Annotated in this window: 49 protein-coding genes, 1 tRNA gene and 1 riboswitch (1 of these 51 running past the window's edge); of the genes, 27 read left to right on the forward strand and 23 right to left on the reverse strand. The window is 51.2% G+C overall.

All coding sequences use genetic code 11. From position 1 onward, the window contains the following. Nucleotides 1–183: hypothetical protein (locus RNAN_RS19215; protein WP_040551675.1), on the forward strand; the 183-nt coding region annotated here is incomplete at its 5' end. Nucleotides 184–193: 10 nt separating this feature from the next. On the opposite strand, the gene RNAN_RS04170 is transcribed toward RNAN_RS19215, so the two are convergent. From RNAN_RS04170 to RNAN_RS04190, 5 genes are read right to left on the reverse strand one after another with little or no spacing between them, the layout of a single operon-like run. Continuing rightward, on the reverse strand, nt 194–1,159 hold the full coding sequence (locus RNAN_RS04170; RefSeq protein ID WP_008219092.1) for a sulfotransferase: 966 nt from the start codon (nt 1,157–1,159) through the stop codon (nt 194–196). 51 nt (nt 1,160–1,210) lie between these two features. Continuing rightward, entirely contained in the window at nt 1,211–2,602 is a 1,392-nt protein-coding gene (locus tag RNAN_RS04175; protein ID WP_008219094.1) for an MBOAT family O-acyltransferase, read from the reverse strand. Continuing rightward, a complete protein-coding gene (locus tag RNAN_RS04180; protein WP_008219096.1) occupies nt 2,599–3,639 on the reverse strand; it encodes an SGNH/GDSL hydrolase family protein in 1,041 nt (346 codons plus the stop codon). Before RNAN_RS04180 ends, RNAN_RS04175 begins: the two co-directional genes overlap by 4 nt. 28 nt (nt 3,640–3,667) lie before the next feature. After that, nucleotides 3,668–4,906 (reverse strand): pyridoxal-dependent decarboxylase, exosortase A system-associated, encoded by a 1,239-nt coding sequence (locus tag RNAN_RS04185; RefSeq protein ID WP_008219098.1) that lies wholly within the window; start codon nt 4,904–4,906, stop codon nt 3,668–3,670. Beyond that, nucleotides 4,903–6,495 carry an acyl-CoA ligase (AMP-forming), exosortase A system-associated gene (locus RNAN_RS04190; protein WP_008219101.1) on the reverse strand — a complete coding sequence of 531 codons (1,593 nt, stop codon included), beginning with the start codon at nt 6,493–6,495 and terminating at the stop codon, nt 4,903–4,905. The genes RNAN_RS04185 and RNAN_RS04190 overlap by 4 nt, the downstream gene beginning before the upstream one ends. Nucleotides 6,496–6,651: 156 nt before the next feature. Between RNAN_RS04190 and RNAN_RS04195 the strand changes: the two genes are divergently transcribed. The 4 genes from RNAN_RS04195 (at nt 6,652) to RNAN_RS04210 (ending at nt 12,057) form a co-directional block, all read left to right on the forward strand. After that, nucleotides 6,652–6,894 (forward strand): acyl carrier protein, encoded by a 243-nt coding sequence (locus tag RNAN_RS04195; RefSeq protein ID WP_008219103.1) that lies wholly within the window; start codon nt 6,652–6,654, stop codon nt 6,892–6,894. Nucleotides 6,895–6,936: 42 nt separating this feature from the next. Further along, nucleotides 6,937–8,181, forward strand: coding sequence for a UDP-N-acetyl-D-mannosamine dehydrogenase (gene wecC / locus RNAN_RS04200; RefSeq protein ID WP_008219105.1), 1,245 nt, complete (start codon nt 6,937–6,939; stop codon nt 8,179–8,181). Between the two features lie 30 nt (nt 8,182–8,211). Beyond that, nucleotides 8,212–10,974, forward strand: a complete 2,763-nt coding sequence (gene prsT / locus RNAN_RS04205) for an XrtA/PEP-CTERM system TPR-repeat protein PrsT (RefSeq protein WP_008219108.1) — start codon at nt 8,212–8,214, stop codon at nt 10,972–10,974. Between the two features lie 201 nt (nt 10,975–11,175). Further along, nucleotides 11,176–12,057: a PEP-CTERM sorting domain-containing protein gene (locus tag RNAN_RS04210; RefSeq protein ID WP_008219110.1), complete on the forward strand. Its 882-nt coding sequence runs from the start codon at nt 11,176–11,178 to the stop codon at nt 12,055–12,057. Between the two features lie 93 nt (nt 12,058–12,150). Here the strand turns inward: RNAN_RS04210 and RNAN_RS04215 are convergent, their stop codons facing one another. The 5 genes from RNAN_RS04215 to psrA all read right to left on the reverse strand — a co-directional run bounded on the left by RNAN_RS04215 (nt 12,151) and on the right by psrA (nt 18,368). Further along, nucleotides 12,151–13,737: an FAD-binding protein gene (locus RNAN_RS04215; protein WP_237739888.1), complete on the reverse strand. Its 1,587-nt coding sequence runs from the start codon at nt 13,735–13,737 to the stop codon at nt 12,151–12,153. 57 nt (nt 13,738–13,794) lie between these two features. Beyond that, nucleotides 13,795–14,658: a PEP-CTERM/exosortase system-associated acyltransferase gene (locus tag RNAN_RS04220; protein ID WP_008219115.1), complete on the reverse strand. Its 864-nt coding sequence runs from the start codon at nt 14,656–14,658 to the stop codon at nt 13,795–13,797. A gap of 102 nt (nt 14,659–14,760) precedes the next feature. Then, the gene (locus tag RNAN_RS04225; protein WP_008219117.1) at nt 14,761–15,264 is read right to left on the reverse strand and encodes a GNAT family N-acetyltransferase; all 504 of its coding nucleotides are present in this window, start codon (nt 15,262–15,264) and stop codon (nt 14,761–14,763) included. A gap of 73 nt (nt 15,265–15,337) precedes the next feature. Beyond that, nucleotides 15,338–17,650 (reverse strand): acyl-CoA dehydrogenase, encoded by a 2,313-nt coding sequence (locus tag RNAN_RS04230; protein WP_008219119.1) that lies wholly within the window; start codon nt 17,648–17,650, stop codon nt 15,338–15,340. 1 nt (nt 17,651) lies between these two features. Continuing rightward, on the reverse strand, nt 17,652–18,368 hold the full coding sequence (gene psrA / locus RNAN_RS04235) for a TetR family transcriptional repressor PsrA (protein WP_052027255.1): 717 nt from the start codon (nt 18,366–18,368) through the stop codon (nt 17,652–17,654). A gap of 462 nt (nt 18,369–18,830) precedes the next feature. Between psrA and RNAN_RS04240 the strand changes: the two genes are divergently transcribed. Together RNAN_RS04240 and RNAN_RS04245 are read left to right on the forward strand one after the other, a co-directional pair. Then, nucleotides 18,831–21,434, forward strand: a complete 2,604-nt coding sequence (locus RNAN_RS04240; protein ID WP_008219123.1) for a TonB-dependent receptor — start codon at nt 18,831–18,833, stop codon at nt 21,432–21,434. Between the two features lie 120 nt (nt 21,435–21,554). Continuing rightward, nucleotides 21,555–22,811, forward strand: a complete 1,257-nt coding sequence (locus tag RNAN_RS04245; protein WP_008219125.1) for a cyclic di-GMP phosphodiesterase — start codon at nt 21,555–21,557, stop codon at nt 22,809–22,811. Between the two features lie 73 nt (nt 22,812–22,884). Here RNAN_RS04245 and RNAN_RS04250 read toward each other — a convergent pair whose 3' ends face one another. After that, nucleotides 22,885–25,044 (reverse strand): S9 family peptidase, encoded by a 2,160-nt coding sequence (locus tag RNAN_RS04250; protein WP_237739889.1) that lies wholly within the window; start codon nt 25,042–25,044, stop codon nt 22,885–22,887. Between the two features lie 176 nt (nt 25,045–25,220). Here RNAN_RS04250 and upp point away from each other — a divergent pair, with 176 nt between their 5' ends. The 3 genes from upp to RNAN_RS04265 all read left to right on the forward strand — a co-directional run bounded on the left by upp (nt 25,221) and on the right by RNAN_RS04265 (nt 27,943). Further along, a complete protein-coding gene (gene upp, locus RNAN_RS04255) occupies nt 25,221–25,847 on the forward strand; it encodes a uracil phosphoribosyltransferase (RefSeq protein WP_008219129.1) in 627 nt (208 codons plus the stop codon). A gap of 38 nt (nt 25,848–25,885) precedes the next feature. After that, the gene (locus RNAN_RS04260; protein ID WP_008219131.1) at nt 25,886–26,773 is read left to right on the forward strand and encodes an alpha/beta fold hydrolase; all 888 of its coding nucleotides are present in this window, start codon (nt 25,886–25,888) and stop codon (nt 26,771–26,773) included. A 63-nt stretch (nt 26,774–26,836) separates the two neighbouring features. Then, complete coding sequence (locus tag RNAN_RS04265; RefSeq protein WP_008219133.1) at nt 26,837–27,943, forward strand: META domain-containing protein; 1,107 nt, start codon at nt 26,837–26,839, stop codon at nt 27,941–27,943. A gap of 95 nt (nt 27,944–28,038) precedes the next feature. Here the strand turns inward: RNAN_RS04265 and rplT are convergent, their stop codons facing one another. From rplT to thrS, 4 genes are all read right to left on the reverse strand, one after another. Then, nucleotides 28,039–28,398 carry a 50S ribosomal protein L20 gene (gene rplT, locus RNAN_RS04270; RefSeq protein WP_008219135.1) on the reverse strand — a complete coding sequence of 120 codons (360 nt, stop codon included), beginning with the start codon at nt 28,396–28,398 and terminating at the stop codon, nt 28,039–28,041. Nucleotides 28,399–28,415: 17 nt separating this feature from the next. Next, the gene (gene rpmI, locus RNAN_RS18860) at nt 28,416–28,613 is read right to left on the reverse strand and encodes a 50S ribosomal protein L35 (RefSeq protein WP_081502265.1); all 198 of its coding nucleotides are present in this window, start codon (nt 28,611–28,613) and stop codon (nt 28,416–28,418) included. Between the two features lie 88 nt (nt 28,614–28,701). Continuing rightward, nucleotides 28,702–29,244: a translation initiation factor IF-3 gene (gene infC, locus RNAN_RS04275; RefSeq protein WP_081502266.1), complete on the reverse strand. Its 543-nt coding sequence runs from the start codon at nt 29,242–29,244 to the stop codon at nt 28,702–28,704. Between the two features lie 39 nt (nt 29,245–29,283). After that, entirely contained in the window at nt 29,284–31,194 is a 1,911-nt protein-coding gene (gene thrS / locus RNAN_RS04280; RefSeq protein WP_008219139.1) for a threonine--tRNA ligase, read from the reverse strand. Between the two features lie 374 nt (nt 31,195–31,568). Here thrS and RNAN_RS04285 point away from each other — a divergent pair, with 374 nt between their 5' ends. From RNAN_RS04285 to RNAN_RS04295, 3 genes are read left to right on the forward strand one after another with little or no spacing between them, the layout of a single operon-like run. Further along, entirely contained in the window at nt 31,569–32,429 is an 861-nt protein-coding gene (locus RNAN_RS04285; protein WP_008219142.1) for a fructosamine kinase family protein, read from the forward strand. A gap of 46 nt (nt 32,430–32,475) precedes the next feature. Continuing rightward, nucleotides 32,476–33,234 carry a pteridine reductase gene (locus RNAN_RS04290; RefSeq protein WP_008219144.1) on the forward strand — a complete coding sequence of 253 codons (759 nt, stop codon included), beginning with the start codon at nt 32,476–32,478 and terminating at the stop codon, nt 33,232–33,234. 29 nt (nt 33,235–33,263) lie between these two features. Further along, nucleotides 33,264–33,464, forward strand: a complete 201-nt coding sequence (locus tag RNAN_RS04295; protein ID WP_008219147.1) for a CPXCG motif-containing cysteine-rich protein — start codon at nt 33,264–33,266, stop codon at nt 33,462–33,464. A 5-nt stretch (nt 33,465–33,469) separates the two neighbouring features. Here the strand turns inward: RNAN_RS04295 and RNAN_RS04300 are convergent, their stop codons facing one another. Continuing rightward, entirely contained in the window at nt 33,470–34,093 is a 624-nt protein-coding gene (locus RNAN_RS04300) for a riboflavin synthase (protein WP_008219149.1), read from the reverse strand. A gap of 57 nt (nt 34,094–34,150) precedes the next feature. Between RNAN_RS04300 and RNAN_RS04305 the strand changes: the two genes are divergently transcribed. From RNAN_RS04305 to RNAN_RS04320, 3 genes are all read left to right on the forward strand, one after another. Beyond that, a complete protein-coding gene (locus RNAN_RS04305; protein WP_008219151.1) occupies nt 34,151–35,509 on the forward strand; it encodes an MATE family efflux transporter in 1,359 nt (452 codons plus the stop codon). Between the two features lie 4 nt (nt 35,510–35,513). Beyond that, nucleotides 35,514–36,527 carry a DUF3080 family protein gene (locus tag RNAN_RS04310; protein WP_008219153.1) on the forward strand — a complete coding sequence of 338 codons (1,014 nt, stop codon included), beginning with the start codon at nt 35,514–35,516 and terminating at the stop codon, nt 36,525–36,527. A 151-nt stretch (nt 36,528–36,678) separates the two neighbouring features. Continuing rightward, nucleotides 36,679–36,755, forward strand: a tRNA-Val gene (locus RNAN_RS04320). A gap of 65 nt (nt 36,756–36,820) precedes the next feature. Here RNAN_RS04320 and RNAN_RS04325 read toward each other — a convergent pair. Beyond that, on the reverse strand, nt 36,821–38,353 hold the full coding sequence (locus RNAN_RS04325; protein ID WP_008219156.1) for a carbon-nitrogen hydrolase family protein: 1,533 nt from the start codon (nt 38,351–38,353) through the stop codon (nt 36,821–36,823). 144 nt (nt 38,354–38,497) lie between these two features. Then, nucleotides 38,498–38,631, forward strand: a riboswitch (molybdenum cofactor riboswitch). Here RNAN_RS04325 and moaA point away from each other — a divergent pair. The 9 genes from moaA (at nt 38,620) to modC (ending at nt 44,661) form a co-directional block, all read left to right on the forward strand. Continuing rightward, the gene (gene moaA, locus RNAN_RS04330; RefSeq protein ID WP_008219158.1) at nt 38,620–39,591 is read left to right on the forward strand and encodes a GTP 3',8-cyclase MoaA; all 972 of its coding nucleotides are present in this window, start codon (nt 38,620–38,622) and stop codon (nt 39,589–39,591) included. (Overlaps the previous riboswitch by 12 nt.) Nucleotides 39,592–39,603: 12 nt before the next feature. Next, nucleotides 39,604–40,209 carry a molybdenum cofactor guanylyltransferase gene (gene mobA / locus RNAN_RS04335; RefSeq protein ID WP_008219160.1) on the forward strand — a complete coding sequence of 202 codons (606 nt, stop codon included), beginning with the start codon at nt 39,604–39,606 and terminating at the stop codon, nt 40,207–40,209. Next, nucleotides 40,191–40,754, forward strand: a complete 564-nt coding sequence (locus RNAN_RS04340; RefSeq protein ID WP_008219162.1) for a molybdenum cofactor synthesis domain-containing protein — start codon at nt 40,191–40,193, stop codon at nt 40,752–40,754. Before mobA ends, RNAN_RS04340 begins: the two co-directional genes overlap by 19 nt. Nucleotide 40,755: 1 nt before the next feature. Further along, nucleotides 40,756–41,256, forward strand: a complete 501-nt coding sequence (gene moaC / locus RNAN_RS04345) for a cyclic pyranopterin monophosphate synthase MoaC (protein ID WP_008219164.1) — start codon at nt 40,756–40,758, stop codon at nt 41,254–41,256. Next, nucleotides 41,253–41,504 (forward strand): MoaD/ThiS family protein, encoded by a 252-nt coding sequence (locus tag RNAN_RS04350; protein WP_008219166.1) that lies wholly within the window; start codon nt 41,253–41,255, stop codon nt 41,502–41,504. Before moaC ends, RNAN_RS04350 begins: the two co-directional genes overlap by 4 nt. Nucleotides 41,505–41,519: 15 nt before the next feature. Next, complete coding sequence (gene moaE, locus RNAN_RS04355; RefSeq protein WP_008219168.1) at nt 41,520–41,969, forward strand: molybdopterin synthase catalytic subunit MoaE; 450 nt, start codon at nt 41,520–41,522, stop codon at nt 41,967–41,969. Nucleotides 41,970–41,972: 3 nt separating this feature from the next. Continuing rightward, on the forward strand, nt 41,973–42,782 hold the full coding sequence (gene modA / locus RNAN_RS04360; RefSeq protein ID WP_008219171.1) for a molybdate ABC transporter substrate-binding protein: 810 nt from the start codon (nt 41,973–41,975) through the stop codon (nt 42,780–42,782). Beyond that, a complete protein-coding gene (gene modB / locus RNAN_RS04365; protein WP_040551716.1) occupies nt 42,782–43,483 on the forward strand; it encodes a molybdate ABC transporter permease subunit in 702 nt (233 codons plus the stop codon). Before modA ends, modB begins: the two co-directional genes overlap by 1 nt. Then, nucleotides 43,483–44,661, forward strand: a complete 1,179-nt coding sequence (gene modC, locus RNAN_RS04370; RefSeq protein WP_008219173.1) for a molybdenum ABC transporter ATP-binding protein — start codon at nt 43,483–43,485, stop codon at nt 44,659–44,661. Before modB ends, modC begins: the two co-directional genes overlap by 1 nt. On the opposite strand, the gene RNAN_RS04375 is transcribed toward modC, so the two are convergent. From RNAN_RS04375 to narL, 5 genes are all read right to left on the reverse strand, one after another. Continuing rightward, nucleotides 44,658–44,855, reverse strand: coding sequence for a YfhL family 4Fe-4S dicluster ferredoxin (locus tag RNAN_RS04375; RefSeq protein WP_008219174.1), 198 nt, complete (start codon nt 44,853–44,855; stop codon nt 44,658–44,660). The two genes, modC and RNAN_RS04375, sit on opposite strands and share 4 nt — an antisense overlap. Nucleotides 44,856–44,857: 2 nt before the next feature. Further along, on the reverse strand, nt 44,858–46,186 hold the full coding sequence (gene trhP, locus RNAN_RS04380) for a prephenate-dependent tRNA uridine(34) hydroxylase TrhP (protein ID WP_008219176.1): 1,329 nt from the start codon (nt 46,184–46,186) through the stop codon (nt 44,858–44,860). 95 nt (nt 46,187–46,281) lie between these two features. Further along, nucleotides 46,282–47,901: a thiamine pyrophosphate-binding protein gene (locus RNAN_RS04385; protein WP_008219178.1), complete on the reverse strand. Its 1,620-nt coding sequence runs from the start codon at nt 47,899–47,901 to the stop codon at nt 46,282–46,284. Nucleotides 47,902–48,012: 111 nt separating this feature from the next. Then, nucleotides 48,013–49,260 carry a molybdopterin molybdotransferase MoeA gene (gene moeA, locus RNAN_RS04390; RefSeq protein ID WP_008219180.1) on the reverse strand — a complete coding sequence of 416 codons (1,248 nt, stop codon included), beginning with the start codon at nt 49,258–49,260 and terminating at the stop codon, nt 48,013–48,015. Nucleotides 49,261–49,274: 14 nt separating this feature from the next. Next, nucleotides 49,275–49,928 (reverse strand): two-component system response regulator NarL, encoded by a 654-nt coding sequence (gene narL, locus RNAN_RS04395; protein ID WP_008219182.1) that lies wholly within the window; start codon nt 49,926–49,928, stop codon nt 49,275–49,277. Nucleotides 49,929–50,248: 320 nt separating this feature from the next. Here narL and RNAN_RS04400 point away from each other — a divergent pair, with 320 nt between their 5' ends. After that, nucleotides 50,249–51,865: an MFS transporter gene (locus RNAN_RS04400; protein ID WP_008219185.1), complete on the forward strand. Its 1,617-nt coding sequence runs from the start codon at nt 50,249–50,251 to the stop codon at nt 51,863–51,865. A gap of 59 nt (nt 51,866–51,924) precedes the next feature. Here RNAN_RS04400 and RNAN_RS04405 read toward each other — a convergent pair whose 3' ends face one another. Continuing rightward, entirely contained in the window at nt 51,925–53,709 is a 1,785-nt protein-coding gene (locus RNAN_RS04405; RefSeq protein WP_008219187.1) for an ATP-binding protein, read from the reverse strand. 333 nt (nt 53,710–54,042) lie between these two features. On the opposite strand from RNAN_RS04405, the gene RNAN_RS04410 reads away from it, so the two are divergent. Beyond that, a protein-coding gene (locus tag RNAN_RS04410; protein WP_008219189.1) for a nitrate reductase subunit alpha crosses the window boundary here: on the forward strand, nt 54,043–57,671 show its 5' portion. 88 nt of this gene lie beyond the right edge of the window; only the first 3,629 of its 3,717 coding nucleotides appear in the window; its start codon is at nt 54,043–54,045; the stop codon falls past the right edge of the window.

Raw genomic sequence — 57,671 nt, forward strand, 5'->3', positions numbered from 1 at the left:
ATTACACCCGAGGCCATAAGTAGCCACCCGCTGCCAATGCAACAGCATAGCGATGGCAGTTGGCAAGTGCGGCATAAAGTTGACCACAGCACTGATACGGTATTACGCCTGCGCGGTTATACCGAAAACCGGCAGGGACAACGGTATTACTTTTATACTAACCCGCTGCGTTTTACCCGCTGACAGCCCGAAATCAAAAATCATCCTGATAATAACGGCCGGCATTAAACTGCATAACAACAGCAAAAATCTGCTGTTGTACTTCTGCTGACAGTTGTTTTCGCCATTTATAGGCGGATGTCAGTGGATCTTTAGTCGTACTGTAGTAAGCGCTGTCTTCGCCACCCTGCGTAGAACTGTGTAAATAGGCCAGACACTGCTCGTCCGCCGGCAGCTGACAAAATGCCAGGCAGGTGTTAAACACCTCTAGCGGTCGTTTGCATAAGTCTTCGTACACCAACACCATATTGTGTTGTGTGGTGCTATTTTGTGCCAGCGCAAAATCGTTAATCAGGCCCCAACGCACCGCCAGCCGCTGCTCTTTACTCATCGCCTTTATGTCATCCAGCGTAAAGCGCTGCTCACCGCTTTGCTGCAACAGCTTGTCAAATAAGTCCCAGTCTTGCCAAATAGGAATACTGCCGTCGAATAAACCGCCATCCTGCCCTTTCAGGGTAGAGGCAATATGACCGCAGGGGTGGCGCAAAATGTGAATACTGTAGGCATCGGTTAACTGGCGGATAGCCGCCATGCGGCCTAAAGACTCGATAGATTTCCATACCAGCACTGGTGCAGCCGCCGCTTGCAAGCGTACGGGCTTAACCAGCCCCCTGCTCCCCAGCCGTCCGGCCAGCTTGGTGGCGTAGGACGATGCCAGAAACAGCGCCCAGCTGACGGGGTTTAAATAGGCTTTACTAAAAAACGGCCGGGAGGCGATAACTTTTTCCGTTTTATTGTTTAACCAGCGCGGTAACTGCTCTGCCAGCTCAGACACCGCAGTGTCATCGCAGCCTAGTAACAATGGAATACGCATATTGGCATCGACGCTGTCAGGCTCATGCAGGTAGTAGGTCTGGCGCTGGGCATCAAATAATTTTCCCAGCCAGGTAGTACCGGAGCGCGGCATGCCAAATAACAAGATCAGTTTTTGTTGATTCATTTAGTATCCTTAAACACCGGCCCTGCCTGCAACAGAGCGCCCAATAACCTGTTAAAATTGGAAGTAGATAAACGGCGCTTCAGCCGAAGCAAAAACAATTAAGCCGTACAGTAGCACCAATAGCGCAGGTGCTTTAACGAGCAATGGCCAGTTATACAGCCGCAATTGCCACTGCTCTAAATAGCGTGGCGCTATGCCATGCAACAACACGGCCAATAACAGTGCAGTCGCCCCCACCGCAGTCAGCTGAAACGGTACAGCGGTGTTTTGCCAGATAGCCAGCAGGTAACCGCCTGCCTGCTGTAAATCCTCTGCGCGAAACATAACCCGTAGTAAACATACCAACATAAAGGTGCGGCCAACGGCCAGCGCCCAACGCCACCCTGTTTGCTGCACTAACCAGCCTTTTTCCCGCAACCAGCGCTCCAGCGCCACCAGCAAACCGTGACACAGTCCATACAGCACAAAATTCCAGCCGGCACCGTGCCAGACTCCAATAGCGACAAAGGTAATGAGCAAATTAACATAGACATTACCCTTTTTACTGCCCCCCAGGCCGTAGTACAGGTAATCCCGGAAAAACGATGACATCGAAATATGCCAGCGCTGCCAGAAGTTGGAGATCGTATCGGCCAGATAAGGCCGGTTAAAATTGACCGGCAGCTGATACCCCAACAAGCGGGCACAGCCACGGGCAATGTCGGTATAGGCAGAAAAGTCCAGATATACCTGAAAACTGTAACCAATAAGCCCGAGAATTAACAACCACGATGACTGCTGCTGATAATTGGCAAAGGCCGGGTCGACCAGATGCAGTGCCAACACATCAGCCAGCAGCACCTTTTTTATCAGGCCACGGATAATCAGCAACACACCATCGCGCTGTTCGACTGCCGTAGCACGCTGCATTTGGGTTAGCTGTGGTAAAAAATAACTGGCACGGACTATGGGCCCTGCCACCAGTTGCGGGAAAAACGACACAAACAAGGCAAAGTCTGCCAGGGCGTTAACCGGCTCTAATTCGCGCCGGTAAATGTCGATGGTGTACGACAGCGCCTGGAAGGTGTAAAACGAGATGCCAACCGGCAGTAAAATTTGCAGTATATTAATGTGCGATGCCATGCCCAACAAGGCTGCAATCGATGACAGATTATCGAGGAAAAAATTAAAGTATTTAAACAGGCCCAGTACGCCAAGACTGAACACTAAAGATAGGCTTAACCACAGTTTTGGCTGAGCGGAAAACCTGATCTGGCGGCCACAGTAAAAATTCACCACTGTCATCAGCAGCAACAAGCCACCAAAGCGCCAGTCCCAGCTCATATAGAACCAGTAACTGGCCAACAGCAGAATGGCCTTTTTCTGCCGGTTGCTGTCAATCACGCTAAGCAGCGCCAGTATAGCCAGCAAAAATACGTAGAAATGCAGTGAGGTAAAACTCATTTTGCCATCTCCGGTAAACCACGCAGCGCTTCGGCCAGGGCATCCGCCATCGCTTGCTCACCTTTGGCAGTAAAATGTACGCTGTCGGTAAAATGCTGCCGGCCACCCGGCACCAAATGCGACAACGGCAGATAGTGCACGCCCTGTTGCTTAACGGCTACCTGGGCCAAAGTGTGATTGTACTGCCTAAACACCTCGGAAAATTGCTGTACATCCAGGCAAGGCGTGTAATACAAGGCTGAACTGGCCAGTGCCTGTTGCAAGGATAAAGGCTGCTCTGGCCGAAAGGAGGTTAAGTTTTCGGCCAGTAGAATATGTTGTACCCCACGCTGTTTTGCCAGCTGAATAATCGCCTGCAGTGTTGTCTGATACTGCGCCAATAAGCTGGCAAGATCAGGCATCGGTTGATATTTGTAGGGCACGTAGCGCAGATCTGTAGTGTTTTTCAGCAGTAAGTCGACACTTAGCAACCATTTTGGTGCGCTAAGCTGGGGCAGTGCATAACTTTTACCGCTCTGCTGTTTGCGGCATAAGCGGCCAATATCGTTACTCAGGCCAGAATAAACTATTAAGATATCTTCATGCAGGCCGCTTAGCTGCTGCCGATAAAGCTGATACTGGCTGTCCAGATCATTACCGGGGATGCCGGCATTGATCACCTCAAGCTGTCCGTTCAGACGCTGCTGCAATAATGCCGGAAAGGTTTCGGCATTGGTTCTGGCATAGGCGCCATAAGTGCTGGAGGCGCCCAGTACGATAAGCCGGCTGCTGCCTGGCATTTTTTGCCCCAGCTCTGGCGAGCGCAAACCAAGGCGATTGCTTTGCACGCTGATACTGCTGCCGTCAAAACGTTGGTTGGCGCTGAGTATTTTAAAACCATCACGCGCCTCAAACATACTGACGCTGTTGTCGGTAGCCGCCACTGCGCTAAAAATACTGTTGCCAAATTTAACCTCGGCACGCCATTGCAAGGCGACTTCTGCCAGCACAAACAACAGCAATACAACAATTAAGGTATTACAAAGCTGACTGTCCATAGTCAAAACCCGCTTTGGAGTGATTAAGTTACACTAAAATTTCCACCACCGCCGGATGACCAAGAAAATCCTGCGGGCTGGCGGTGGGGCCATAAGCGCCAGACTGATATACCACTACCCAGTCGCCTACCCCGGCCTTGGGCAATTCAACCCGGTCGGCCAGGATATCCAGCGGCGTGCACAAAGGCCCGACGATAGTGACCTGCTCGGTTGTGTCGCTGCTTAACTTATTGCCGATAGCCACCGGATAGTTCTTGCGGATCACCTGACCAAAATTGCCCGAGTTAGCCAAATGATGGTGCAAGCCGCCGTTACACACTAAATAGGTGGTGCCACGCGAGACTTTTTTATCCACCACTTTGCAGGCATACACACCGGCTTCAGCCACCAGAAAACGGCCCAGCTCAATCACCAGTTCAATATCGCTAAGTGCGTCATCATACTGCTGAAGCAAGTGCTTTAACGAAGCGGACACCTCAGTTAAATCCAGCCGCTTCTCGCCAGCAAAATACGGAATACCAAAACCACCGCCCAGGTTAATTAAATCAGGCTTATAAGGGCTGGCCGCTACCAGTTTGGCCGCCAGTGCAAAGGTAAGCTGATGGGCTTCTATCAGCGCCTCGGGTTTTAGGTTTTGCGATCCACAAAAAATATGAAAACCGCGCAAGTTAACCGGCATATCGGCTATTTTTGCCAGTAACAGCAGCACCTGCTCTTCATCAATACCAAAGGGCTTGGCGCCGCCGGCCATTTTCATGCCCGAGGCTTTTAATTCAAAGGCCGGGTTAACCCTAAGCGCGACCTGCGGCCTACGTTTAAGCTGTTGCCCCAGTTGGCACAAACGCTGTAATTCGCCCTCGGATTCCACATTTAACGTCACGCCAGCGCAGATAGCCGCAGTTAGCTCTGCATCGGTTTTGCCCGGGCCGGCAAAGCTGATGTCGTGCGCTGCCATGCCGGCTTGCAGCGCCAGCAGCATTTCTTTTTGTGACGCGACATCAAAGCCATCTACTAACGGCTTTAAATGCTGCAGCACCGGCCAATAGGGGTTAGCTTTAATAGCGTAATGCAATTTTATCCTGGCCGGCACCGCCGCGCGAAAACGCGCTACCTGCTGGTTAATCACTGCCCTGTCGTAGGCGTAAAACACGTCTTTACCCAGTAGCGTGCTAAGCTCGCTTAACGTATAGCCGCCAATCAGCATTGCGTTGCTGTGTTGCTTAAACTGTGACATCTGCTCATGCGCTGGTGCGCTGCTCTGGCTCATCCTACTGCCCCGTCAAAATAATTCTGGTATTGCTCAGCTAACAGTTTGCGGTCAATTTTGCCATTGGCGTTTTTCGGCAGCGCCGGTTTGGCAATTAACGCCTTGGGCTGCATAAAATTCGGTAGGCTGCGCTTTAGCTGATTCAGCCAGCTAGCTGTGTCTGCTTGCTCACCCTCTTTACAGGCAAATAGCACTAAAATGGCCTGCCCCAGTTCGGCATGCGGCACACCGATAGCCGCGACATCCTGCAGTAGCGGGCTTAGCTGATACACCGCTTCTTCTACCTCGGTCGGGCTAATACGATAGCCAGAGCTTTTAATCATCTCGTCACGCCGGCCAATAAAATATAAATAGCCATCTTCATCGTAGCGTACGGTATCACCCGACCATACCGCCAGTTGCGGCAACTGTATGCCCCTGGGCGCCACCGGATCGGGTTTAAAGCGCTCGGCGGTTTTCTCCGGCGCATTCCAGTAGCCCAGGCTGACCAAAGGCCCCCTGTGCACTAACTCACCGGGTTCATTGGGGCCGCACAGGCTGCCATCTTCGCGCACCACGACAATCTCGGCGTTGGGGATGGCTTTGCCCATCGAACCTGGCCTGTTATCCAGCTCTGACGGTGGCAAATAAGTCGAGCGGAAGGCCTCAGTTAGGCCATACATTAAATAAGGTTGCGCCTGGCTGAAGATCTGCCGCAGCTGCGCCAGCAAAGGCAGAGGCATAGCGCCGCCAGAATTAGTCAGGTAGCGCACGGTATCACTGCTGCCAGGGGCCCAATTCGCCTTAGCCAACTGCGCCCAAAGCGGTGGCACTGCAGCGATACCGGTGACTTTATGCTGCTGCACAGTGCGCACCACGTCCTGCACCAGAAAAAAATCTAACAGCACCACCGCCGCGCCGCTAAGAAAGGCGGTTGTTAATTGGCTTAAGCCATAGTCAAAACTGAGCGGCAACAGCGCCAGCAACACATCATCACAGCTGTTGCTAAGATAACTGGCTACGCTTTGTGCGCCTACCAGCATATTGCGGTGCGACAACACTACGCCTTTGGGTTTGCCGGTGCTGCCCGAGGTGTACAGTATGGCGGCCATATCGGCATCGGTACTGTGGGCATAAGGTTTAACTGGCGCATCGTGCGTTAACAGCAAGGGTTTTACCTGAATATGCGCCATGCTCATCACCACGCCAGGCTCTGCATCGGTCAGTATAACGGTGTGTAAATCGCTGCACAGGTGTAACTCGGCTTCCAGCGCGGCCAGGCGTTCTTTGCTGGTTACCAGCAGCCGCACATTACAGTCTTGCAGAATATGCGCGACCTGCGCCGCCTTTAACCCCGGATTAACCGGTACCGCCACAGCACCGGCTAAAGAGGCGCCAAACAGGGTGTAAACGGTTTCGAATTGTTTTGGCAGATAAACGGCTACCCGGTCAAAGCGCTGTATATCACACTGTTGCAGCAGTGCAGCGGTGGCATTTATGGCTTGCGCTAATTCAGCATAAGTTAACGCCTGCTGTTTAAAGTACAGTGCTGTACGGCTTGGATAACGCGCAGCCGATTGGGTGATGAGATGGTGGATATTTTTGGTCATGGCGTCCTTCAGACCTTTCACTTTTAATCCCTTTGTGTGCAATAATAAAACAGTTTTGCAAAAAAACCGACTGGAATTTTGCGTTCTGTTGCACAAGTTACACAAGGTTTAGCTTACAGGGACGCCACACTGGACTATTGTTTTAAGGAAAGCCTAATGTCACAGCACCATCTCCTCGCCGATATTCTGCGTAACGTATTACAAATAGATAAAGATTTTACCGACAGCACGCCACTATTGGGCGCAATTGCTGAGTTTGACTCGATGGCGGTGATTGCGGTGATTACCCAATTGGAAGACCAACTGGGTATTGAAATTAATGACGACGAAATTTCTGCCGAAGTGTTTGAAAGCTTTGGCCAGTTACGTCAATTTGTTGAACAAAAACAGGCGGCCTAACAGCGTTGTTTAGCCCCGTTTTCAGTGTTTTAAGGACGCGCTATGCATAGTTTTTCCCGTGTTTCTGTAATTGGCCTTGGTTATATCGGTTTACCTACTGCCGCTGTTATTGCATCGCGCGGGGTAGAAGTACTGGGCGTTGATGTGTCAGAGCATGCTGTTAACACCATTAATCAGGGCAAGATCCACATCGTTGAGCCGGATCTGGACATGCTGGTACAGGCCGCAGTAACTACCGGTAAATTAAAAGCCTCACTGACGCCTGAAAGTGCAGAGGCTTTTCTTATCGCCGTACCTACGCCTTTTACTGACAACAAAAGCCCGGACTTAAGCTATATCCGCGCGGCACTGGAAAACATTGCGCCAGTCATCGCAAAGGGTAACCTGATTGTGCTGGAATCCACCTCTCCGGTGGGCACCACCGACAAAATTTCCGCCTGGCTTGGCGAGCTGCGGCCCGACTTAGTGATGCCACATCAGGACCCGGACAAAGCCGATGTGTATATTGCCCATTGCCCGGAGCGCGTGCTGCCAGGCCGCGTGTTACAGGAACTGGTAAGTAATGATCGTATTATTGGCGGCATTACTGAGCGCTGCGCGCAAAAAGCGGTGTCGCTGTATAACCTGTTTGTCCGCGGCGAATGCTTGCTGACTAATGCCCGCACTGCCGAGATGGCTAAACTGACGGAAAACTCGTTTCGCGACGTCAACATTGCTTTTGCCAATGAACTGTCAATGATTTGCGACCATTTAAAAATCAATGTCTGGGAGCTTATTAAACTGGCTAACCGCCACCCAAGGGTAAATATTTTGTCACCTGGCCCTGGTGTAGGCGGCCACTGTATCGCGGTAGATCCCTGGTTTATTGTCGACTCAGCGCCAGAACAAGCACAGATTATCCGCAAAGCTCGCGAAATCAACGACAGTAAGCCACACTATGTGATCAACAAAATTAAACAAGCCGCTGATCAGTTTAAAAAGCCGGTTATTGCTTGCCTGGGTCTGGCCTTTAAAGCCGACATTGATGATCTGCGTGAGAGCCCGGCGCTGGATATTGCAATGTCATTACTGCATGACAATGTTGGCGATATTTTATTGGTGGAGCCCAATATTAAGCAGCTACCGAAAAAATATGCCGAACATAACGCCAAGCTGACTACCCTGCCCCAGGCACTGGAGCGGGCAAATGTGCTGGTGGTGCTGGTCGATCATAAACAGTTTAAAACACTACACCCTGTTGATGTCGCAACCAAAGTGGTTATCGACACCAGAGGGATTTTTGGTTAACTAAGGTTTACTTGCTACAGGGAGTGTACGATGAAAAAGACAACCATACTGGCCAGCGCAGTGATGCTGGCCTTGCTCAGCGGTTGCGGCGGTAAAGACGCCACCGAGCATTATCAGGATGCGCAAGACTATATAGCCCAGAACAAATTTAACGCTGCGGTTATTGAGCTTAAATCTGCCATTCAACAAATGCCTGAACAGGCGCAATATCGCCAAACCTTAGGTTTACTTTATCTGCAAACCTCAGATCCTGTGTCTGCCAGCAAAGAATTAAGCCGGGCATTAGCCTTAGGCGCCGAAGCAGAAACATTAGCAATACCATTGATGCAGGCGCTTTATCTGTCTGAAGACTATCAGGCGGTGCTGGCCGGTTTGGGTGAAAAAGTTACCCTCAGCGACCACACTAATAATTATATTAAACTTTACCAGGCACTGGCGGAAACAGAGCTCAGCGGTATCAATGCTGCCATTCCGATGTTCGATACACTGTTATTAACCGACCAAGCTGATCTTAAACTGTTTGCCGAAGCCGCGTTATCCGTTAATGCTAAACATTACGACAACGCACAATCCCGGCTGGCTCAAATAGCAACGGATAGCCCGGTGTACTACCAGGCATTGCTGATGAATGCACATTTAGACTTGCTATTACAACAACCCGATAAGGCGTTGGAAAAGCTAACTAGTTACCTCAGCTACATGCCCACTGCATTAAAGGTGAAGTTACTCACTGCGCAAATTTTGGTGCAACAGAATGCCTTCGATGACGCTGATACTCACCTGGTACAAGTGCTAAAAGCAGTGCCTGAGCATGGGCTGACAAATTATCTTAAGGCTGTGGTCGAATATCAGCGGCAAAATTACCAACCGGCAAAAGAGCATATTGATAAAGCGCTACAAGGTGGGCAAACCACATTTCAAAGCCGTGTATTGGCCGGGCTTATCAGCTACCAACTCGGTCTTGAAGCGCAGGCGCTTAATCATTTTTCCAGCGTAAAAAAACAGCTGCCCGCGATACCAGAGGTGAACAAGTTATATGTTGCACTGCAACTTAAAGCAGGCGAAACCACTGATGCAGCTTCAAGTTTGGCGCAAGGCACTCTGACAGCAGATGATTTAAAACTGGTCGCGCACACTGCATTTCAGCTGTTACGGGAGGGTGACCAATCTGCCGCCATCGACATGCTTGGCCGCTACCAAAATGCTGTCGGCGGTGAGGACCCAGAAGCACTGCGTTTAATGGGTAATGTGCGCTTAGGCATTGCCGGACAAGAACAAGCTGGCCTTAAGGATCTGGAACACGCTTTACAACTAGACCCCAAACAGCACCATACCAGAATGGTGCTGGCCAGTAGTTACATCAGACAGAAACAGTTTGATAAAGTGCTGCAATTGGCAGATGAATGGTTGGCTGATGAGCAGACCAAAGCTGCAGGATACAACCTGAAAGCCATCGCCTACTTACTAAAAAATGATGCAGATAACGCAGGCAAAATGCTTGATGCAGCAGATCAGGCAGAGCCTGGTAATACCCAGACACTGTTTATGCGCTCTGCCCAGGCCAGAATGCTCGGACAACTGCAAAGGGCCGATGAATTGTTACTGGAAACATTGGCGCAAAAACCTGACTTTTTACCGGCATTGGTGACTTATCAGGAATCTCAAAACCGGCAGGGGAAACCAGAACAAGGCTTAGCCGTAGTAGAAAAAGCACAGAGCGCACATCCGGATAACAACGAAATCCGCATGTTGTTAGCGGCCATGTATCAGCGACAACAAACTTTCGACAAAATCATAACCTTACTCGCGCCAATTGCTAAGCAACATCAGGAATTAACGCAAAACCTGTATACGCTGTTAACCAATGCTTTTATTCAAACCGGTAACCGCGCTGAAGCACTTACCCTCTCTGAGCGCTGGTACAAACAATTCCCGAAAAATCAGTTGGCCGGGCTGATGTACGCCAATATGCTGGCTTATCACAAACAATATCCTCAGGCGGCAAAGGTTATTGATGAAGCCTTGGCGTTAAACCCCGACCAACCGGCCATGCTAAAGACAAAAATGGCAGTCGCTATTGAGCAAGGCAGCTATCCGACAGCTATCGCTGCATATGAAAAAATGCCGCAAGAGATGAAAGAAAGCGCAGAGGTGTTGTTTCATTATGGCAGGGTGCAATTGCTTAATGGACAAATCACACCGGGAATCAATAGCCTGACACAATCTTATGCAAAAGTGGCGGACCCCATTACCGCTATCGCGCTGGCCGAAGCCTATGCTAAAGATGTGTCATACCGCAAGGCGGTTAATTTTGTTGAGCAACATTTTGCCAAGCACGGTGACAGCCATGCCGGGCTGAAGTTTTATTACGCCAACTTATTACTAAAAGAGGACGCAGCCAAAGCCAGTGAGGTGTATGCCGATATTATTAGCCAGCATGCAGATAATTTTGTCGCGCAGAATAATTACGCCTGGGCATTGCTGGAGGCTGGTAACGCGCAAGCCGCTTTGCAACACGCGGAGCTGGCGTTTAAACTTAACAGCAAACATCCGGATGTGCTTGATACCTATGGCAAAGTGCTATTTGCTTTAAAGCAATATGACAAAGCTAATACACAGTTTAAACAGTCACTGACACTACGGCCTGATAACGCTGAAGTACAACTTAACTACATTAAATCTTTGCTGGCTTCCGGTGATAAGGTGGCCGCAAAGGAGATACTGGCAAAAGTGCGTACCGATGATGCCGTGTTAAAAAACCAGCTATCTGAACTGCAACAACAGCTAAATTAGCGCCCATTACGTCCTATGCAAGAAAGGCCATGTCAGATTACTTTACACATGGCCTTTTCTTTCACTATAGAAACATCCAAAAATTAATAAATAACATTTTAAATCAATAACATATAGCGAGCTTCGCACCATGGCATATATCCTGCTTACTTAAGACAAGGTAATGACTACCTAACCCGATTAACTCGTAGGGAGCAGAAAATGAGAAACATTTACAAAGCACTACTGACAGGGATTGCATTAAGCTGTTCTGCAGCCCCCGCATTAGCCGGCAGCGTCTCTGTTGGCGGCGTAACCTGGGATCCTGATTTTTCACAGGCTTTCCCACCCTTAGATGACTTTACTGCGCAAACTAAGTTTGCCCAATGGTATGTTGGCGCCGCCACGCCTACTGCAGGTCTTGGTGTGGGTAATATCGGCGTTGTACCTAACCCGGCTGATGCTATTGCTGTTGGCGCTGCAGGTGTGGGCGATGTATTAGTGGGATACGGTATTATTGACGTTATAAATGGTACTGGTGAAGTCGATTTTTGTACTAATTACCCATGTCGTTTAACCTATACTTTTGGCGGGTTTGCCATCACTGGCTTATCTGCGTCATTAAACCCACAACCACGTCCTCTGTTCAGCGGCGGCTGGGTTAACTTTTATCTGGATGATACAGCGCCATTCGTTGGTAATCCTAACCTTACTAACCCAAGCGAAGCAGCCACAGGTAACCTGTGGTTATCCGCAAATGCTGAGTCCTTCCTAAATGATTTAGGAGAGGCAACAACGTTAAACTTCCTTGAAGGCGGTATTTTTACCGGTTCTGCGGAAGCGTTTTTGAGCGTAATTGGCGGTGCAGCCTTTGGTAATTTTGATACTGACGTGTTCACCGCCCCAGGTGGCGCAGTAGCTGATTTCCTTTACTCTGGTAATGCGTCATTTACGAATGCCAGTGGCCAGTTAGACCCAACAGCTATGTACTCTACCAACGGTAACGGCCAGTTGCGTGGCGACTCTATCCCTGAACCAGGTATTTTGTTCCTGTTCGGTGCAGGTTTAGTCGGCCTTGGTGTAATGCGTAAAAAAGCTGCTTAATAAGCAAGGCTTCATAAAAGGCTCTGTATCACAGGGCCTTTTTTATTGCTGTATCTTAGCTAACTTAGGCGGCTGTAAACGTTTAGAGCTACGTTATTTAGTTGAGAAATAGCCGGGATCATAGCGGCCCGGACTAATAAGATGATGCGGGTCGATGGCATTTTTTAACTTATTGACCATTTGCCAGTATGGCGAGTTGGCATCAAGTAAGTCTCGTTGCTGTTGTAAATTTAACCGATAAGGCACCCAGCCAGATTTAAGCCCCCGGGCAACTAACTCTTGTAAGCACTGCTGCGCCAAACGGGTTGCCTCTTCATCCTGGCGGTTAAACACTATAGGTACGGTGCTATCTACCGTATCGTACTTTAAGCTGGTAAAGGTTATCATCGGCTCAATACCATAACGCGGACAGACGTCCCGCACCATGCTGATAAACTGGCGCATACTCTGTGCTTGCATTGGGATAAGAGGGGCATACCAGAGCAACCCACAGCCATCACGCGCAGGATGTAAGGCTGTGCCTGTTGCGGCCTTTGGATTGCGCCAATAAGCCAGTGGCAATGCTACCTGATTGGGTTTGCCCTGCATAATCTCTATACCCAAATCGAGCGACGCTAGCATTGCCCTCACCCCGGCAAGTTGATTTTTCGGCAATATATTCAACACTGTGCGCGCAACACGCAGTAGTGCACCGCCAGAGAACAGCGTGCGCTTAGCCCTGCCATTAACAAAACGACGCACTTCCGTGCGTGCTGCTTTAACTACCGAGTGCTGCCCATATAGCGTACCGACCAACATCCAGCCTGGGGTGTCATATTGCTTTGCTAATTGGCTAACTTGTTGCGCCGACATCGCTATATGCTGTGCTTTACCATTAGGATTTTCAGCCATCATTGATAATAGCCGGCGTTGATCCATTAAGTTTACGGAGCCAACAACACCGTCCAAACGCTGCAAAATGGCAAAGGCGATCTGCTGCGCCAGTTCAAAATCACTGTCATTGGCAAATTGAATATAAAAAGAATCAAAAGCTTCAGGCCGGCGTTTTAGCCTGAGACTGATCTCGGTAACGATGGCAAAGCCAGATTGGCTAAACAGCCCATCGATATAAGGGCCGATACCATATTTATAGGTTTTATCAATAAAATCGTCACCGGAGCTATCCAGCTCAGAAATCGGCGACTGATAAAAGCTGCCATCGGCCAGATAACCCTTAATGCTGTTTACTGCGGCAAAATGGTCAGTAAAAGGTGTAATACCATAACCGCGTTCCAACGCATTCGCCAAAATACTGCAACTGGGGCCAGCGCCAGTGACCGGTACCATAAAATCCAGCTGACGTCGTTGTAGCTCATCATAAAGCATTTGCTGGGTGACGCCGGGCTGCAGCGTTACAATACCCAGCTCAGCGCTGGTTATGCTGATCTGGGTCAGCGCTGACAAATCGAGCAGGATAGCGTTTTCAGCGTTAGGCGCGGCAGAGCCATAGCCCCAGTTTTGTCCTGTACTGATGGGATGAAACTTTAGCGCAGCAGAGCCCTCTGCCGCTGCCCTGGCAGCAACATTCAGCACTTGCTGAATATCCTCCACAACGCCAATTTTAATTACGCTATCAATAGTGTTGGCAAAACCCTCACAGTTATAACGGTAAGGTGCCAGTGATGCGTCATCGGTCAACACCCTGCTGCTGGGGCTAAGTGAGGCCGCAAGCTGAAGCAAAACAGCGTTTTGCATAAGTTAGTTAACCAATACCACATTACCACCGGGCAACTGTGCTGAGGTAGTAGAGCTTAGCGTCTTACTATCAAACAAGGACTTTTCTATCGCCTGAAGTAACTTCAGGTAGCCTGGGCTTAAGGTACGGCGCAGCTCTCGCGAGTCAACATAATAAGGGGCTCTTTTGCCGTGAAATTCGATGGTATCGCCCAGTTGCCGGAACATAATACCCACAAAGGATAAACTGCGGGCCAAACGCGGCTCCATCATAACAAACACATGAAACCTTTTGGTTTTTAATGACATGGCCGCAGCCGATAAGTACAAACAGACGGCAATATAGGGAAAGCAGCGCAGCTCTGTCTCGGAATACTGCTTTTCGTTGATGGCACCGGTGGCTGCTCCGGCAAATTTGTCCACCTCACGTTTTCTAAAGGCTGCAGGTACCGCTAATCTTGAGATCTCACAAATCTCGTGCCGGGCAAAATCCTTCGGGTGCAGCCGCTCATCGGTCAGTGCATGCGAGCAATATTGCTCAATAGGCAACAGCTCAGTGCCAAGCGCAGACGTGATCAGCCTTACCGTACCGGCCATTGCGCCAGAGCTTAAATGCCGGACAAAACAGTGTATGGCTCTGGTATCAAAGTCATCACATTCTTCATGTGTTTCTTTTACGTCTTCAAAGTGCAGCTCTTCGCAGTACACATTGTGTCGTAATTTATACACTTCATGCTTTAACAGCTCGGTGTCAGCCAACTGAGGCTTCAGGTATTGGGAAAAATGCTCTGAAATTGTTTTGGCATCATTACTGGCTAAAGATGCCATCGCTTTTTTAACAACACCCCCAATAATGGGTTTATCAGCCAGTGCTTTTAATCGTTTCATGGAAAGCCCTCTGTTCCTTCAGACCATCAACTGTGTATGGCTCTACATAGCTTAGACGCTGGCAGATTAGTTGCCAGATATGACCATGCTTATTTTTGCCGCTTAGTCTGCCACGCTGTCATACTTCGCTGCCAATTGCTTAAGGCGATCCCCAGTCACCCTGTTGATACGCCAGTCATGTAGCAGCACGGCACCTTGAGACTGATAAAAATCGATAGCGCTTTGATTCCAATCCAGCACCGACCATTCCAGCCGGCCACAATCACGATCTAGCGCCAGTTTGGCCAGATAACGTAGCAAGGTTTTACCAATGCCGTGGCCACGAAACCGGGGCAATACAAATAAGTCTTCCAGATAAATACCTGGCTTGGCCAGGAAGGTTGAGTAGTTGTGAAAAAACAGGGCAAAACCGGCCGGCTGCTGCTGGTAATCAGCAATCACCACCTCGGCATAACGTTTATCGCCAAACAGCGTATCCTGCAGTTTCTGCCCGGTGGCCACCACCTGATCGGCCAGCTTTTCATACTCGGCCAGGCCGTTAATAAATGCCAGTATGGTGGGAATATCCTGCGGTGTTGCCAAACGTAGGCGGATCTCAGCGCTCATAGTTAATCCTCATAAAAAACGCCGGTGCAAGTACCGGCGTTTTTATCATTCAGCACACTAAGTTACAAGAGTTTTACGCGGCGTCAGCGTTCGGCGTCTGGGCTTCCAAAGCGCCGGGCTTAAAGCTGTCAACGCTGATGGCGCTAAAGCGCAATGTGTTCATCCGGTTTAGCTGCTGTGCTTCAGCCTCGCTCAGTACACCAACCTCCAGTGCCTGAGCAATGGTTTTGTCCAGTGGCTGTTTACGGGCCACTTTACCTTCGCGCTGCGCCTGGTAAATCTTTTTCATAAGCGGCTGTGCTTCATACATAGTGACAAAAGCGTTTTCCATCAGACCGGTGGCGTCATTTTCATCCGCGCCTATGTAACACAGGTGGGTTAACCGGTCGCGCACAACACCGGGCTTAGACAAGGCTTCACAGATCTGAATAGCGGTAGCATCATCCGGCATCTTGTAGCCGATGCCAAACGGGAACACCAGGGTTTTTAGCACGCGCGCCACTACCCGGTTCGGGAAGTTAGCGAAGAAACCAGCAAAAGCGCGGCCAATTTCAAATAGCGCACGCTGCACACTGTAGTGAACAAACGGCAGATCGCACTGCTGACGGCCGTTGTCTTCATAAAACTTCAGTACGGCCGAGGCGATATACAGCTGGCTTAACACATCACCTAAACGGGCAGACAGCATTTCACGGCGCTTCAACTCGCCGCCTAATATCAGCATCGAAAAATCGGCGCTTAAGGCTAAAGCTCGGCTCATACGGCTTAACTGCTTGTAATAACGCGCCGTTTCACCCGATACCGGCGCACTGTTAAAGGCAGCAGCGGTTAAGCCCTGCCACAGGGCGCCAAAGGTATTACCGATAGCAAAGCCAATATGTTTCAGCAGCAAACTGTCGAATTGCTTTAAGCCCTGCTCTGCATCCGGATTCGCCGCTGCTTCCAGCTCTGCCAGTACATAAGGGTGGCAACGGGTAGCACCCTGACCGAAAATCATCAGGTTGCGGGTTAAAATATTGGCGCCCTCTACCGTAATCGAAATAGGTATGCCCATATAACCATGTGCCAGATAATTCTTCGGCCCTACCTGAATGGCACGGCCAGCGTGAATATCAAAGGCATCGTTCATCAGGGTGCGCGACATTTCGGTCATATGGTATTTAGCAATAGCGGTAACCACGCTGGGGCTTAACTTCATGTCGATAGCACCGGCGGTCATTACCCGCATCGCTTCTAAACTGTAGGTTAAGCCGCCGATACGGGCTAACGACTCTTGCACGCCCTCAAATTTACCAATAGACATACCAAATTGCTGGCGCACATAACCATAAGCACCGGTCATACGGGCTGCCAAATGGCCAGTGGCGGTGGCAAGCGCTGGTAAGCTGATACCGCGGCCGGCTGATAAACATTCTACCAGCATCCGCCAGCCACGACCGGCATAGTCCGGGCCGCCGATGATCCAATCCAGCGGAATAAACACATCTTTGCCGTAGGTGGTCCCGTTCATAAAGGCCATATTCATCGGGAAGTGACGATCGCCAATTTGCACGCCTTTGTGGCTGGTTGGAATAAGCGCACAGGTAATGCCCAGCTCTTCTTTATCGCCAAGCAGCTTCTCAGGGTCGTACAGTTTAAACGCCAGCCCCAATACGGTCGCCACCGGCGCCAGTGTAATGTAGCGCTTATCCCAATTTAGCCGGATACCGGTAACTTCTTTACCGTCAAACTCGCCTTTACACACCACGCCGGTATCAGGAATACCGCCGGCATCTGAGCCAGCCTCCGGCCCGGTCAGGGCAAAACAGGGCACATCGGTGCCATTGGCTAAACTGGGCAGCCAAAAATCTTTTTGCTGCTGCGTACCATAGTGCATAAGAAGCTCACCCGGGCCTAACGAGTTGGGCACCATTACGGTAACAGCAGCGGTTAAGCTGCGGGTAGCAATGCGCGAAACGATAGTCGAGTTGGCAATAGCAGAAAATTCACGGCCACCGTAGGCTTTAGGGATGATCATGGCGAAGAAGCCTTCGCGCTTTAAATAATCCCACACGGCAACCGGCAGGTCGCGCTGCTCCTGCACTATCTTGTAGTCATCCAGCATACCAAGCAGGGTTTCTACCTGGTTGTCCATAAAGGCCTGCTCATCAGCGCTTAATTCCGGCTTAGGGAAGCTGTGTAGCTGTTGCCAGTCAGGTTTGCCTTTAAACAGTTCACCGTCCCACCACACATCGCCGGCTTCCATGGCTTCGCGCTCAGTATCAGACAGTGGCGGTAAGATCTTCTTAAATACGGTAAATACCGGCTTGGTAATCAGGTTACGGCGGATGTCGGCAACGCCAAACACCACAGCCAGAGTAACGACCAATATTAACAGGATCAACATATTACCTTCCTTCACTCGCCATCAGCGGCGCGGTTTGACTAAGTTGTGTTTGACTAAGTTGTGTTTGACTAAGTTGTGTAACTTGAGGTACCGGTGCAGCTATGGCAGCGGCTAAATACGGCAACAGACGTAGGATCACGCCTTCAATATCGACTTTTTCGTTAAAATCGGCTTCGGCAATTTCCGCCAGCGCTTCACTCGATGCCATAGTAAACACAACGGTACCCAGCGAAAAATGCAGCCGCCAAAACAGCTCACCGGCGGGTAAATCCGGGCAGGCCTGCTGTACCAGCAACACTAATTTATCCAGCACCCGACCATAATGATGATTGAAAAACCAGCGCAAATGCCCTTGTACATCAGTATAACCGCGGCCAAGTAACTGTAAAAATATCCGCGTGCCGTGCTGGTGTACTTTATTCAGCTCCAGCAAGGGTCGCACAAACACCGACAACACCTGGTTTAGGCTGTTAGGCTGCTGCGACGCCAACAACCGGGTGAATTCCTGATCCAGCCTTGGCATTAAGACCACCAGATAGCGCTGTAACACCGCCTGGATCAGCTCTTTTTTCGAGCCAAAATGGTAGTTTACCGACGCCAGGTTCACTTCTGCCTGACTGGTGATTTGCCTAAGCGAGGTGCCATTAAAACCGGTTTCAGCAAACAGGCTTTGCGCAGCATCCAGTATTTTATGTTGCGTACTGAGTTTGTTCGACATAAGCCAACCAATATTTAAACAGATGTTTGAAATGTACGTTTGAATACCTAAACTGTCAAGCGACAAATGCGCCACTGGTCCAACCTCAGTGGCCAAAATTACGGCAATTTGGGGACATTTTCGCCAATTGTTAAAAACCACTTGACAGCATGAGGCAGATCCGCGAGTTTAAGCGCTAAGTGTTCCCCATTTCTTCAGAGACAGGAGGCGTAATTATGCAAAAATGTGCAGTTAATCATTACGGCTACTACGTCTCGCCCTACTACTTGTCCGAGTGGTTCAACAATTAGTTCTCCCTCTGCGTCTGGCAGAGGGTAAGCTGACAATCCATTTCTAACGCTTGATGCTGGCCATATTACCTGGCCCGGTATGGCATTGGAGATCCCTCTGCTAAGACGCATTTTTACTGCTTTTTAATCAGATCGCCTTTAAAGGCGGCGTTTATTATCCAGAGGAATGTGTATGTACATTAAAGCAAAAATGAAGCTATCTACCCTAAGTATGGCCATGCTGATGGCAACGTCCGGTTATGCCGTGCAGGCCGCCGAATCAGCTGAAGCCGAACAGGAGAAAATTGAAAAAATTCAGGTGACCGGTTCACGCTTAAAAGGCGTGGATATGGAAGGCGCCAACCCGGTACAAATTTTCAGCCGGGAAGACATGGCAAACCGCGGTTATGACAGCGTAGGCTCATTCCTGCGCGATCTGCCGCAAGCCTCCAGCGCCGGTACCTTTACCGAAAATGGCGGTGTAGGTGGTGCCGATGGCGCACCGGCCGGCTCTTCCGGTGTCAGTTTACGCGGCCTGGGCAGCAGCTCTACGCTGGTGCTGGTAAACGGCCGGCGGGTGGCGGTCGACTCCTTTACCAACGGTTTTGACTCTTTTGTTAACGTTAACGCCATTCCGATGTCGGCACTGGAACGGATAGAAGTGTTGACCGATGGCGCCTCCTCAGTTTATGGCTCTGATGCCATTGCCGGGGTAATTAACTTTATCCTGCGTAAAGATGTTGAAGGCCATGAATTTTCCGCCTCCTACGGTGACGATACCAAGAGCAGCGACTTTGGCCGTACCAACCTGACCTATGTCGGCGGTTTTAGTACCGCTAACAGCAATACCACTGTCGTGATTGACTACTTTGACCGCGAGGCCTTGTTTAACAGCGACCGGCCGATTGAGGTTACACTGAAATCCAGTACCCGCGTGACTATCGATGGCGCCGATTATGCCGAGCCCTGGTGTGGTGATGATGTCAGTAACGGCGGTACCCGCTGTCGTTATGACTATGTGATAGAACGTGCTATTCAGCCCGATACCAAAGCCGTTGGCGCTACCCTGCACCACAACTACCGTTTAAGTAACGGCAGCGAGTTCTTCGCCGAAGCCATGTATCAGAATAATACCGGCTCGGCCTATGACGCCGCCGCCGCTTTTGATGTTGACGTTGCCGGCGACTCTGCGCTGGTCCCGCAATGGGCGCGCGACATTGATGCGTTAGACGGTGAAGTGAACGACATTCGTGTGCGCTCCCGCTTCCCGGAAACCCGCATCCAGGACTACGACACAACCAGCTACCGTGTATTAGCCGGTCTACGCGGTGAAATCGCCGACTGGTCGTGGGAGACCGCCGCCACTTATGGTAAGACTGAAAACGAAATTACCCATGTGCAAGGCTACATGGGTAGAGACAAAGTTATCGCCGGCATTGCAGACGGTAGTTTTGACCCTTTTAACCTCGGCCGTGACAACAGTGAAGCGCAGCGCGCTGCCGTACGTGAACTGGCACCACGCCTTGGTGAGTCTGAAGTGTTATCGCTCGACTTTAACTTTGCCGGTGATTTACCGCTGGAGCTGTCAGCCGGTAATATCAGTGCCGTCTTTGGTGGTGAGTTCAGAAGTGAAGATATCTTTGACCGGCCAGCGCAAATTGCCAAAGAAGGCGGAGTATTTGCGCTAGGCGCCAGCGATGCGGCAGCAGATCGTACGCAATACGCCGCTTATGCGGAATTTAATGTGCCGCTGGCAGATAACCTGGATTTAATTGCCGCCCTGCGCTATGACCATTACAGCGATTTTGGTGGCGATGTTAACCCTAAATTGTCACTGCGCTACCGCGCTACCGATGATTTAATTATGCGGGCGTCATGGAGCACCGGCTTTAGAGCACCTTCGCTGTCTCAGCTTGGCGCAGGTGAATCACTAGGCACTGCCTACATTAATTGTGGTGCTGACCAACCCTTTGATGCCCTGTGTGGCGATTTTGGCGCCTCTTTTGGTGAGCTGGAGCTGGACCAGGAGACCATTGGTAACCGCGGCCTGGATGCAGAAAACTCAGAAGCCATTAACCTGGGGTTCTCCTGGAACCTGACAGAAAACCTGCAACTGACCGCCGATTATTGGCGCTATGAGCATACCGACATTGTTGACGTGGATGCCAATACCACCCTTAAAGCCTGTATCGCGGGCAGTGCACCGGTAACAGGCAGCATCGCTGCACTTAACGGCGAGTTTGGTTGTGTGCTGGACGGCGGTGGCGATCTGGTGTTTTTACGCACCGGCTTCTTTAACGTCGGTAGCCAAAAAACCGATGGTGTCGATATTAAACTGACTTATCGTCTGGAAACCGAGCAGCTGGGGACCTTTAAACTGTTTGCCGCCGGCACCAAAACCTTCAGTTATGAGCGGCAAATTAATGCTGAGACACCAGCGGAAGATTTACTGGGCCGTTTAAGCGGTGCTAATGAAATTGCCCGGCCAGACTTAGTTGCTGATGCTGGCGTAGACTGGCAGTTAAATAACTGGACTGCCAGTTTATCTGCCCATTACATCAGTGAGTTAGGTGACGGCGACTTTAAATTTGGCGGCAACGAAACCGTGGATGCCTGGACAGTGTTCAGCGGTAGCCTGGGGTACGATCTGACCGACAATCAGTCGTTACTGTTAAGCGTGCGTAACCTGACTGACAAAAAGCCACCTTACGCCTCTTCACCCACTAATGGTTATGCCAGCTCGGTACATGACTGGATAGGCCGCTTGTGGACAGTGCGTTACACAGTTCGCTTCTGATCTGAGGCAAACAGCAAAGGCCAGAGCTATCTGGCCTTTTTTTGTTTTATATCACTGGTATTGTGCCGTCAGGGCTTTACACTAATAGTTGTTGTTAAACTGTCTGGCGCGGAGCACCGCTTGTCTGTCTTAAAACTTAAACCTGATGAACTCAAGCTCGGTTATGCCGTTAAGTTACCGGGCAGCTGGATGAAACACCCGTTTTTATCCGGCGAAATTCTGATTGAAAACCCACAGCAACTGCAGATCATCCGTGCGTTGCAGTTGGATTATGTGTTTTTTTATCCCGATAAAAGTAAAAAAATGCTGCAGCCGGCCGATCTCAGCGAAGAAGATCAGGCCAGCTTTAATATGGCAGCCAGTGAAGCCCAGCTTAAAATGCAGCAGGAAAAAATGCTGCGTATCGAACAAGCCAAAGCCAACCGGCGCGACATTCAAAAAACAGAAAAAGCCTTTGCCCAATCGCTGATCCAGGTAAGAGCCCTGATGAGCAAAATTCAGGGCCGTCCACTGAACGCCATTGCTGACGCCAGCAGCTTAATTAGCGCCATGGCCGATGTACTGTTAGGGGCAGACTCGTTAATTTTGCACTTGATTTCAGCGGCTAACAAAGAGCAGGAAGGGCTGTATTACCATGCGCTTAACGTTGCTACTTTATCGATGATGCTGGCGAAAAACCTGAAACTAAGCGCGAATGACATTAAAGCCGTGGGTATGGGCGCGCTGTTTCACGATATTGGCAAGCTAAAAATCCCATCACAGATATTACGTAAAACCACACTACTTACTGCGCCGGAGCAAAACCTGCTTAAGCTGCATACCAAATACGGTGTTGAGCTGGTTGGCCTGACCGACACCTTTCCACTGCAGGCCTGGCCTATTATTGAGCAACATTACGAGCTGATTGACGGCAGCGGTTATCCCAAAGGCTTAACCGAGCCACAAATAGACAAACTGGCCCGTATTGTATGTGTGGTAAATTGTTTTGATAATCTGTGTCACCCGCTGGATATCAGCAAAGCGCGCTCGCCGCACCATGCGTTATCCTACATGTACCGCAGTATGAAAGGTAAGCTACCCGAGCTTGAAATGCGGGTCATGATTAAAATGATGGGCGTGTACCCGCCTGGCACCATAGTGCAGTTATCGGACCAGCGTATTGGCATAGTAATGTCGGTAAACAGCGACAACCTGCTGTGCCCCAATGTGATGGTGTACGACGCCGATGTGCCAAGATTAGAAGCCCCGGTGCTGACCTTAGATCAGGATACGCTAAGCATAGTTAAGGTGTTAAAAATTCAGTCGCTACCACAGCAAGTGGCAGAGTATTTAAATCCCAGAGCCCAGGTTAGCTATCATTTGCAGGGCAAACCCTAAACGCTTAACCGTTAAAGCAGCAAGGCTGATCAGACAAAAGCCGGCACACTATGCCGGCTTTTCTGTTGCCAACTTACTTTAAATGCCGGTCAAAAAACTGCGTAATGCTTTTATGTAAGTGCGTTTGTACCGGCTGACCAAACATCGAGTGTTTGCTACCCGGGTAATTGATCATGTCAAACAACAGGCCTTTGTCCTGCAACTGTTTGTAAAGCTTAGTGCTGTGGGTAAACAGCACATTGTCATCAGCCATACCATGATAAATCAGCAAATCGCCTTTTAAGCCGTCAATATAAGGAAATACAGCGCTGTCGGTATAGCCCTGCGCATTGTCAGCCGGGTGGCCCAGATAGCGCTCAGTGTAGTGGGTGTCATACAAAGCCCAGTCGGTGACCGGAGCTCCTGATACGCCGGCAGCAAAATAATCACTGGCTTTAAACATGGCCATAATCGCCATATAGCCGCCATAACTGTGGCCATAAATGGCAATGTTATCGGCTGCAACATAAGGCAGGCTGCGCAAATATTCTACGCCGCGGATTTGATCCTGTAACTCCACGTCTCCGAGCTTTTTATAGATCGGATCTTCAAAGGCTTTACCGCGGTTATAGGAGCCGCGGTTATCCAGCTGAAACACCAGATAGCCCTGCTGCACCAGATAATGCAAATACAAGTCGCGCGGGCTAAAGCTGTTGGTAACCCGCTGCGCATGCGGGCCACCATAAACGCTGACAATTACCGGGTATTTTTTGCCCGGCTCTAATGCCGCAGGCTCGAATATGCGGTAATGCAGCGTCTGGCCATCTTCAGCGGTTAAGGTGCCAAAACGGGGCGCCTTAAGCGCACTATAATACGGCGTTAACGGATGCTGGTTATCCAGCGCATTTTGCTCCAGCCAGGTAAGTAGCTTACCGTCGATAGCTCGCAGCGCCACTTTGTTGGGTGTGCTGACATTGGAAAAGTTATCAATAAAACTGCTGCCATCTTTTGCCAGCACCAGCGCATGATCAAAACCTGGCTCGGTTAAACGCTGTATTTCGCCATCTTTTAAACTGACCTGATACAAATGCCGCTCCAGCGGTGTGTCTTTACGGCCGGTAAAAAACACCAGGCCTTTGGCTTCATTGACCGCTTCGAGCTCATCAACCACCCAAGCACCCGCGGTCAGCTGACGCAACAGTTTACCGTTAAAATCATAGTAATACAGGTGCTTATAGCCGCTGCGCTCAGACGCCCAGATAAAGCCCTGATCATTGTTTAAAAAATGCAGATCGTCATGCAGGTTTAACCAGGTGTTACTGGTTTCTGTCAGTAACACCCGTTGTTGGTTCGCGCTCAGGTCGACCAGTCTAAGCTCCAGTTCTTGCTGGTTACGGCTTTGCCACTGATAGCTTAAATACTGTGCATTTTTACTCCACTGAACACGGGGCAGATAAACATCGTCATTATCGCCCAGCGGGATCCATTGCACTTTAGCATTGGCCAGGTTAACCACACCCAGCTGAATTTTCGCATTGGCCGTGCCGGTATAGGGATAGCGCTGGTTAAACAGCTTAATCTCGTCGGCGTAAATCTCGTTGCGCACCACCTCAGCAACGCCGCTTTCATCGGTGCGGGTAAAGGCAATTTTGCTGTCATCAGGCGCCCACCAGTAACCGGTCATCCGGCCCATTTCTTCCTGAGCGACAAACTCGGCCATACCGTTCTTAATCTCGCCTGCGCCATCGAACGTCAGCTGGGTTTCTTTGCCGGTGGCAATCTCCAGTACAAACAGGTTTTGCGCCCGGATAAAGGCGACATAACGCCCGGTAGGTGAAATGCTGGCGTCTGTTTCAAACTCACTGGTATTGGTCAGCTTTTTCGCTTTTTTGCCGGCCAGTTCGTAGTAATACAAATCACCGTTTAACGGAAATAACAAAGCGTCGCTGTTTTTCGACCAGCTGTAACTGATAATACCCGAAGCAAATAAGCGCAGACGCTCGCGGCGGGCCTTTTCTTCATCTGACAACACCTCTGCACCACTGACCAGGCTGTCGGCGTCCACCAATAAGCTGTGCTTGCCGTCTTTAATGTGGTATTGCCACAAGTCTAACCGGTTGGCATCTGCCGCTTTGCCTTTTAAATAAGTGACACGGCTACCGTCTGGTGCCATTGTCAACGAACGTGGCGTGGTGCCACTCAGCGCCGGATCAGCAAATAAGCGCTCCAGCTCCAACTGTTTCGCATTTGCCATGCATCCTCCTGCCAACAATAAACTTACTGCCACCACAAAACCTGATAATTTAATTAGCATTATTGCTCCTGCAACTTTGCGCTACTCACCCCGGCTGTTTGTATAATGCTTCGCACTAAACTGCAAGTAAAAGCCGATTGCGGTATGCTTAGCTGCGCTAAACAGAGGATTTGCTTATGACACCGACTGAAGTTAACCACCCGCTGGTGAAACATAAAATTGGCCTGCTGCGCGCAGCAGACATCAGCACCAAGCAATTTCGCCAGCTGGCAGCCGAGCTTGGCAGTTTATTAACCTACGAAGCCACCCGCGATCTGGCCACAGAGCAGGCCACCATTGAAAGCTGGAGCGGCCCTGTGGCTATCGAACAAATTCAGGGCAAAAAAGTCACTATAGTGCCGATACTGCGGGCAGGCCTTGGCATGCTCGATGGTGTACTGGAGCTTTTGCCAAGTGCCCGCATCAGTGTGGTGGGTATTTACCGCGATGAGCAGACCCTTAAGCCAGTGCCCTATTTTCACAAGCTGGCGGCAGATCTGGATCAGCGGCTGGCCCTGGTGGTCGACCCCATGCTGGCAACCGGTGGCTCACTGATTGCCAGCATAAACTTGCTAAAACAGCACGGCGCAACGCGGATCAAAGCCTTAGTGCTGGTGGCCGCGCCAGAGGGCATTGCTGCACTACAACAAGCCCACCCGGATGTTGAGCTGTACACCGCCGCTATTGACCGCTGCCTGAACGAGCAGGGCTATATATTGCCAGGTTTAGGTGATGCCGGTGATAAGCTGTTCGGCACCAAGTAACCGTCTTAGCCTGTAATGCGACAAATAAGGAGCATCTTTTGCAGTTAGTTCCCTGGTCTTATCATACGCCGATGGGGTTTACCCTGCGTGGTTATCGTACCCAAGCGCGCGGCAAGCCGGTGCTGCATATGCTGCATGGCAATGGCTTTTGCAGCCGCATGTACCAGCCGATGCTGCGCCTACTGTATGAAGACTTTGATTTGTTCTTATCTGACGCCCAGGGCCATGGCGACAGCGACCATGGCGGTGCCTTTGTCGGCTGGAATAAAAGTGCTGAACTGGCGGCGCAAGCCTGGTTGGCGCACAAAGCGCATTATGCCGCTATGCCGGTGTATGGCCTGGGCCACAGCTTTGGCGGCGTATTAACCGCGCTTATTCATACCACGGCGCCAAGCCCGTTTGCCGCAGCCATTTTGCTCGACCCGGTACTGTTTACCCCCACCATGCTCACCTTGATGAGTACGCTAAAAGGCGTGCGGCTGTATGACAAAAACCCACTGGCAAAAGCAGCACTGCGCCGCCGGCAACACTGGCCGGATCGCGACAGCGCCCTGGCATATTTAACTAACCGTGGCATGTTTGCCAACTGGCATCCTGATGCGCTGGCGGCTTATATTGACCATGCGTTAAAACCCACAGAGCAGGGGCTAAGTTTAAAGTGCCAGCCCGAGCGTGAAGCCGACATTTTTTCATCCTACCCGGATAAGCTCTGGCAGCAATTAAGCCACCACTGCCCGCCAGTGCAGGTGATCTATGGTGATAAAAGTTATGACTTTATCTCCAAGGCACTGGCTAAGTGGCAAAAGCGAAATCCGGCCGTTCAGGTGTCTGTTGTCAGTGGCGGCCATTGCTTTATGCAGGAGCAACCCGAGCTTGCCGCACAGCAAGTACGCCAGGCCATAAAAAATGCTACGTCTGACGCTTAAATAGCTGTTAATGCCGCCACTGAATTCCGCTATAATAGCGAAAATTTTAACCCGGGATCCCAGATGAAAAAGCGTTTACTTGTTACCGCCTTGCTGTTGTCAGCTTGCAGTCAGTTACCTACTGAGCGCAGTGCAAAGGTAGAAACCCTGGTTATCCCAAGCCAGGTAGAGCAGCCCGCAGAGCCTGAAGAAGTGGTGATTGAAAACTCTGACACCACCGAAGCTGTTGCCACCGATTTTGAGCATATTTTTGTTGATGCCGATATGAGCTTTACCGGCACCCTGCCCTGTGCAGATTGCCCGGGCATCAGTTACCACGTTAATTTATATCGCGATGGCCGCTTTGAAGCCCGTCAGGAATACCTGGACCGTAACCAGGTTAACCTGGTTAAAGGCATTTGGTTGCTGGAAAAACGCAGCCTGCATTTGGTCAACCAGCAGCAGCCGTTACCCGGTTTTCATTTTTTAACCAACAACACGCTGGCGATGCTGGATTTAAGCGGTAAGCCGATTAGCCATAACCAAAAATACCAGTTAAGCCGTGAAGCTGAGTTTAAAAAGCTCGATACGCGCCAGGCCATGCTGGGGTTATATAAACTGAGTGATAATCAGGCCAGTTTTACCAGCTGTCGCAGTGGCGATGTATTAACAGTAGCCAATACCCAGCACCATTTGCCGGTTATGCGCCAGTATCAGCAGGATGAACGTTTTCGTGGTCAGGCCGTAGTCGCCACCTTAATTGGCCGCCGTGGTCAGGATGATCAGGCCACAACCTTGTTTATTGATAAGTTTGAGCAGTTCTGGCCAGGTGCTATTTGCCCCGATCAGCAACAGCCTGGCAAAATGCAGGGCATCGTCTGGCGCGCAGAGAAACTGACCAACCGCTACGTGCCACAGCAGCTGAATGTGCGGGTTATTTTTGATCAGAACGAGCGGCTTTATGGTTTTGCCGGCTGTAACAGCTTTAACGGCCAGTACAAGCAGCGTGCTAACCAGTTAACCGTACAACCGCTGGTCAGTACCCGTAAATTCTGCGCCGATAGCAGCGAGCTGGAGCAGCAGTTTACCCAGTCATTACAATCGGCAGATCGGGCCGAAGTAAACGGCGACAAGCTACAACTGTTTAAAAACAATCAGCTTATTCTGCAATTTAAGCCTGCGGTTAACTAACCGCAGCGCGCTCTGGCACCCTACCGTTTGTTAGCGATAAAGCTTAACGCATAAAAAAAGCCACCCTTGGGTGGCTTTCTTATAAGCAGCTTAGATTAAGCAGCTAAGGCTTGTTTCGCTTTAGCAACTAAAGCAGTAAAGGCTGCTTTGTCAAATACGGCGATGTCAGCTAAAATCTTACGGTCGATTTCTACTGAGGCTTTTTTCAGGCCATCAATGAAACGGCTGTATGATAAACCGTTCATACGTGACGCTGCGTTGATACGCGCGATCCACAGTTGACGGAACTGACGCTTACGCTGACGACGGTCACGGTAAGCATATTGGCCGGCTTTAATTACAGCCTGGAAAGCAACACGATAAACACGACTGCGGGCACCGTAGTAACCTTTAGCCTGGTTTAACACCTTCTTATGACGCGCGCGCGCCGTTACACCACGTTTAACTCTTGGCATGTCAGACTCCTAATTAATTATGCGTACGGCATGCAACGGACTAAGCCGGCGATGTCTACTTTAGCGACTAAGGTTTTTGGACCTAACTGACGCTTACGCTTAGAGGTCTTCTTCGTCAGGATGTGGCGAAGGTGTGATTGCTTACGTTTAAAGCTACCAGAAGCGGTCTTTTTGAAACGCTTCATAGCACCTTTATTGTTTTTCATCTTTGGCATAGTTAAAAACTCGCATTGTTAAATTACAACGAATAATAAGGCGTCAACCCTGCCCTTTGCAGCGCAGGGTTACACTTGAAAGCACTTATTACTTCTTATTTGGGGCCAGCATCATGATCATCTGGCGACCTTCCACCCGTGAAGGGAAAGATTCGCACACGGCAATGTCCGCTAAATCTTCTTTAATCCGATTTAACATATCAATACCGATGTCAAGATGCGCCATTTCACGACCGCGATAGCGCAACGTTACTTTAGCTTTGTCACCCTCTTCAATGAAGCGACGCAGGTTGCGTAGTTTTACCTGGTAATCGCCTTCATCAGTTCCAGGCCGGAATTTTATTTCCTTAATCTGGATCTGTTTTTGCTTCTTCTTTTGCTCTTTCAGAGCTTTACTCTTTTCGAACAGGAACTTACCGTAGTCCATCAACTTACACACTGGCGGTTCGGCAGTCGGGCTAATCTCTACTAAATCAGCGCCGCTTTCCTCAGCCAAACGATTGGCTTCAGCAATACTTACTACTCCCAGCTGCTCACCTTCGACACCAATTAACCGCACTTCCGGCAGGTTAATTTCTTCGTTTATCCTGTTAGGACGGTTTGCAGGTAATGTCTTCTTTCCTACTTTAATAGTATGTTCCTCCGAAAATTATTCTTATCGCTTAACGGCTCAGACGCGGTTTTTAATTTCAGTGGTCAGCTTCTCTACAAAAGCCGCTACCGACATTTTACCCAAGTCTTCACCCTTGCGCGTTCTCAGTGCAATATCACCGGCTTCCATTTCTTTATCACCAACGACAACAAGGTAAGGAATGCGCTTAAGCGTGTGCTCGCGAATTTTAAAGCCTATCTTCTCATTTCTCAAGTCACTTATGACGCGAATGCCATGAGATTTGAAAGTTTTTACCAATTCCTGCACATATCCGGCCTGATTATCGGTAATATTCATCACCACGACCTGAGTAGGCGCTAACCAGGCGGGGAAGAAGCCGGCGTATTCTTCGATTAAAATACCGATAAAACGCTCGATTGAGCCCAAAATGGCGCGGTGGATCATCACCGGCGTTTGCTTATCACCACTTTCGGCGACAAAGCTGGCACCTAAACGGCCGGGTAAGGCAAAGTCTAATTGCACCGTGCCGCACTGCCAGGCACGGCCTAAACAGTCATGCAGGGTAAATTCAATTTTCGGGCCGTAAAAGGCGCCCTCACCCGGTTGCAGCTCATAAGCAATATCGTTGGCTTTTAACGCTTCCATCAGGCCCTGCTCGGCGCGGTCCCACATGTCGTCAGAGCCGATACGCTGTGCCGGCCGGGTCGACAGTTTTACCGCCACGTTTTTAAAACCGAAGGTGCTGTAAGTATCAAATACCATCTGAATACATTTGGTTACCTCGGCCTGCACCTGATCTTCAGTACAGAAAATATGCGCATCGTCCTGGGTAAAGCCGCGCACGCGCATTAAGCCATGTAAGCCACCGGATGGCTCGTTACGGTGACAGCAGCCAAACTCGGCCATCCGCAGTGGTAAATCGCGGTAAGACTTCAAACCCTGGTTAAAAATCTGCACATGGCCCGGGCAGTTCATTGGTTTAATCGCATATTCGCGGTGCTCTGACTGGGTAGTAAACATGTTGTCGGCGTACTTTTCCCAGTGGCCGGACTTTTCCCACAGCACGCGGTCCATCATTAATGGGCCTTTAACTTCATCGTATTCGTACTGGCCCAGTTTTTCGCGCACAAAGCTTTCCAGCTCGCGGAAAATCGTCCAGCCGTCGTTGTGCCAGAACACCATGCCCGGTGCTTCTTCCTGCCAGTGAAACAGGCCCAGCGCCTTACCAATTTTCCGGTGGTCGCGCTTCTCGGCTTCTTCTAATTGCAGTAAATAGGCTGCCAGCTGCTTTTTATCGGCCCAGGCAGTGCCGTAAATACGCTGCAGCATTTTGTTTTTCGAGTCGCCACGCCAATAGGCACCGGCCACTTTCATTATTTTAAAGTGCTGGCAAAAACGCATATTCGGCACATGCGGGCCACGGCACATATCGATATATTCTTCGTGGTGATAAAGGCCTGGCTTATCATCACGGCTAACGTTTTGTTCTAAAATTTCCAGCTTGTAGCTCTCGCCACGTGCTTTAAAAGTATCGACGGCTTCCTGCCAGCTGACTTTTTTCTTGATAACGTCGTATTCGGTTTTTGCCAGCTCCAGCATGCGAGCTTCCAGTTTGGCTAAATCATCGCTGCTGATGGGCTGGTCTAAATCAACGTCATAGTAAAAGCCATTATCAATTACCGGGCCGATGGCCATTTTTACATTGGGCCACAGCTGCTTAATGGCATGGCCTAATAAGTGCGCGCAAGAGTGGCGGATAATTTCCAGGCCTTCCGCATCTTTGCTGGTAATAATGCTTAAGGTGGCATCGGTGTCGATAGGGTCACAGGCATCGACCAACTGACCATTCACCTTACCGGCAATGGTGGCTTTAGCTAAACCGGGGCCGATGTCTTTGGCGACATCCATCACAGAAACAGCATGATCAAAAACGCGCTGGCTGCCATCGGGCAGAGTAATAACTGGCATGATAAGTCCTTATACAGTGGTGGCCCGTACCAAGGGTCACATGATTAACTACATAAATCTTTTATTCGTGCGCCTTGCGTGACAGTTGACACCCCTTACTAAGGGCTGTTTGGTACACAACGTGGTACACGTTTTTTGCTGATTATTTGCTGGTAACAGCAAATAATGTACGCGATATCATACAGACAAATGTGTCCTATATATAGTGCAATAGCATATTTACGCTGCCGGAAAGATAGCAAAAGCAGATGTCGAAACAGCGGTATCAGCTGATATCTTAACAGTCATATTGCCGCAGGCATTAGCTGCGCAGTTACAGTGAAAAATTGGCAATATCGGCCATACTAAGGTGTCACGGGCAAAGGAGGCACCTTATGTGGCAGGCAATTGCTGAGCATATCAACAGTGAGTTAGACACTGACTTTCAGATTGAGCATAAAACCCAGCTCAGTGGCGGTAGCATTAACCTGGCCTGGCATATCAAAGGCATGGGACAGCAATTTTTTGTCAAAATAAATCAGCGCGAACAAGCCGAACAGTTTGACAGTGAAGCGCTCAGCCTCAGTGCACTTAGGCAAGCGCATTGTATCCGGGTGCCTAAGGTTATTTGCGCCGGCCAAACGCTGGATAAGTCTTTTCTGGTGCTGGAATACTTGCCGTTCGCCGGTGAAACCTTAACCGGCTGGCGCAATCTGGCACAGCAACTGGCTTTGCTGCACCGCCAGCATGAGCAGGCCATGTACGGCTTTGACTGGGATAACATGCTGGGCAGCACCGTGCAGCCGAACAAGTGGCAAGCGAACTGGAGCAGTTTTTTCTCAGAGCAGCGGATTGGCTGGTTACTGCAACTGCTGCTGGAGCAAGGCTTCGGCTTTGGCAAAATTGACTATCTGGTCGAACAATGCCGGCAGCGGCTGACACATTATCAGCCGCCGCCCAGCTTGCTGCATGGCGATTTATGGCGCGGTAATGTTGGCTTTGTTATCGACAGCCCGGCGGTATTCGATCCGGCCTGCTACTACGGCGACCGCGAGGCAGATATTGCCTTTAGCACCTTGTTTGGCCGCTTTCCCGACAGCTTCTATCAGGCCTATGATGAGTTTTATCCGCTGGATAAGGCTTATTCTGAGCGCAAAGATCTTTATAATCTGTATCATGTGTTAAACCATGCTTATTTGTTTCGCGGCGCTTATCTGGTGCAGGCACAAGAGCTGATAAAACAACTGTTTTATTAGCCTGGCCACACCACAGCGCCCTGCAGTTAACAATACCGGATGACTTATGTCTTGTACTTCTCCTGTGGCTTTTATTACCGGCAGCGCTAAACGCCTGGGCCGCGCCATGATTGAAACCCTGCACCAGCAGGGCTATCGGGTGATTATTCATTGCAACCAGTCGCGTGATGAAGCCGATACGCTGGCAAACCAGTTAAACCAACAACGCAGCCAAAGTGCCGTGGTGTTACAAGCCAATTTACTGGATGAGGCCGGCTGGCCGGCGCTCTTTGCAGCAGTAAAGACCAGCTTTAACCGGCTGGATGTACTGGTAAATAATGCCTCCGGCTTTTACCCAACACCGCTTCACAGTGCCACGGACGCACAGTGGCAGGATTTATTCGGCTCTAATGTCAAAGCACCCTACTTTTTAAGCCAGGCCTTAGCGCCCGAGCTGGCTAAGCAGCAGGGGGTTATCGTTAATATGGTTGATATCCACGCCGAAAAACCGCTGCCACAGCACAGCATCTATTGTATGGCGAAAGCGGCGCTACTGATGATGACCAAAGCGCTGGCACAGGAGCTGGCGCCACAGGTGCGGGTAAACGCTATCGCCCCCGGTGCCATACTCTGGCCACCGCCGCAGTCGGTTAGCCTGCAAGAGCAGGATAAGGCAGCTATACTTGCGCAAATACCGCTACAGCAGCTGGGCACACCGCAGGATATTGCACAGGCTCTGCTGTTTTTACTGCAATCGCCCTACATTAACGGCCATATTCTTACTGTTGATGGCGGGCGCAGTATCAGCGGTAGCGCCAAAGCCTGAGCCTTTTACTGTCTTACAGGGAGAGCACCATGAGTATGCTGAGTAAAACCATCGACTGCCCGTTTTGTGGCCACCGGGTGCACCTAACCGTAGAGGTGACCGATGAAGATCAGGAGTACATAGAAGATTGCAGCAATTGCTGCAACCCTATGCATATTCGCGTGCATAAAGACGAGCTGCATCACAGCGTACAGCTGTTTATCGATGCGGATGATGAGCAGTATTACTAAACGGCTTACTGCGACGAAAAGCGTTCTGCTATAATACGCTCGACCGTTAGCACTATGGTTTGGGTTTGTTGATCAAGCTCGATATTCAATCTGTCGCCCACCTGTTTTTGCCCCAACGTGGTAATGGCCAGCGTTTCCGGAATTAAATACAGGCTAAAGCCATCAGGGTAAGTTTCACCCACGGTTAAGCTGCAGCCTTCTACCGCAATAAAACCTTTGCTTAAAATAAAGCGCATATATTCTGGCGCAAGCTTAAGACGCATCGCGCAGTTATCCGCCGTTTTATTAAGCTCAGTAATCACAGCCGTGGTTTGAATATGGCCGGACACAATATGGCCGCCTAGCTCACTGCCAAAACTGAGCGAGCGCTCAAAGTTAACCTCTGCACCTTGTGTTAGCTGACCTAAATTGGTTTTGCTTAAGGTTTCGGCTATTACATCAAAACACACCCAGCCGGCCTCGCTGTCAAAGTCAGTTACCGTTAAACACACCCCGTTTATGGCAATGCTGGCACCACGTTCTAATTGCTTAAGATTGTGCGGCGGTGCTGTTAGGGTTAACTGGCGAAACTGCGCTTTGTCGCGTATTACTGTCAACTGCGCTTTGGTCTGTACTATTCCGGTAAACATAAGCCCCCATCTGTGCTACATTGCGCGCCATTGCACGCTGTTGATACGACACTCGCTATGTTACCGTTTTCCCGCTTCGAAGCCAGAACCATCTTAAAACTCAGTGGCCCCATCGTACTGGCGCAGCTTACGCAAACCTTAATGTATTTTGTCGACACTGTGATGGCTGGCCGTTACAGCGCGGTCGATATGGCCGCTATTGCCGTCGCCTCTGGTTTATGGTTTCCGGTGGTGATGACCATGCAGGGCCTGCTGTTGGCATTAACGCCGATAGTGGCGCAGTATTTTGGCAGTAAGCAGGTAAAACCGGTAACCCACTTTACCCTGCAGGCGATGTACTTAGCACTGGCATTGGCGGCGGCCCTGTTTGTCCTGATGTTATATGTGCAGGTGCCCATCGATCTGTTAAACATGGATCCGCAGCTTAGGCAAATCTCGCTGGATTATTTGTATTACGTCAGCTTTGGCCTGTTCCCGGCTGCCGGCTATATGGTGCTGCGCAGTATGTTTGAAGGTATCGGCAATACCAAAGCCAGCATGTGGATCAGCTTTGTCGGCATTTTGGTAAATATCCCCGCCAACTATGTGTTTATCTACGGCAAACTCGGTATGCCGGCGCTGGGCGGTGCCGGTTGTGGTATCGCCACCGCGCTGGTGTTCCTGGCCATGTTTATCGCTATGCTGCTGTATGGCTGGTTTAGCCGCAGCACCGCACGCTATCGTACCCAGCCGGATAGCTACCGCATTCACCTGAAAGACATCTGGCAAATTATCTGCATTGGTACGCCGATTGCGTTTTCTATCTTCTTTGAAGTTACCCTGTTTGCCTGTATTCCGCTGGCTATCGTACATTTAGGCCCCATTATGGTGGCCGGCCACCAAATTGCACAAAACTACAGTGGCATCGTATTTATGCTGCCATTAAGCCTGGGTATGGCCGCTACTATCCGCGTCGGCCATTTAGTCGGCCAGCAAAGCATACTGGAGCTGAAAAAAGCCGTATCAACCGCTATAGTGCTGGCGGTATTGATGTCGCTGGTGATTGCCAGCCTGACGTTTTTGCTGCGCAGCAACATCGCCTCGCTTTACTCGCCCGATGCGCCGGTGGTGGCGCTGGCCAGCTCTTTGCTTATTCTGGCCTGTTTTTATCAGGTGTCAGATGCCATTCAGGTGGTGTCGGCCTGTGCGCTGCGCGGTATGAAAGTGACCAAACCGGTGTTTTTCGTTACCTTTATTGCGTACTGGCCAATCGGTTTTGGTTTAGGCGCCGTATTGGGTTTAACGAACTGGCTGGTTGAGCCTATGGGCGCGCACGGCTTCTGGGTCGGCATTATTGCCGGCTTAAGTGTCGCCGCTATTTTGCTGGCCATTATTTTAAAACGCACTTTGCACAGGTTTGAGCGCGAGGCAACATAAAGCGATGAAATACTGGCTACTACCACTGTGTTTGCTGATAAGCCTGACGGGTTGCTCGAAAGACAGTGGCGAAAAAGCCGTTGAAAGTTATCAGCAGCGCCTGGCTCGGGTGTTGGATAAACCGCTACCGCAAACGCCAGTACCAGCAGCACCTTTGCTCACCGAGCCGCGCGATCTTAAGCAGCCACTGCCCGATCTGCGGCTGGATCTCACCGACACCTTTGCTACCCGCCACTGTGGGCTGGACACCTTAATCGGCGAGCGCAACTCAAGCCTGGGACGGGTGTACAGCGCCAGCAAACAGCTAAGTTATGAGCTGCGGTTTTTACATCAATTAGCAATTTGCCTGCAAAAGCAGTGGGACAATACTGAACTGCAACGTCAGTTACAACAGGTGTACGACACTAAACAGCAAAGCGCAACCTTAGCTTTTAATAATATGCTGCTCACCGACGACACCCTACGTAAACAATTAATGGGCGTACGCGACAGCTTGCCCTACAACGACAAACCAGGCTTAAGTGAAAGCTGGCAAGCGCTAACAGCATTAACCCAGCTGCAGCAGTTTATTCAGCAGCAAAACTGGCAAGCGGCGAGCAGTATCGATATAGAGCAACAATTACAATTGCTCTATCAGGCTAACCTGCCAGGGCGTTTGCAATACAGCCTGCGTCAAAGCAGCCATCAGCTATCTGAACTTAACCAGATGTTAGCCGCTGTTACCCCGCAAAGCCTTTGCCAACCCAGAGCTGATAAACAGCAACTGGAAATACTAGCCAACATTTTTAGTAAATTTTTTATAGCGCAGGTACAACAATACACAGTAAATCTGCAGCAATATCAGCAGCAGTTGTGGCCGCTGCTGCAACAGCTATACGCCGAAACACCGTTAAATGAGGCGTTAACAGCGCGCTTTGACGGCAATTACCAGAATATGCGCCGCGAGCTGGCTATACATGTTAAATGGTGGCAGGACGTTAACAGCCAATGCCCAATGCAGTTAACCACACAGGGTTAATCACTGTTAGCGGTTTAAAACCTCTGGTGGCTTTGCTTAAAGCGGTGAAAAATACAGCAAACTGCCAGCACACAAGTAAAAACACTTGCCAAGGCTGCAGCTGCGCAATAACATAGCCGCCGTTGTTCGCTGTACGCAGCGACCAAAGTGTGCGTCCTTAGCTCAGCTGGTTAGAGCACCACCTTGACATGGTGGGGGTCGGTGGTTCGAGTCCACTAGGACGCACCAACAAATTCCTTTAAAAACAGCACCTTAATGGTGCTGTTTTTGTTTCTATTACCAAACTCAGATGTTTATGTGTTAAGTGGTTTAACTAAAGACAACTGATACACATCATGCCGCCGGTCTTTCATCGTATTCACACTGCCGTGAGTATGCAGCTCTTTTAGCGCATCTAAGTCGACATCTACCACCAATAACATCTCAGAGTTTGGCGTGGCCTCGGCCTTAATGCCGGTGGTCGGAAATGCGAAGTCTGACGGCGTAAACAGTGCAGATTGGGCGTACTGAATATCCATATTATTTACCCGGGCTAAGTTGCCCACAGCACCCGCGATGGCAACATAGCACTCGTTTTCAATGGCACGGGCCATGGCGCAATGCCGTACACGGGTGTAACCGTTTTGGGTGTCGGTTAAAAAAGGTACGAACAGGATATTCATGCCCTGATCAGCAAGTAAACGGGCGTATTCCGGAAACTCCACATCGTAGCAAATCATAATGCCAATTTTGCCGCAGTCGGTGTCAAATACCCGAACCTTATTACCGCCCGTCATAGCCCAGTTACGTTTCTCTGCCGGGGTAACATGTACCTTGTCGTACTGCTCCCAACTGCCATCCCGCCGGCACAAAAAGCCGCTGTTATACAATTTGCCGTCTATCAGGTACGGCATACTGCCGGTGATAATATTGATGTTATAAGCAATGGCAAACTCGATAAATTTGTCACGGATAGTTTCGGTATATTTTGCCAGCTGGCGGATGCTCTCGGTCACGCTTAAGTGGTTGTAATGCTCCATTAATGGCGCAGCAAATAGCTCCGGAAACAGAATAAAATCGCTTTTGTAATCCGACACCGCATCAACAAAAAACTCCATTTGCTCAAACAGTTGGTTAATGTCTTTCATATTACGCATTTGCCACTGCACCAGGCCTAAGCGCACTTCCGCTTTAGGCGCATTAATCAATTTTACCGACTTGGTGTAGTAAATATTGGCCCATTCCAGCAAGGTGGCATATTCCTGCGACTGGGTATCGCCGCGCAGGTAGCCTTTGAGCAACTTACGCACATGAAAACCATTGGCCAGCTGAAAGCTCAGTACCGGATCATGTATTTCGCGCACTTTTACTTTATCAATAAATTGCTTGGCGCTGAGTTTGTCGGCGTACTGGTTGTAGTTAGGCATCCGGCCGCCGGCCATAATGGCGCGCAAATTCAGGTTCTCGCATAGCTCTTTGCGGGCATCATACAAGCGGCGCGCCAGGCGCAAGCCGCGATAATCGGGGTGAATAAACACTTCTATGCCGTACAGCACATCGCCGTTCGGATCATGGTTTTTAAACGAAAAGCCGGTAACAATTTGATCATACGTATGATCGTCACTGAATTTGCTGTAATCAATGATAAGCGAAAAGGCGCAGCCGACCACTTTGCCATCGACACAAACGCACAGTTGGCCTTCAGGGAATTTAGTCAGTAAGGTATTGACCACCGGCTCGGTCCAGGCCAGTAATGGCGCATCCTGATACACCTGCTCAGACGCTTTGCGTAGCGCCGTCATATCTTCGCGCGTTAAATGCCGTACTTCAACATGATTGGCTTCCATAAGCTCTCCTGTGGTGACAAGACAGCTTTAAGGGTAACACAGCTGGCGGGGGATGCCGAAAAACCGGCCTGCCCAACTACCCACTAAGGGGTAAAACGCTCGCCCCTTAATGGCAATAACAATACCGGCACAAAGCTTTTAAGCTTAACGACACAACACCGAGCAAGGCGTTCTAAAGCTGAAAAGCAATGAAGCCTTTGCCGTGGCACTAACGCCACCGGGTAAGGTTGGAAACGGCATTACCTCCCCACTTGGAAAGGTGAATTATGTTAACTGACGCCTATGCGCGCCGCTTTAGCTATTTGCGGCTGTCTGTCACCGAAAGCTGCAATTTCCGCTGCAGCTATTGCCTGCCGGACGGCAATGACTGTAACAGCCGTAGCGGCGAGCTTAACCTGACAGAAATTCGCCGCTTAGTCACCGCCTTTGCCAAACTGGGCACCCGCAAGGTACGCATTACCGGCGGCGAGCCATCGCTGCGTAAAGACTTAACCGACATTATCGCTACCTGCAAAGCCGTGCCCGGCATTGAAAAAGTGGCGCTAACCACCAACGGCTACCGGCTAAAACGCGATGCGCTGGCCTGGCAAGAGGCCGGGCTGGATGCAGTAAACGTCAGCGTCGATAGCTTAGATGCAGACACCTTTCATCTGGTGACCGGTCAGGACAAACTGGCTGACATCTTAGACGGCATCGCGCATGCTAAAACCATTGGTATTAAACAGGTAAAAATTAATACCGTGCTGTTAAAGCAGCACAATGCGCTGGCGCTGCCAGATTTCCTTACCTTTATTCAACAGCAGGATATCGCGCTGCGCTTTATTGAATTGATGCGCACCGGCGATAACGCCGATTTTTACCAGCGCCAGCATTTAAGTGGTGAGCGCATTCAGCAGCAGCTGCTGGCGCAAGGCTGGCAGCTAAATGCCAAGGCCAAAACCGACGGCCCGGCGCTGGAGTACTCGCACCCATCTTATCAGGGCCAGATTGGCCTGATTATGCCGTACAGCAAAGACTTTTGCGCCGACTGTAACCGGCTTAGGGTATCAAGCTTGGGTCAGCTGTATTTGTGCCTGTTTACCGACAGCCATCAGGACATGCGCAGCCTGCTGCAAAGCGATGACAGCGCACCGCTAATGCGTTTTTTACAGCAAGCGGTGCAAGGCAAAGCCTTTAGCCACCAGTTGGCAGAGGATTACAGCGGCAGCACCCGGCATTTAGCCCAGATTGGTGGATAACAGGCGGATAATATGAGCATAACAATGCCGTTTAGTGCGCTGATTTTAGCCGGTGGCCAGTCCAGCCGCATGGGCCAGGATAAAGCCCTGCTGCAACTTAATGGCCAAAGCTTACTGGCGCATATGCAGCAAGTGGCGCTGGACAGTGGCGCCGTTGAAGTGCTGGTAAGCCGCAATCTGCCCGGTTTTATTGCCGATAACACGCCGCAACAAGGGCCTTTAGCCGGTATTTTGGCAGCGCTGCAACACTGTAGCAGTTCACAGTTACTGGTACTGCCGATTGATACCCCGCTATTAACGGTAACCAGTGTGCAACGCCTGCTGCAACACGCCAATGGCGCGGCCTGCTATTTTAGCGATAACCCGCTACCTTGCGTATTACCGGTAACCCCGGCCCTTAGCCCCCTGATAAGCGCGCAACTGCGCACTGGCCAGCGTTCGGTTCACGCCCTGCTTAAGCTACTTAAGGCTAAAAGCCTGGCGGCGCCAAATACAGAATTACTCAATACCAATACACCAGCCGACTGGCGGCACTGTTTAACTCTGCTTAATAGCGGCGGCAGCACGGGCAGCAGCAACAAGAAACAGCAGGAGGATCTATGCCAAAGCCAGATTTAAGCCGCTTTTATCCGCTGAATATCGCTGTGCTAACAGTGTCGGATAGCCGCAACACTAATAACGACAGCAGTGGCGATCTATTATGTCAGCTGTTGCAAAGCGCCGACCATCAATTAGTTGCGCGCTCATTATTGCCCAATAACAAATACCAGTTGCGCGCTGCGCTAAGCCAGTGGATCGCAAGCGATAATATTCAGGTAGTGCTGATTAACGGCGGCACTGGCTTTCATCACACTAATTGCACCGTTGAAGCGCTAACGCCATTGCTCGATACGCCGGTACCCGGCTTTGGTGAGCTGTTCCGTCAACTGTCGTTTAACCAGTTGGGCTCAGCCGCCATGCAATCCGGTGCCCTGGCGGGCCTGGCCAATGGCACCCTGCTGTTTGCTATGCCCGGCTCAGGCGGTGCCTGTACGCTTGCGATGCAGCAGCTGATTTTACCGCAATTAGATAGCAAAACCGGGCCCTGCAACTTTGTTGCACATGTAAAAGGTAACTTTGTTGCCCATGTAAAAAACAGTCCAAGCCAAAGCTGTGGAGCTTAAGATGACAGCAACCCTTACCCATTTAGAGCTAACGCATTTAGATCAGAGCGGCGCGGCGGCAATGGTCGATGTCAGTACCAAGCCAAACACCACCCGACTGGCCCGCGCCGGTGCCCTGGTGCAAACCACACCCGACGTTATCGACTTAATTGCCGGGGCGCTGCTAAAAAAAGGCGATGTGCTGGCCACAGCGCGTATTGCCGGCATTATGGCGGCGAAAAAAACCAGCGAGCTGATCCCGCTGTGTCATCCATTAATGCTCAGCAAAGTATCAGTCGATTTTCAGCTACTGCCAGCGCAAGGTCAGATAAAAATCGAGAGCTGCTGCCTGCTTAGCGGCAGCACCGGCGTCGAGATGGAAGCGTTAACGGCTGCCAGTGTAGCCGCGCTGACCATTTACGATATGTGTAAAGCGGTAGATAAAGCGATGATCATCAGCGATATCCGCCTGCTGGAGAAAACCGGCGGTAAGTCGGGGCATTATGTTGCGGAGGCTATATGATTAAAATTCTGTTTTTCGCTGCGCTGCGCGAGCGGCTTGATTGCGAACAATACCTGCTGAGTTGCGATGGCAACATGTTGCAGGTGACAGATATCCTGCAGCAACTGCAAAGCCGTTGTCATAGTTGGCAACAGGAACTTAGCCGCAGCGATTTGCTCTGCGCGCTAAACCAGCAGCTGGTGCCACTAACGGCCAGTGTAAAGGACGGCGATGAGCTGGCATTTTTCCCGCCGGTAACCGGCGGCTAAAAGGTAATGACGGATATGAGCATCTTTGTTGCCGTACAAAGCGATGACTTTTGTGTCGCCAGTGAATATAACGAACTGCGCCGCCAGTCAGGTTGCGGCGCTATCGTCACCTTTAGCGGCCTGGTACGCGAGCTTAGCGACAACCAACTGCACAGCATGACGCTGGAGCACTACCCCGGCATGACCGAGCAAGCCCTCACAGCTATTGCTGAGCAAGCACAACAGCGCTGGCAGCTGGGCGCAGTGCACCTTATTCACCGCGTTGGCACCTTGAAACCGCATGAGCAAATAGTGTTTGTCGGCATTGCCAGCCCGCACCGCGCCGCCGCCTTTGCCGCCTGCGAGTTTATAATGGATTACCTGAAAAACCGCGCGCCGCTGTGGAAAAAAGAACACACCAGCAACGGCGATTACTGGGTAGAGGCCAAAACCAGTGACCAACACGCGCTAACGCGCTGGGACTAGCCAATGCGTCAGTTACTGCTAATACTGAGCTTTATCTGCAGCTTAACCGCCGATGCCGGCGACAAGCTCACCATAGCGGCGGCCTCTGATCTGCGCTATGCCATGGCTGACATCGTCAGCCTGTTTCAGCAGCAAACTCAGCTTGATGTCAGGGTAATTTATGGTGCCAGCGGTAAGCTCAGCACGCAAATCCGCCATGGCGCGCCCTATGATATGTTTTTCTCTGCCGATATCAGCTTTGCCCAGCAGCTATACCAGGATGGCCTGGCAGCCACTGCGCCACAGTCCTATGCGCTCGGGCATCTAGTGCTGTGGAGCCCGCAGCAGAATATGGCCGGCATTACGCTAAACCAGCTGTCTGACCTGAGTTTTAACCGCCTGGCCATCGCCCAACCGGCGCATGCGCCTTATGGCCAGCGCGCTAAACAAGCGCTGCAGGCCGCCGGCGTTTGGCAGGCGCTGGAGGCAAAAATCGTCTATGGCGAAAATATCGCCCAAACTGCACAACTGGCACAAAGCGGTGGTGCTGATATCGCCATTATTGCGCTGTCACTGGCCCGCTTTCCGGAGCTTGCCAGTCAGGGCTACCAACCTATTCCCACTGAGCGACACCAACCGCTGCAGCAGGCCTATGTGATCACCCGCCGTGGCGCCGATAACACGGCCGCACGGCAGTTCGCAGCGTTTATCGCCACGCCAGCAGTGCTGGATATTATGCAGCGTTTTGGTTTTGAAAAGCCGGGCTTTGAACAAGGGCGTTTTGAACAGCCTGACATTAAGAAACCGGGCTTGGCACAGCCGGAGGCGCAATGATGCCAGAGCTGTTCGCCGCACTCAGCCCGCAAGACTGGCAAGCCATCCGGCTCACGTTAAAGCTGTGCCTGTATACCACCGCCATTTTACTGCTGCTGGCTACGCCGCTGGCCTGGTGGTTAGCGCTGCGGCAAAGCAAATTACGCACAGCCATTCAGGCCATAGTCGCCCTGCCGCTGGTATTGCCGCCAACAGTATTGGGCTTTTATTTACTGCTACTACTTGGCCCACACGGCGCCATTGGCAGCACGCTGGAACGCTTAGGTTTATCGCATCTGGCTTTTAGCTTTAGCGGCATTTTAATCGGCTCGGTAATTTACTCACTGCCCTTTGCCGTGCAGCCACTGTTGGAAAGCTTTCGTCGCATGGGGCCCGGGCCGCTGGAAGTGGCCGCAACCTTGGGTGCCGGCAAGCTGGATCAGCTGTTTAGCGTGGTACTGCCACTGTGTCGCGGCGGCTTTATCGTTGCGGCTACCCTGACCTTTGCCCATACGCTGGGCGAGTTTGGCGTGATTTTAATGCTCGGCGGCAGTATCCCCGGTGAAACCCAGGTGCTGTCGGTGCTGATTTACGACCACACCGAAGCAATGAACTACGCTCAGGCACATCAACTGTCGCTCGGCTTGTTAATCAGCGCCTTTGTAGTGCTGTTTATTGTTTATGGTTTAAACCGGCGTTTTGAGCGTGAGGCCGTGCTGTAATGAACAATATAATAAGTAACCTGAAGAGCACCGTGATAAGCAGCTTAACCAGCGCCATGCAGCAGGGCTGGCAGCACTTCACCCCTGAACGTCAGGCCAGCCAGCCGCCAGCAGCACAGAGCCTGCAGTTACAACTAACGGTTAAGCGCGGCGCTTTTACGCTTGAGCTTAATCACAGCTTGTCATTACACGGTGTTACCGCGCTGTTTGGCCGCTCTGGCTGTGGTAAAACCACCCTGCTGCGCGCCATCGCCGGGCTGGATCGCCACGCTGGCGCACAGATCCGCTGCAATGATGTCATCTGGCAGCAAGGCAACCGCTTTATGCCGGTGTATCAGCGCCGTATCGGTATGGTGTTTCAGCACAGCAGCTTATTGCCGCATTTAACGGCGTTGCAAAACCTGCTGTACGGCTTTAAGCGCCGGGTTAAACATAGTACGGTGCAGCTGGAACCGGCGCAGGTAATTAGCTTACTAGAGCTGGAAAGCTTATTGCCGCTTCAGCCAGAGCAGCTGTCCGGCGGCCAACGCCAGCGTATTGCGCTGGGCCGCGCCTTACTTAGCCAACCAGAATTATTGTTATTAGATGAACCTTTGGCATCACTGGATCAGCAAAGTCGCAATGAGATTTTGCCGTTTTTACAGCGTGTCGCGCATCACACCGGCATCCCTATGCTGCTGGTTAGCCATCAGTTAGATGATGTGGTGAAACTGGCCGATCAGCTGGTATTGATGCAGGATGGCCGCATTATCAGCCAGGGCTCGCTGCCACAGCAATTGCTGCAACCAGAGCTTGCCGCCAGCGGCGCTATGTCGCTGCTGTATGCGCAAAGCCAGGGCTGTAACAACCATCTTTTACAGCTGAGTATAGGCAAGCAACAGCTGCAACTACCGGCACCGCTGAGCAACACCGGCACACAAACAGCCTACCGCTTACGCATTCAGGCCCGCGATGTGGCACTTAGCCTAAAGCCGCTTAACGACAGCTCAGTCAGTAATCAGTTAAAAGTCAGCATCAGCGGTTTTAACAACGCCCCCCACCCAGCCGAAACCCTGGTGCAATTAGAACTGGTAGGCCAGCCGCTGCAGGCCCTGCTAACCAAACAATCAGCAGAGCGCCTGGGCTTGCAGGTAGGCCAGCAGGTGTATGCGCAGATTAAAGCAGTGGCATTGGATTAATTACTAGGCTCAAGATAAATACAATCTATCGGGCACACGGCAATGCAGGTCGGCTTATCATAGTAGCCGACGCATTCGGTACACAGCGTGGGGTCTACTTCGTAGTGTTTGGCGCCCAGGCTAATGGCGTCGTTCGGGCACTCCGGCACGCACATATCGCAGTTAATACAGCTAACTTCTATCACTGCCGGCATGGTTAGCTTACCGTGGCAGTGGCATCAATGGCTAACTCAGCGCTCGCCTGTGCGGCTGGCGACAGCTGCTTTAGTAACATGGCATAGCCTAACCCGGTACGCAGCGGCAGCTGTACTTTAAGCTGATAGCAGGCACCGGGCGCCAGTAGCAAAGCGTTATCCTGCTTATCGCGCAGTGCGCTTAAGCTAAAGCTGTGGTTACCCTTTGGCGTCATTAACACCAGCGTATCGCCAATGCCGAACTGGTTTTTTACCTCCACTAAGGCAAAGCCTTCGCTATCCTGTTCGCCGATAAACTCACCCACTAATAACTGCTCGCCCACACTGTGGCTGGTGTCGTAGTTTTGTGTGTCCTGCGGTTTATGCCGGCGTAAAAAGCCTTCGGTAAAGCCGCGGTTAGCCATACCGTTAAGCTCACCAAGTAAGACAGGGTTAAAGGCTTTACCGGCCACGGCATCGTCGATAGCCTGGCGATACACCTGAGCCGTGCGCGCCACATAATACGGCGATTTGGTGCGGCCTTCTATTTTTAGCGAATGCACGCCCATCGCCGTTAACGCCGGCACATGTTCAATGGCACGCAAATCTTTAGAGTTAAGAATATAGGTGCCGTGCATATCTTCATCTATCGCCATCAGCTCGCCGGGGCGGCCTTGCTCTTCCAGTAATGCCGGTGTACTGATTGGCGTAAACTGCCCTACTTCATCTTCACGCGCCGCATGCACCTGATACGGCCAGCGACAGCTGTTAGTGCAAGCGCCCTGGTTTGGGTCGCGCTTGTTAATGTAACCAGACAACAAGCAGCGGCCGGAATACGCCATACACAGCGCACCATGCACAAACACTTCTATTTCCATATCCGGTACTTCACGCCGGATTTCGCCAATTTCTTCCACCGACAACTCTCGCGATAAAATGACCCGCTCTACGCCCTGCGCCTGCCAGAATTTGACTGCGGCCCAGTTCACGGTATTCGCTTGTACCGACAGGTGTAATGGCATGGCCGGAAAATGCTGCTTCAACAAATACACCACACCGGGATCCGACACGATAAGCGCGTCAGGTTTAAGCGCCACCACCGGCGCCATATCGGCGATAAAGCTTTTTAGCTTGCTATTATGCGGCGCAATATTGACCACCACATACAGCTTTTTTCCCAGTGCATGCGCTTCGTTAATGCCTGTTTCCAGCGTGGCTAAATCAAACTCGTTATTGCGCACCCTAAGGCTGTAACGCGGCTGACCGGCGTAGACGGCATCGGCACCATAAGCAAACGCCAGACGCAGCGCTTTTAAACTGCCGGCAGGTGAGAGTAATTCAGGTGTAAACATAACAAGGCCTCTGGCGCAACATCGCAAATGCAAAAAGGCGGCTAGTCTAACGCCGGCATGAGAACCGGCTTTGATCTGCCGCAAACTGCAGACAATTAACAGTTGGCCTGCGCCGCCTGAGCGGCTTTAAAACCACTGGCAAAGTTATTTAGCCGTGCCGTGCGGCTGCCAGCCGGTAGCATGACTTCGATCAGACTAAAGCCTTTATTGTTGTCCAGTGCCCGCTGCAATACCTGCTCAAAGTCATCCAGGTTACTCACCTGCACGCCATGCCCGCCCATGCTGCAGGCCAGCTCAGCGTAGTGCCAGTTAGTTAAATTGGTGCAACTAAGGCCGGGGGCAAAGGCTTCTATCATGTCCCAGCGCTGGTTATTAAACACGATAATCACTGGCGCAAAGCCATAGCGGGCGCAGTGACCAAGCTCGAGCCCGGTCATTAAAAAAGCGCCATCGCCCACCAGCACCACCGGGCGTAAACCGGTTACGGCCTGCACACCAAAAGCAGCCGGTACGGCATAGCCCATAGAGGCATAAAACGCCGGTGCCAGCATTAAGCTGGGGTTGGCATGCAAGGATGCAAACAGGCAGTCGCCGATATCGGAAATCAGCGGCATTGTGTCGTTGCGCCGGGTTAACACTCTATCTAAACATTGCACCAGACTGCTGGCGTTAAGCTGCTGCTCGGGTGCAGCCGTTGTGGCCTCTGGCAGCAACTGCGGCTGAAATGGCAGCAGGGCTTGAGCCGCTAACGCCGCCAATAACGGCTTTAACGGCAACTGATGATAGGTAGCCGGCCCAAGTCTGAGCTGGTTTTGCTCGATGCACACCACTTTATCTGCCACAAACAGCTCGCTGTGGGCAGCAAAGTTACTATCGGTTTTTATCACGCCAATTTGCAAAATCAAGTCGGCATCACGCAGCAGCTGTGCCGGACGAAGGTCGGTTTTATCGAGGAAAATACCGCCATACAGCCGGTGTTGCTGGTTAAAGCTGGCCCGGCCCATTAAGGTGCTGACAAAAGGTATATTAAGCTGGTCGGCTAAGGCTTCAAGCTCGGCCACCGCGTCAAAGCGGCGCACATCGACGCCGGCTAAAATTACCGGCCGCTGCGCTTGCTTAAGCCGCGCGGTGACATCGGCGACTGCCAGCGCCAGTTCATCCTGTGCTATCGGCTCTGGCTGATAAGGCCCTGCCAGTTCAGTGTGACAGGCTACCGCATCACGCGGTATTTCCAGTAGTACCGGCCGGCTTTGCTGTTTCGCTGTGCTAAGCGCTGCGCGGATATCCTCGCCACAGCGCGCCGGGTTATCTAAGCGAAACTGCGCAGCAGTGATTTCGCGGTAAATATCGCGCTGCGAGTCGACGGTTTTTGCCTGATGATGAATTTGCAGGCCGCGGTCAATCTCGCTTTGGCTTGGAAAACCGGCAATCACCAGCAGCGGCACATGCTCAACATAGGCCTGGGCTACCGCATTAACGGCGTTTAATGCGCCGGCACCGTAGGTTAGTATCACCACCGCCGGGTTGTTGCTAATACGCGCGGCTGCATCGGCAGCAAACACCGCCGAGGGTTCATGGCTTAAATAATACAGCGGCACACGGTTACGTTGCTGCAACTGCTCAAACAACGGCAGCACAAAATCACCGGGAATACCAAATAGCTGTTTAACGCCAAATACGTCCAGCTCATGCAATAAGGCATCGACTAATAACATACACTGCTCCAGGTAAACTTAACGCTTAGCAGTGTGCTGATTGAGGGGCTTAGCAGTGTTGATGCAGATCAAAACTGCGCCGGCTTCAACCGGCGCAAAGGTGGTAGGCTGTCAACGCAGTAAATTAGAAAACGGCAGTATCGACACCGTTTCACCGGCCGGCAGGCTGCTGCTGTCGCGCTCTAACACGATATAGCAGTTAGCGTTGGCGATGGAGCTAAGCATACCCGAGCTTTGGCTGCCCAGGGTTTTCACTTTCAGGCCGGTTTCCCCCTGCCAATACCAGCCGCGCTGAAAATCCATCCGGCCGGGTTGTTTTTTTAGCGGCACCTCGCATTCAGCGCTTAACAGCTTCACGTTAGCCGTAACAGTTTCACCACTGAGTTTACGCAGTACCGGCTGCACCAGTTGCTCCAGTGTTACCACCGCCGCTACCGGGTTACCAGGCAGGCCAAAAAACCAGCAGCTATTCAGCTTGCCAAAGGCAAACGGCTTGCCGGGCTTAATTGCCACCTGCCAAAAGTTAATCTGGCCCAGCTTGTGCAGAATTTGTCGGGTGTAATCAGCCTCGCCCACCGACACGCCGGCACTGGTAATCAGCACATCGGCCTGTGTCATCGCCTGCGTAAAGACCTGCTCTATCGCTTTGGGATCATCAGGTAGCAAGCCCAAATCAATTACTTCTACGCCCAAGCGGTATAACATTGCCGCGATAACATAACGGTTACTATCATAAATATGGCCATCCGGCAGGCTTTGGCCTGGTGGTACCAGCTCGTCACCGCTGGAGCATATTGCTACCTTTAGCTGGCGCCTTACCTTAACGTTTGCAATACCGATTGATGCCAATAAACCAACGTCGGCCGGGCGCAGTTTGTGGCCGGCGGCAAACACTGCAGCACCTTTGGCGATGTCTTCACCAGCACGGCGTACATGTTCACCCGGCGACGGTACCAACTGACATACTAGCTGTTGCTGTAAGTCGGTTTGCGTAAGCTCAACCTGCTCCTGCATCACAACGCTATCCAGCCCTGCCGGCATTACCGCGCCGGTGGTAATACGCACACAGCTGCCGGCCGGTACCCGGTCGGTAAAGGCATGGCCTGCCAGTGCGACACCGGCCACTGTCAGCGGCTGACCTGGGGCTACCTCAGCCGCCCTTAGCGCATAACCATCCATAGCAGCATTGTCATAGCCTGGCACATTAATGCCGGAGACCACCGGCTGCGCCAGCACCCGATCCAGTGCAGCAGATATCGGTACACTAATAGTCTGCGTCAGCGGCGCGACTTCGCTAAGCATCTGTAGTACTGCCTGTTCGGCGCTTAGCATGGGTTTAGATACGCGGTTGTCTTGCATCTGGCGGCGCTCCTTTACACCTTGTTACCTTGCTGATTGACCATCCACACCGCCGCCTCTACCCTTGAGCGCAGGCCAAGCTTTTTCAGCAGGTGTTTAACATGCACTTTAACCGTGCCGTCAGAGATATTCAGCTCGCGGGCAATCAGTTTATTGCTTAAGCCTTTGGCGATAAAACTTAAAATTTCATATTCGCGGTTGGTCAGGCTGTTAAGCTCGGCCGGCGTTTTTACCGCCGGACGGCGCAGTGCCGTCGCCAGCACCTGAGTTACCGCTTCGCTTAACACCATTTTACCGGTTAACGCGCGTTTAATATGCTCCAGCAATAGCTCCGGGTCGCTGTCTTTTAACAGGTAACCATCAGCGCCATTGCTAATGGCATTCACCACATCTTCATCAGCATCCGATACGGTCAGCATTACAATGCGCGAGGTCACCCCTTCATCGCGCAGCCGCTTTAAGGTGGCTATGCCATCCATACCCTGCATATTCAAATCCAGAATAATCAGATCCGGGTCCAGCTCGACAGCCAGCGGTATCGCATCCATGCCACTGCTGGCCTCGGCGATGACTTCCAGCTCATCTTCCAGCGCCAATAGCTGTTTTAAGCCTTTGCGTAATAACGGGTGATCATCCACCAGCATAATGCTGGATTTTTGCTCTGACATGCCTTGCTCCAAATCTGATGTATCGCTGTATGGCTATTAGCTTATAACAAGGCAGCGCTAACTTTGATATAAATCAGTTAAATATCAAAACAGCTAAGCGTGGCCTGCAGGCTACCAGGGTGCAGTCAACTCCAAGGTTAAAGCATAAACATTTGTTTTGATTCAACATTAAAACCTAAAAACTCAACACTTACCACTTTATAGGTACCCCTAACTATCCCCGCGCTGTTGCCGGCTAACTCCGAAGATACATTGTGACAACGCACTGTGCCCTGCATAGTTTGGCTAGCTTAAATTGCTGTTCCTAACAGGAGTGAACTATGTCAGATCTTAAACAATGGCAACCAGAAGACGACAACTTCTGGCAAAGCACCGGCAAAGCCATTGCCAACCGCAACTTGTGGATCTCAATTCCCAGCTTGCTGTGCGGCTTTGGTGTCTGGATGCTATGGAGTATTGTTACGGTACAAATGCTTAATGTCGGCTACCCGTTTAGCACCGCCGAGTTGTTTACCCTTACCGCCATTGCCGGCTTAACCGGCGCTACTTTACGTATACCATCGAGCTTTTTTGTCCGGCTGTGTGGCGGCCGTTATACGCTGTTTCTCACCACCAGCTTATTAATGATACCGGCGGTGGGCACCGGCCTGGCACTGCAAAGTATCGACACCCCGCTGTGGGTATTTCAGCTGATGGCGCTGTTATCCGGTATTGGCGGCGGTAACTTTGCCTCGTCGATGTCGAATATCAGTTTTTTCTTCCCGAAAAAGCAGCAGGGCTTGGCGCTGGGGTTAAATGCCGGCCTGGGCAACTTTGGCGTTACCACAGTACAAATACTGGTACCGATTTTTATGTCATACGGTGTCTTTACGCTGCTTGGCGGTGGTGAGCCTATGGTGCTGGCCAAAGCCAGCGGTACTGTTACCGGCACTATTGCGGCCGGTACTGACACCTGGATCCAAAACGCCGGTTTTGCCTGGTTAATTACCTTAGTGCCGCTGGCATTTTTGCTCTGGTTTGGCACCAATAATATTCACACCGAAGAAGTCACGCCTAAACTGCCCTCTGCCATTAAAGCTTTTAGCATAATTCTGGCGATGTTAGGCATAGGTTTTATTACTTCTATCGCTGGCTTATGGCTGATTTTACCTGAATCGGCCAACGGTTCTGGTTTTGGTATTCCAAAAGAGATAGTGCTGATAGCGGTATTATTTGCCACAGTGTTTTTATTAAAACTGCTGCCCGGCGCTATTCGCACCAGTCTGGATAGGCAGTACAAAATTTTTAATAACAAACACACCTGGGTGATGAGCGTATTGTATGTGATGACGTTCGGCTCCTTTATCGGTTTTTCTGCCGCCTTTCCGCTGTCAATTCAGGTTATTTTTGGTTACAGCCATATTATGGTGGACGGTGTAATGACGCACAGCACGCCAAATCCAAATGGCCCAAGTGCTCTAACTTACGCCTGGATAGCACCTTTCGTTGGTGCCCTAATTCGCCCGGTCGGCGGCTGGATTGCTGATAAACTCGGCGGCGCTTTCGTTACCCAACTGTGCTCAGTGGTGATGGTGTTGTGTGCCTTAGGCGCGGCCTACTACATGCAATTGGCCTATCAAAGTGCGACGCCAGAGCAGTACTTTGTGCCATTTTTCCTGATCTTTTTAGGCTTATTTGCTGCCAGTGGCATTGGTAATGGCTCTACCTTCCGCACCATTGCCGTGGTATTCCCGAAGGAACAAGCCGGCCCTGTGCTGGGCTGGACGTCTGCCGTCGCCGCTTATGGTGCCTTTTACATTCCCCAGGTACTGGGTGAACAAATAAAAGCTGCCACACCGGAATACGCGATGGTTGGTTTTGCTATCTTCTATGGCCTGTGCCTGTTGATAAACTGGTTCTTTTACCTGCGTAAAAACGGCGAGTTTTATAATCCGTAATTACTTGCGGCGTAAATTTCTGGGGCGTAAATATACGCCCCTACTACAACGGCGTGTCATCACGCCATTTGCTGCTGTAACAAATACTCCGGCGCAAAGCTAAAATACACCCCGGTGCCGCCCTCCTGACGCGCTTTAATTTGTATGCTACCGCCCAAGTGTTTACTGCGCTCCTGCATTATGGCCAGACCATAATGGTTGAGTTTTTCCGCCGCTTGCGGTATGCCTACGCCGTTATCTTCTACCGCCAGGCTGATGCCTTCACTGCTATGTTGCAGGCTGATTTTCAGCTCGCTGCCCTGACTGTGGTGCACCGCATTCTGGCTGGCTTCGCGGATAATTTGCAGCAGGTGGATTTCTTCGTGTGGTGCCAAAGGCACATTGGTCAGCTGATAATCCAGTTGGATCTGCAAGTCAGACTGCTCTGTCAGTTGTTTTACCGTAGTTTGCAGCGCACTGAGTAAGCCAGCTCCGTCGACTTTTAACCTGAAGGTAGTCAGGAGTTCACGTAGCTGACGATAGGCCGCATCCAGGCCTTGTTTTAGCTCGGCCGATACATCGGCAATAGTGGCTTTATCGTCTTTCTGGGTGGCTTTATTTAGCCGGGTTACCTGAATTTTTAAATAGGATAACGCCTGGGCTAAGGAATCGTGCAGCTCACGGGCGATGACCGTGCGCTCCTGCATCAGTGCCAGCCGGCGTACCTGCTGCTCTTCTGATTTTAAGCTCAGTGCCAGCGCCAGTTGATCGGCGACCGAAGCCAGCAATTGTTGCTGCCAGCGCGCCAGTTGTTGGCCTTCTGGCAGCCGTGCCACCAGTACGCCGTACTTTTTGCGCTCGCGCTGCAGCAAGTAGTTATACTGCTGTGTGCTGCAGCCAATATTCTCGCTTTGGCTTAAACAGTCGCCACAATTTTGCTCGACACAAGGGGCAATACCTGAGCCCCCCGGCACCAGCTGCATATAGGGTTTATCACCCTCTTCGGTAAACAGACATAGTTCCAGCTCATCAAGCTTCACCACCGGCTTAAGTTCAGTGATGATCTGGTTAAAATCGACATACTCCGGCACATGTTCGCTAATGCGCTGTGCCGTGTTATACAAAAAGCGTAAGGTGGTATTGCTATGCTGCAGTGCTTCGGTTTGCTGCTCTACCCGCTGCTCTAAGTTGCCGTACATATAGGCAATAGAGTCATTCATTTTATTAAAGCTGTGCGCCAGGGTGCCCAGCTCGTCGTTATTCTCGACACTGAGGCGATGGGTAAAATCACCCATCGCGACCCGCTTTGCGCCTTGTGTCAGTGCTTCCAGCGGCTGTTGCACCATCACTTTTAACCAGTAGATCACTATCGCCGACAGCAATACCGTCGCCAACAGCGCCACCAGTTGCAGGGTGCGAAAACTGCGTACCTTTTGCTCGGCATCCTGCTGAATATAAGACACCAGTTGCTCCAGCAACTGAATTTGCTCTGCCAGCGCCTGCTCTATCTGCGCTGGCTGGCCAGACAACTGTGCCAGCTGCGGTTCCAGCTGCTGCCAGTGCTGCTTTGCGGCTTCGAACTGTGCCACGATACGCACATTGTGCATAAAACGGGTAAATACCGGATGCTGCCAGCTCTGGTTAAACTGCACTTTGGCCTGCTGCAACTTTTGTTCGTCCTGCTGCTGCGTTAACCAGGCCATACGGTAGCTTTGCATCCTTAAGGATCCGGCGACATTCACCGCATGGGCGTCACTGTCAGTTTTATCCGATAACCAATACGACGCCAGCATAGTGCCGACAGCCAGCGTAACAATACAGGCCAGGGCGATATTAATTCTTGTCACAATAGAAAACTGTCGCATAACCACTCCGCTAATTTACTGCTTAAGCATAACCGCTAAACCTCAGCCCTGCAGCACTAACGAAAACAGCGCGGCACAATTGAGCTACCCCCATTTTTCCAGCGGGGTAGCCACACTAACCAGGCTTTGCCTACCAGGGGTAGAAGGTGGCCTATTGTCGGCGATCGCGCGCCTACCCACACTACCACTTTGTGGGTATTTTCGTTTTTTATCAGCTATTTAGCGCTCTGGCTAGCATGATCTAAATCAAGCATCATCCGCCTGTTGTTTCTATAGTGTGCATACCAGAAAAGCAATATGTCTGTTCATGCAGGACAAGACCAGGAGTAAACCATGAGTCACCTACTCGACAAACTGCGGTTTTTTAAAACCCGCAAAGCCCCGTTCGCCGACGGCCACGGTGTTACCACTAACGAGGACAGAACCTGGGAGCAAGGTTACCGCCAGCGCTGGCAGCACGATAAAATTGTGCGCTCTACCCATGGCGTAAACTGCACCGGCTCGTGCAGCTGGAAAATTTATGTTAAAGACGGTCTGGTAACCTGGGAAACCCAGCAAACCGACTACCCACGTACCCGGCCAGATTTACCGAACCATGAACCGCGCGGCTGCCCGCGTGGCGCCAGCTATTCCTGGTATATCTACAGCGCCAACCGCTTAAAGTACCCCAAGGTACGCCAGCAACTGATGAAACTGTGGCGCGAAGCTAAAGCCGCGCATAAAGATCCGGTAAAAGCCTGGGAGTCTATTGTCACTAACCCGGAAAAAGCCAAAAGCTATAAAGAGCGCCGTGGCTTGGGCGGTTTTGTCCGCGCCAGCTGGGATGAAGTGAACGAGCTGATTGCCGCCTCTAACGTGTACACCACTAAAACCTATGGCCCGGACCGGGTAACCGGCTTCTCGCCTATTCCGGCGATGTCGATGGTGTCTTACGCCGCCGGTGCGCGCTATTTGTCGTTAATTGGCGGTAACTGTTTAAGCTTCTACGACTGGTACTGCGACTTACCGCCGGCGTCACCGCAGGTATGGGGTGAGCAAACCGACGTGCCGGAATCAGCCGACTGGTATAACTCAAATTACATTATTGTTTGGGGCTCTAACGTGCCGCAAACCCGTACGCCCGATGCACACTTCTTAACCGAAGTACGTTATAAAGGCACCAAAACCTGCGTTATTACTTCAGATTATTCAGAAGCGTCTAAATTTGGTGATACCTGGTTAGCCCCGCGTCAGGGTACTGATGCCGCGCTGGCGATGGCATTTGGCCATGTCATTTTAAAAGAATTCCATGTGGATAACCCAAGTGCGTATTTTACCGACTATGTAAAACGCACCACTGATATGCCGATGCTGGTGATGCTGGAGCAAGGTGACAAGCATCTGACGCAGGGCCGCTTTTTACGCGCCGCCGACTTGGTGAACAACCTGGGCGAAGACAATAACCCGGACTGGAAAACCATTGCCATTAATAAAGATGGCCGCTTAACCAGCCCGAATGGTGCCATTGGTTATCGCTGGGGCCAGGCCGGTAAATGGAACCTGGAGCAAAAAGATAAAGACGGCGACATCGACTTACAGTTATCGCTAAAAGATAACCGCGACGAGCTGGTCGAGGTAGCCTTCCCGTATTTTGGCGGCGCACCGCACGAGTACAAATACTTCCAGCACACCGCGCATGACGAAGTGCAACTTCGTAAAATCCCGGCTAAAAGAGTCGAGCTGGCCGATGGCAGCACCGCCTTGGTAGCCACCGTATTTGACCTAATGCTGGCGCACTATGGCGTGGATAATGGCATTGGTGATGACAGCCGGGCTAAATCTTATCTGGATAACGTGCCTTATACCCCGGGTTGGCAGCAGAGCATTACCGGCGTTAACCCGGACGATGTGATTAGGGTAGCACGCGAATTTGCCCGTAACGCTGATAAAACCCGTGGCCGTTCAATGGTTATCGTCGGTGCGGCGTTAAACCACTGGTACCACATGGACATGAACTACCGCGGTTTAATTAACATGCTGATGATGTGTGGCTGTATCGGCCAAAGCGGCGGCGGCTGGGCACACTATGTCGGCCAGGAAAAACTGCGGCCACAAACCGGCTGGACGCCACTGGCGTTTGCGCTGGACTGGCAGCGGCCACCGCGTCATATGAACGGTACCTCGTTCTTCTATAACCATTCCAGCCAGTGGCGTTATGAAAAGCTGGATATGACCGAAGTGGTATCCCCACTGGCGAACAAAGAAAAGTGGAGCGGCAGCATTATCGACTTTAACAGCCGTGCCGAGCGCATGGGCTGGTTACCGTCAGCGCCGCAACTGGGCGTTAACCCGCTGGGCCTGGCGGCGAAAGCCAAAGCTGCCGGGGTTGAGCTAAAAGACTATGTGGTACAGCAGCTAAAAGATCGCGACATTAAGTTTGCCTGCGAGCAGCCCGACAGCCCGCAAAACTTCCCGCGCAATATGTTTATCTGGCGCTCTAACCTGCTGGGTTCCAGCGGTAAAGGCCACGAATACATGCTGAAGCACTTTTTAGGCACCAAACATGGCTTGCTGGGCAAAGACTTAGGCGAGTTCGGTGGTAAAAAGCCGCAGGATATCGAGTGGACTGACAACGGCGCTGAAGGCAAGGTCGACTTATGGGTGACGCTGGATTTCCGTATGTCCACCACCTGTCTGTACTCCGACATCGTGCTGCCTACCGCCACCTGGTATGAAAAAGACGATATGAATACCTCGGATATGCATCCGTTTATTCACCCGTTAACGGCCGCCATTGACCCGGTGTGGGAAGCGCGCAGCGACTGGGAAATCTTTAAAGGCATTGCCAAAGCATTCTCTAAAGCCGCCGTTGGCCACTTAGGCGTTGAAACCGATGTGGTCACCACGCCAATGCACCACGACACACCGGGAGAATTAGCCCAGCCTTATGGCGTGAAAGCCTGGTGGAAAGGCGAATGTGATGCGATACCGGGCGTGACCATGCCGCACATTAATATTGTCGAGCGTGACTACCCTAATACCTATGCCCGCTTTACCTCAATTGGCCCCTTATTGGAGAAAATCGGTAACGGTGGCAAAGGCATCAGCTGGGATACCAAAGAGGAAGTGAAATTCCTCAAACAGCTAAACCGGGTACACACCGACGAAGGTGCTAACAAAGGTATGGCGAAAATTGACAGCGCCATCGACGCCTGCGAGATGATTTTATCCTTAGCGCCAGAAACCAATGGCCATGTCGCGGTTAAAGCCTGGGAAGCGCTGGGCAAAATTACCGGCCGTGACCACACCCATTTAGCGCTGCCCAAAGAAGAGGAGAAAATCCGCTTTAACGATATCGTCGCCCAGCCGCGTAAGATCATCAGCTCGCCAACCTGGTCAGGCCTGGAAGATGAGCATGTATCCTACAACGCCGGTTACACCAACGTACACGAGCTGATCCCATGGCGCACCATTACCGGCCGCCAGCAGTTTTATCAGGATCACGAGTGGATGCGCGATTTTGGTGAGCAGCTGTGTAGCTACAAACCGCCAATTAACTTAAAAACCGTGCAGCCGGTGCTGAACAAAAAACCGAACGGCAACAAAGAAGTGGTACTGAACTGGATCACGCCGCACCAGAAATGGGGTATCCACAGTACTTACTCCGACAACCTGTTAATGCTAACGCTGTCGCGCGGCGGCCCTATCGTCTGGTTAAGTGAAACCGACGCTGCCGCAGCCGGTATTGAAGATAACGACTGGATTGAAATCTTCAACGTTAACGGCGCCATCGCCGCCCGTGCTGTGGTATCGCAGCGGGTGCCGGAAGGTATGAGCATGATGTACCACGCTCAGGAGCGCATTGTAAACGTACCGGGCAGCGAGCTTACCGGCACCCGTGGTGGTATTCATAACTCGGTTACCCGCGCCGTAATGAAGCCGACCCACATGATTGGTGGCTATGCGCAGCAGGCCTACGGCTT

Origin of the sequence: Rheinheimera nanhaiensis E407-8 (assembly GCF_000296695.1) — a bacterium.
Taxonomy (GTDB): domain Bacteria; phylum Pseudomonadota; class Gammaproteobacteria; order Enterobacterales; family Alteromonadaceae; genus Alishewanella; species Alishewanella nanhaiensis.

Excerpts from the sequence above, each read along its gene's own strand:
- rpmI (WP_081502265.1), bottom strand. The coding sequence starts at position 28,613 with ATGCCAAAGATGAAAAACAATAAAGGTGCTATGAAGCGTTTCAAAAAG.
- RNAN_RS04230 (WP_008219119.1), bottom strand. The coding sequence starts at position 17,650 with ATGTTGATCCTGTTAATATTGGTCGTTACTCTGGCTGTGGTGTTTGGC.
- thrS (WP_008219139.1), bottom strand. The coding sequence starts at position 31,194 with ATGCCAGTTATTACTCTGCCCGATGGCAGCCAGCGCGTTTTTGATCAT.
- RNAN_RS04350 (WP_008219166.1), top strand. The coding sequence starts at position 41,253 with ATGATTAAAATTCTGTTTTTCGCTGCGCTGCGCGAGCGGCTTGATTGC.
- moaC (WP_008219164.1), top strand. The coding sequence starts at position 40,756 with ATGACAGCAACCCTTACCCATTTAGAGCTAACGCATTTAGATCAGAGC.
- trhP (WP_008219176.1), bottom strand. The coding sequence starts at position 46,186 with ATGTTTACACCTGAATTACTCTCACCTGCCGGCAGTTTAAAAGCGCTG.
- wecC (WP_008219105.1), top strand. The coding sequence starts at position 6,937 with ATGCATAGTTTTTCCCGTGTTTCTGTAATTGGCCTTGGTTATATCGGT.
- rplT (WP_008219135.1), bottom strand. The coding sequence starts at position 28,398 with ATGCCAAGAGTTAAACGTGGTGTAACGGCGCGCGCGCGTCATAAGAAG.
- RNAN_RS04175 (WP_008219094.1), bottom strand. The coding sequence starts at position 2,602 with ATGAGTTTTACCTCACTGCATTTCTACGTATTTTTGCTGGCTATACTG.
- moeA (WP_008219180.1), bottom strand. The coding sequence starts at position 49,260 with ATGCAAGACAACCGCGTATCTAAACCCATGCTAAGCGCCGAACAGGCA.
- RNAN_RS04285 (WP_008219142.1), top strand. The coding sequence starts at position 31,569 with ATGTGGCAGGCAATTGCTGAGCATATCAACAGTGAGTTAGACACTGAC.
- RNAN_RS04295 (WP_008219147.1), top strand. The coding sequence starts at position 33,264 with ATGAGTATGCTGAGTAAAACCATCGACTGCCCGTTTTGTGGCCACCGG.
- RNAN_RS04195 (WP_008219103.1), top strand. The coding sequence starts at position 6,652 with ATGTCACAGCACCATCTCCTCGCCGATATTCTGCGTAACGTATTACAA.
- RNAN_RS04250 (WP_237739889.1), bottom strand. The coding sequence starts at position 25,044 with ATGGCAAATGCGAAACAGTTGGAGCTGGAGCGCTTATTTGCTGATCCG.
- RNAN_RS04210 (WP_008219110.1), top strand. The coding sequence starts at position 11,176 with ATGAGAAACATTTACAAAGCACTACTGACAGGGATTGCATTAAGCTGT.
- RNAN_RS04405 (WP_008219187.1), bottom strand. The coding sequence starts at position 53,709 with ATGCGACAGTTTTCTATTGTGACAAGAATTAATATCGCCCTGGCCTGT.
- RNAN_RS04375 (WP_008219174.1), bottom strand. The coding sequence starts at position 44,855 with ATGCCGGCAGTGATAGAAGTTAGCTGTATTAACTGCGATATGTGCGTG.
- RNAN_RS04400 (WP_008219185.1), top strand. The coding sequence starts at position 50,249 with ATGTCAGATCTTAAACAATGGCAACCAGAAGACGACAACTTCTGGCAA.
- psrA (WP_052027255.1), bottom strand. The coding sequence starts at position 18,368 with ATGTCGAACAAACTCAGTACGCAACATAAAATACTGGATGCTGCGCAA.
- RNAN_RS04340 (WP_008219162.1), top strand. The coding sequence starts at position 40,191 with ATGCCAAAGCCAGATTTAAGCCGCTTTTATCCGCTGAATATCGCTGTG.
- modA (WP_008219171.1), top strand. The coding sequence starts at position 41,973 with ATGCGTCAGTTACTGCTAATACTGAGCTTTATCTGCAGCTTAACCGCC.
- modC (WP_008219173.1), top strand. The coding sequence starts at position 43,483 with ATGAACAATATAATAAGTAACCTGAAGAGCACCGTGATAAGCAGCTTA.
- RNAN_RS04265 (WP_008219133.1), top strand. The coding sequence starts at position 26,837 with ATGAAAAAGCGTTTACTTGTTACCGCCTTGCTGTTGTCAGCTTGCAGT.
- modB (WP_040551716.1), top strand. The coding sequence starts at position 42,782 with ATGCCAGAGCTGTTCGCCGCACTCAGCCCGCAAGACTGGCAAGCCATC.
- RNAN_RS04290 (WP_008219144.1), top strand. The coding sequence starts at position 32,476 with ATGTCTTGTACTTCTCCTGTGGCTTTTATTACCGGCAGCGCTAAACGC.
- RNAN_RS04170 (WP_008219092.1), bottom strand. The coding sequence starts at position 1,159 with ATGAATCAACAAAAACTGATCTTGTTATTTGGCATGCCGCGCTCCGGT.
- upp (WP_008219129.1), top strand. The coding sequence starts at position 25,221 with ATGACACCGACTGAAGTTAACCACCCGCTGGTGAAACATAAAATTGGC.
- mobA (WP_008219160.1), top strand. The coding sequence starts at position 39,604 with ATGAGCATAACAATGCCGTTTAGTGCGCTGATTTTAGCCGGTGGCCAG.
- RNAN_RS04225 (WP_008219117.1), bottom strand. The coding sequence starts at position 15,264 with ATGAGCGCTGAGATCCGCCTACGTTTGGCAACACCGCAGGATATTCCC.
- RNAN_RS04185 (WP_008219098.1), bottom strand. The coding sequence starts at position 4,906 with ATGAGCCAGAGCAGCGCACCAGCGCATGAGCAGATGTCACAGTTTAAG.
- RNAN_RS04220 (WP_008219115.1), bottom strand. The coding sequence starts at position 14,658 with ATGAAACGATTAAAAGCACTGGCTGATAAACCCATTATTGGGGGTGTT.
- RNAN_RS04180 (WP_008219096.1), bottom strand. The coding sequence starts at position 3,639 with ATGGACAGTCAGCTTTGTAATACCTTAATTGTTGTATTGCTGTTGTTT.
- RNAN_RS04385 (WP_008219178.1), bottom strand. The coding sequence starts at position 47,901 with ATGTTATTAGTCGATGCCTTATTGCATGAGCTGGACGTATTTGGCGTT.
- narL (WP_008219182.1), bottom strand. The coding sequence starts at position 49,928 with ATGTCAGAGCAAAAATCCAGCATTATGCTGGTGGATGATCACCCGTTA.
- RNAN_RS04305 (WP_008219151.1), top strand. The coding sequence starts at position 34,151 with ATGTTACCGTTTTCCCGCTTCGAAGCCAGAACCATCTTAAAACTCAGT.
- RNAN_RS04240 (WP_008219123.1), top strand. The coding sequence starts at position 18,831 with ATGTACATTAAAGCAAAAATGAAGCTATCTACCCTAAGTATGGCCATG.
- RNAN_RS04325 (WP_008219156.1), bottom strand. The coding sequence starts at position 38,353 with ATGGAAGCCAATCATGTTGAAGTACGGCATTTAACGCGCGAAGATATG.
- RNAN_RS04310 (WP_008219153.1), top strand. The coding sequence starts at position 35,514 with ATGAAATACTGGCTACTACCACTGTGTTTGCTGATAAGCCTGACGGGT.
- RNAN_RS04190 (WP_008219101.1), bottom strand. The coding sequence starts at position 6,495 with ATGACCAAAAATATCCACCATCTCATCACCCAATCGGCTGCGCGTTAT.
- RNAN_RS04300 (WP_008219149.1), bottom strand. The coding sequence starts at position 34,093 with ATGTTTACCGGAATAGTACAGACCAAAGCGCAGTTGACAGTAATACGC.
- moaE (WP_008219168.1), top strand. The coding sequence starts at position 41,520 with ATGAGCATCTTTGTTGCCGTACAAAGCGATGACTTTTGTGTCGCCAGT.
- prsT (WP_008219108.1), top strand. The coding sequence starts at position 8,212 with ATGAAAAAGACAACCATACTGGCCAGCGCAGTGATGCTGGCCTTGCTC.
- moaA (WP_008219158.1), top strand. The coding sequence starts at position 38,620 with ATGTTAACTGACGCCTATGCGCGCCGCTTTAGCTATTTGCGGCTGTCT.